At 56.2% G+C, this 46,165-nt stretch carries 35 protein-coding genes and 1 tRNA gene; 22 read left to right on the top strand and 14 right to left on the bottom strand.

All coding sequences use genetic code 11. The annotated features are described in order from the left end of the window. Positions 1-487: 487 nt before the first annotated feature. Both AC01ZF_RS13270 and AC01ZF_RS13265 read left to right on the top strand, forming a co-directional pair. Positions 488-1,219: a metal-dependent hydrolase gene (locus AC01ZF_RS13270; protein ID WP_424676340.1), complete on the top strand. Its 732-nt coding sequence runs from the start codon at positions 488-490 to the stop codon at positions 1,217-1,219. A 100-nt stretch (positions 1,220-1,319) separates the two neighbouring features. Beyond that, positions 1,320-2,576: a serine hydroxymethyltransferase gene (locus AC01ZF_RS13265; RefSeq protein ID WP_424676341.1), complete on the top strand. Its 1,257-nt coding sequence runs from the start codon at positions 1,320-1,322 to the stop codon at positions 2,574-2,576. A 74-nt stretch (positions 2,577-2,650) separates the two neighbouring features. Here AC01ZF_RS13265 and AC01ZF_RS13260 read toward each other — a convergent pair whose 3' ends face one another. Next, positions 2,651-4,030 carry a peptidase MA family metallohydrolase gene (locus AC01ZF_RS13260; protein WP_424676342.1) on the bottom strand — a complete coding sequence of 460 codons (1,380 nt, stop codon included), beginning with the start codon at positions 4,028-4,030 and terminating at the stop codon, positions 2,651-2,653. A gap of 162 nt (positions 4,031-4,192) precedes the next feature. On the opposite strand from AC01ZF_RS13260, the gene AC01ZF_RS13255 reads away from it, so the two are divergent. Beyond that, complete coding sequence (locus tag AC01ZF_RS13255; RefSeq protein WP_428131617.1) at positions 4,193-5,386, top strand: DUF3095 domain-containing protein; 1,194 nt, start codon at positions 4,193-4,195, stop codon at positions 5,384-5,386. On the opposite strand, the gene ppk1 is transcribed toward AC01ZF_RS13255, so the two are convergent. After that, the gene (gene ppk1 / locus AC01ZF_RS13250; protein WP_428112820.1) at positions 5,370-7,472 is read right to left on the bottom strand and encodes a polyphosphate kinase 1; all 2,103 of its coding nucleotides are present in this window, start codon (positions 7,470-7,472) and stop codon (positions 5,370-5,372) included. The two genes, AC01ZF_RS13255 and ppk1, sit on opposite strands and share 17 nt — an antisense overlap. A 153-nt stretch (positions 7,473-7,625) precedes the next feature. Between ppk1 and AC01ZF_RS13245 the strand changes: the two genes are divergently transcribed. From AC01ZF_RS13245 to pgl, 7 genes are all read left to right on the top strand, one after another. Continuing rightward, positions 7,626-7,702 (top strand) — tRNA-Val (locus tag AC01ZF_RS13245). 95 nt (positions 7,703-7,797) lie between these two features. Then, entirely contained in the window at positions 7,798-9,048 is a 1,251-nt protein-coding gene (locus AC01ZF_RS13240) for an MFS transporter (RefSeq protein WP_424676345.1), read from the top strand. Between the two features lie 23 nt (positions 9,049-9,071). Next, a complete protein-coding gene (locus AC01ZF_RS13235) occupies positions 9,072-9,359 on the top strand; it encodes a hypothetical protein (RefSeq protein WP_424676346.1) in 288 nt (95 codons plus the stop codon). Between the two features lie 93 nt (positions 9,360-9,452). Next, positions 9,453-11,897: a flippase activity-associated protein Agl23 gene (locus AC01ZF_RS13230; RefSeq protein WP_428112818.1), complete on the top strand. Its 2,445-nt coding sequence runs from the start codon at positions 9,453-9,455 to the stop codon at positions 11,895-11,897. Between the two features lie 106 nt (positions 11,898-12,003). Then, complete coding sequence (locus AC01ZF_RS13225) at positions 12,004-15,372, top strand: flippase activity-associated protein Agl23 (protein ID WP_428112816.1); 3,369 nt, start codon at positions 12,004-12,006, stop codon at positions 15,370-15,372. Then, positions 15,369-16,376 carry an aminoglycoside phosphotransferase family protein gene (locus AC01ZF_RS13220; RefSeq protein ID WP_424676540.1) on the top strand — a complete coding sequence of 336 codons (1,008 nt, stop codon included), beginning with the start codon at positions 15,369-15,371 and terminating at the stop codon, positions 16,374-16,376. Before AC01ZF_RS13225 ends, AC01ZF_RS13220 begins: the two co-directional genes overlap by 4 nt. A 61-nt stretch (positions 16,377-16,437) precedes the next feature. Then, entirely contained in the window at positions 16,438-17,178 is a 741-nt protein-coding gene (pgl, locus tag AC01ZF_RS13215) for a 6-phosphogluconolactonase (protein WP_424676539.1), read from the top strand. A gap of 70 nt (positions 17,179-17,248) precedes the next feature. On the opposite strand, the gene bchL is transcribed toward pgl, so the two are convergent. The 7 genes from bchL to dps all read right to left on the bottom strand — a co-directional run bounded on the left by bchL (position 17,249) and on the right by dps (position 25,246). Beyond that, on the bottom strand, positions 17,249-18,070 hold the full coding sequence (gene bchL / locus AC01ZF_RS13210) for a ferredoxin:protochlorophyllide reductase (ATP-dependent) iron-sulfur ATP-binding protein (protein WP_424676538.1): 822 nt from the start codon (positions 18,068-18,070) through the stop codon (positions 17,249-17,251). A gap of 107 nt (positions 18,071-18,177) precedes the next feature. Continuing rightward, positions 18,178-19,467: a Coenzyme F420 hydrogenase/dehydrogenase, beta subunit C-terminal domain gene (locus tag AC01ZF_RS13205; RefSeq protein ID WP_424676537.1), complete on the bottom strand. Its 1,290-nt coding sequence runs from the start codon at positions 19,465-19,467 to the stop codon at positions 18,178-18,180. Beyond that, positions 19,464-21,098 (bottom strand): ferredoxin:protochlorophyllide reductase (ATP-dependent) subunit B, encoded by a 1,635-nt coding sequence (locus tag AC01ZF_RS13200; protein WP_428112814.1) that lies wholly within the window; start codon positions 21,096-21,098, stop codon positions 19,464-19,466. The genes AC01ZF_RS13205 and AC01ZF_RS13200 overlap by 4 nt, the downstream gene beginning before the upstream one ends. A gap of 53 nt (positions 21,099-21,151) precedes the next feature. Then, positions 21,152-22,429 carry a ferredoxin:protochlorophyllide reductase (ATP-dependent) subunit N gene (bchN, locus tag AC01ZF_RS13195; RefSeq protein ID WP_424676535.1) on the bottom strand — a complete coding sequence of 426 codons (1,278 nt, stop codon included), beginning with the start codon at positions 22,427-22,429 and terminating at the stop codon, positions 21,152-21,154. Positions 22,430-22,794: 365 nt separating this feature from the next. Next, positions 22,795-23,340 carry a zinc ribbon domain-containing protein gene (locus tag AC01ZF_RS13190; protein ID WP_424676534.1) on the bottom strand — a complete coding sequence of 182 codons (546 nt, stop codon included), beginning with the start codon at positions 23,338-23,340 and terminating at the stop codon, positions 22,795-22,797. 96 nt (positions 23,341-23,436) lie between these two features. Then, positions 23,437-24,750 (bottom strand): extracellular solute-binding protein, encoded by a 1,314-nt coding sequence (locus AC01ZF_RS13185; protein ID WP_428131611.1) that lies wholly within the window; start codon positions 24,748-24,750, stop codon positions 23,437-23,439. A 4-nt stretch (positions 24,751-24,754) separates the two neighbouring features. After that, entirely contained in the window at positions 24,755-25,246 is a 492-nt protein-coding gene (gene dps / locus AC01ZF_RS13180; RefSeq protein WP_428131608.1) for a DNA starvation/stationary phase protection protein Dps, read from the bottom strand. A 191-nt stretch (positions 25,247-25,437) separates the two neighbouring features. Between dps and AC01ZF_RS13175 the strand changes: the two genes are divergently transcribed. The 3 genes from AC01ZF_RS13175 (at position 25,438) to AC01ZF_RS13165 (ending at position 29,690) form a co-directional block, all read left to right on the top strand. Then, positions 25,438-26,820, top strand: a complete 1,383-nt coding sequence (locus tag AC01ZF_RS13175) for a CAP domain-containing protein (protein ID WP_424676531.1) — start codon at positions 25,438-25,440, stop codon at positions 26,818-26,820. Positions 26,821-27,148: 328 nt separating this feature from the next. After that, positions 27,149-28,540, top strand: coding sequence for a hypothetical protein (locus tag AC01ZF_RS13170; RefSeq protein WP_476575417.1), 1,392 nt, complete (start codon positions 27,149-27,151; stop codon positions 28,538-28,540). A gap of 181 nt (positions 28,541-28,721) precedes the next feature. Next, positions 28,722-29,690, top strand: coding sequence for an AAA family ATPase (locus tag AC01ZF_RS13165; RefSeq protein WP_424676529.1), 969 nt, complete (start codon positions 28,722-28,724; stop codon positions 29,688-29,690). Between the two features lie 155 nt (positions 29,691-29,845). Here the strand turns inward: AC01ZF_RS13165 and AC01ZF_RS13160 are convergent, their stop codons facing one another. After that, on the bottom strand, positions 29,846-33,148 hold the full coding sequence (locus tag AC01ZF_RS13160) for a sensor domain-containing protein (protein WP_476575416.1): 3,303 nt from the start codon (positions 33,146-33,148) through the stop codon (positions 29,846-29,848). A gap of 167 nt (positions 33,149-33,315) precedes the next feature. Continuing rightward, positions 33,316-33,741, bottom strand: a complete 426-nt coding sequence (locus AC01ZF_RS13155) for a hypothetical protein (protein WP_424676528.1) — start codon at positions 33,739-33,741, stop codon at positions 33,316-33,318. A gap of 229 nt (positions 33,742-33,970) precedes the next feature. Between AC01ZF_RS13155 and AC01ZF_RS13150 the strand changes: the two genes are divergently transcribed. Continuing rightward, positions 33,971-34,483: a hypothetical protein gene (locus tag AC01ZF_RS13150; protein ID WP_424676527.1), complete on the top strand. Its 513-nt coding sequence runs from the start codon at positions 33,971-33,973 to the stop codon at positions 34,481-34,483. Positions 34,484-34,572: 89 nt separating this feature from the next. Here AC01ZF_RS13150 and AC01ZF_RS13145 read toward each other — a convergent pair whose 3' ends face one another. From AC01ZF_RS13145 to AC01ZF_RS13135, 3 genes are all read right to left on the bottom strand, one after another. Continuing rightward, positions 34,573-34,791 carry a hypothetical protein gene (locus AC01ZF_RS13145; RefSeq protein ID WP_428112806.1) on the bottom strand — a complete coding sequence of 73 codons (219 nt, stop codon included), beginning with the start codon at positions 34,789-34,791 and terminating at the stop codon, positions 34,573-34,575. Positions 34,792-34,912: 121 nt separating this feature from the next. Further along, the gene (locus tag AC01ZF_RS13140; protein ID WP_424676526.1) at positions 34,913-35,425 is read right to left on the bottom strand and encodes an arsinothricin resistance N-acetyltransferase ArsN1 family A; all 513 of its coding nucleotides are present in this window, start codon (positions 35,423-35,425) and stop codon (positions 34,913-34,915) included. Beyond that, positions 35,422-36,414: an MDR family oxidoreductase gene (locus AC01ZF_RS13135; protein WP_424676525.1), complete on the bottom strand. Its 993-nt coding sequence runs from the start codon at positions 36,412-36,414 to the stop codon at positions 35,422-35,424. The genes AC01ZF_RS13140 and AC01ZF_RS13135 overlap by 4 nt, the downstream gene beginning before the upstream one ends. A gap of 172 nt (positions 36,415-36,586) precedes the next feature. Between AC01ZF_RS13135 and AC01ZF_RS13130 the strand changes: the two genes are divergently transcribed. The 8 genes from AC01ZF_RS13130 to AC01ZF_RS13095 all read left to right on the top strand — a co-directional run bounded on the left by AC01ZF_RS13130 (position 36,587) and on the right by AC01ZF_RS13095 (position 45,814). Continuing rightward, positions 36,587-37,336 carry a VOC family protein gene (locus AC01ZF_RS13130; RefSeq protein ID WP_424676524.1) on the top strand — a complete coding sequence of 250 codons (750 nt, stop codon included), beginning with the start codon at positions 36,587-36,589 and terminating at the stop codon, positions 37,334-37,336. A gap of 7 nt (positions 37,337-37,343) precedes the next feature. After that, positions 37,344-38,615 carry a hypothetical protein gene (locus AC01ZF_RS13125; protein WP_424676523.1) on the top strand — a complete coding sequence of 424 codons (1,272 nt, stop codon included), beginning with the start codon at positions 37,344-37,346 and terminating at the stop codon, positions 38,613-38,615. A gap of 474 nt (positions 38,616-39,089) precedes the next feature. After that, positions 39,090-39,977, top strand: coding sequence for a 3-keto-alpha-glucoside-1,2-lyase-like domain-containing protein (locus tag AC01ZF_RS13120; RefSeq protein ID WP_476575415.1), 888 nt, complete (start codon positions 39,090-39,092; stop codon positions 39,975-39,977). Positions 39,978-39,993: 16 nt separating this feature from the next. Beyond that, entirely contained in the window at positions 39,994-40,455 is a 462-nt protein-coding gene (locus AC01ZF_RS13115) for an SRPBCC family protein (RefSeq protein ID WP_424676521.1), read from the top strand. Positions 40,456-40,491: 36 nt separating this feature from the next. Then, positions 40,492-42,093 (top strand): H(+)/Cl(-) exchange transporter ClcA, encoded by a 1,602-nt coding sequence (gene clcA, locus AC01ZF_RS13110; RefSeq protein ID WP_476575414.1) that lies wholly within the window; start codon positions 40,492-40,494, stop codon positions 42,091-42,093. Positions 42,094-42,144: 51 nt separating this feature from the next. Then, positions 42,145-42,843, top strand: a complete 699-nt coding sequence (locus AC01ZF_RS13105) for a rhomboid family intramembrane serine protease (protein ID WP_424676519.1) — start codon at positions 42,145-42,147, stop codon at positions 42,841-42,843. Positions 42,844-42,864: 21 nt separating this feature from the next. Then, positions 42,865-43,692 (top strand): SDH family Clp fold serine proteinase, encoded by an 828-nt coding sequence (locus AC01ZF_RS13100; protein ID WP_424676518.1) that lies wholly within the window; start codon positions 42,865-42,867, stop codon positions 43,690-43,692. Between the two features lie 220 nt (positions 43,693-43,912). Then, complete coding sequence (locus AC01ZF_RS13095; protein WP_476575413.1) at positions 43,913-45,814, top strand: hypothetical protein; 1,902 nt, start codon at positions 43,913-43,915, stop codon at positions 45,812-45,814. Positions 45,815-46,165 lie beyond the last annotated feature (351 nt).

Genomic DNA, 46,165 nt, shown 5'->3' with positions numbered 1-46,165 from the left:
ACGGGCATCGCGAGCGTGTCACGGTTCCTGTGAACAACCTTCTGTCATTTCGAGCGCAGCGAACCTTCTGTCATTTCGAGCGCAGCGAACCTTCTGTCATTTCGAGCGCAGCGAGAAATCTTCAGGATTTCTCGGGCGCTGGCGCGCCCTCGAAATGACAAAGAGCGCGGTTCGGCTGTCATTGCGAGCGAACTGCTATCCTCGCGAGCAACCTTCTGTCATTTCGAGCGCAGCGAGAAATCTTCAGGATTTCTCGGGCGCTGGCGCGCCCTCGCAATGACAACGCGGACGGGCATTATGACGGACAATCACCGGTGATGCGTTGGTGGCCTGCGCGGCACGAGTTTTTGTCCCTGCCTCAACTCATTTTCGAAATCTGAATGGGATGCTCTGTGTTATACTAAAGAAGCAAGCGACGCTATACCTTATCCATCAGACAATCTTCGTTACCTGGTTGTAGTGTTTTGTGACCGGAAGGAGGCAACCCTTGGTAACCTTAGGGCGCAATGTCACGATTACCCTCATCGGTCATGGTACGTTTCATCTGACCACACCGGAAGGTCGTAATATTATGATCGATGCTTGGGTAGATGGCAATCCGGCCTGTCCAGAACCGTGGAAGGCGCGGGTGCGTGAGAAGCTGGTAGCAATCTTTGTGACGCACGGCCATTTTGATCATATCGGCGATCTCGTCGACATAGCTCGTGACACCGGAGCGACGGTTGTTTGTCAATATGATCTGGTCTCCTACTTTGAGGGCGAGGGCATTCCGGCAGCGCAAATGGTTGGGTTTAATAAAGGGGGGACGGTGACGGTCGCCGATGTGCGGGCCACGATGACGACGGCTCACCATTCGAGTACGATCTACGAAAATGGTCAGATTATCCCGCTCGGCACGGCAGCCGGCTATGTGTTACGGTTTAGCAATGGCTTTACGATTTATCATACCGGCGATACCTGTGTGACCATGGATATGCAAATCATCGGTGAACTGTACCGGCCCGATCTGGTCATCCTGCCGATTGGTGATCACTTTACGATGGATCCGCGGCAGGCGGCATACGCGCTGAAGCTGATCGGGGCTAAGTATGCGATCCCCGAACACTACGGTACGTTCCCGATCCTCACCGGCACGCCTGAGGCGTTGGTTGAGCATTGTCGTGAGTTTGGTGTGATGACTGAGGTGATCGCACTCAAACCGGGCGAATCGGTGAGCTAAGGAAGGAAGGCGAGAAAGACGCTCTCGTTCTGTCTGTCGCATCAACGACAGGCAGAACGCATTTTCTCTGGACAATACGTGAGTTACGGGGAGAACAACTATGCTTGAACATCTGCGCGCAACTGACCCGATCATTGCCGATTTGATCGAGCGGGAAGCGCAACGCCAACGACAAGGACTTGAGCTGATCGCCAGCGAAAACTATACGAGTCTCGCGGTGATGGAGGCACAGGGTTCGGTACTGACGAATAAGTATGCCGAAGGGTTGCCTGGTCGGCGTTACTACGGTGGCTGTGAGTTTGTCGATGCAATTGAGCAATTGGCCATCGATCGCGCGTGCCAGTTATTCGGTACGTCGCACGCCAATGTTCAGCCGCATAGCGGTGCGCAAGCCAATATTGCGGTGTTTACTGCTCTCTTGCAGCCCGGAGATACCATTCTTGGTATGCGGCTTGATCACGGCGGTCATCTAACCCACGGCAGCCCGGTGAACTTTTCAGGGAAGTGGTACAACGTTCATTTCTACGGTGTTGATCCCCAAACGGGTCAGATCGATTACGACGATTTGGCGGCAAAAGCGCGTGCTATCCGGCCTAAACTGATTACGTCGGGGGCGAGTGCTTATCCGCGTTTGATCGATTTTGCCCGTATGCGCCAGATCGCCGATGAGGTTGGTGCTTTACTGATGGCCGATATTGCCCATATTGCCGGGTTGGTCGCTACCGGCGAGCATCCATCGCCGGTCGGTCATGCCCACATTATTACGACTACCACGCACAAGACGCTGCGTGGGCCGCGTGGTGGCTTGATCCTGATGGGCGAAGAATTTGCCAAACAGATCAACTCGAGCGTCTTTCCGGGCACGCAGGGCGGCCCCTTGATGCACGTCATTGCCGGTAAAGCAGTAGCGTTTGGCGAGGCTCTCCGCCCTGAGTTTAAACAGTACGCGGCTCAGATTCGGCGTAATGCCAAAGCGTTGGCCGAGGGGCTGCACACTCAAGGTTTAACGCTGGTGAGTGGTGGGACCGATAATCACCTGATGTTGGTTGACCTGCGGAGTACCGGCCTCACCGGTGCGCAGGCACAGCGTGCGCTTGATAAAGCTGCGATCATCGTCAATAAGAATGCGATCCCCGATGACCCCCAGCCACCGATGAAGACGAGCGGGATTCGGATTGGGACGCCGGCGGTCACAACACGGGGGATGCGTGAGCGTGAGATGGCGCAAATCGCAGCGTGGATTGGGGAAGTTCTGATGTATCCCGATGATGAGGTACGTTTAGTACGGATCGCAGCCGAGGTGGCCGAGATGTGTCGCCATTTTCCGGTACCGGCAGATATGGTGCAAGTACGGTAAGGCGTTCCTGCGGTGGAGCGTGACGTAAAGTAGGCAGATCGTTCAGATTGCACCGTCACCGACCACCGGACAGATTACCAGGGTTCGGTGGTTAGCCACAGTTGGCGACTAATCTGTCTGATCGCAAGCCCGGCTGCGCCAAGGAAGAGCAAAGCAGCCGCTAATGTGCGCTGCTGTTCATTGAGGGTACGGCGGAGAGCGAGAGCGTTATCGCGCCGTACCTCATCGCCAAGGGCGGCAAACTCTTGGGCAGCGGCGTCGGCGCTGGTCTGAGCGCCAATCCAGTCAAAGCGCCGTGCTTGCTCGTTGGCTTGGCGTAACGTTTCACTCGCGTGCAACCCGCGTGCGACCCTTCGACGGTATTCGGCTAACACCGTTTCTTGCCGGCGGTCGCCGATCTCGGCATAGGCCTGCTCGGCTTGTCCGATGAGGCGACCAGCTTGCTCGTATTCCCCTTTCAAGAGCGCAGTACGCGCCGCCTCGGCGAGCCGGTTGGCCCGTTGTCCGGTTTCTGCTTTAGTTTGCAGTTCGGTGAGTTTAGACTGAGCCGCCGGGTCGGCAATGGCGCTCAATTGCTCGATCTCACGAAGCGCTCCCTCGTAGTCTCCGGCCGTCAACAACTGTTGGACCGAAGACAGATCGAGCGCAGCGGTAGATGTGGACGGAGCTTCAATTTGTAAAAAGCCCGGTAGCCATGCTCGCCATTCTGCTTCGAGCATGGTGGCCGAGACACCGTACACCGTTGCCATCGCTGATCGGTAGCCACTACTCCGTCCAATTGTCACCAACAGTTGTCGGAATTGGTTGAACCCGTCGCGTTCGATGAGGAATGTAACAATCGACCAGGTTTGTGGGTAGCTCAGATCGGGTTGCCCATAGATCGCGTTCCGATCATCGAGGGTCGACCATGGCCACAGTGCCCCTTGTTGGGTCAGCGCACGTAAGATTGCGATCTTGTCGTCACGATCTGGGAGTTCCATATACTGCGCAATGCCCTCTTGCAAACCGACATTCAAGCGGCCATCACTCAGCTCGGCGGCGAAGATATGGGTCAACTCGTGACGTAAGTTGTTGATCTGAGCTGTTTCACTCTGTAACCGTGCGCGTTCGACAATAACCACCACTTCACGGCGACGAAAATCGGCGTGGGCGATGACGCCCGGTACTTGACGTGCCGTTGGGTTGGCTGCGAAATAGTCGTTGCTGGTCGGGTAGAGGCGTAACATGAGCGGTGGTGTCGGACGCAATGCAAAGACGGTGCTCAATTCTTCGTAGATGCTATCGATGATAGCAGCGTATTGATCGGCTATCAGTGCATCGCTCGGGGTGTAGATGATGTGAAAATAGGAGGTGCGCTGCTCGATCCACTGTGGTTGGGCGAGAAAGGTACCACGTGTGACTAACGCCAGCAGGATGCCGAGAAGGATCGGCCAGATTCGTGATCGGATCATCATCTTTATCATTTGGCAATCCATGACGAGATCAGTGTACCATGCCATTAGTTCGTCCGCTAGTGCTGGAAGTGGCAACGTAGGGAGACATGAGGTACAGTACAGATAGGATTGAGCGTGACGTGCATCGCAGGGTAATGGACGACACCTAGGAAGAGTACACACATGACAGCCGATTTCTTTACCCAGCTTCCCTTGCTTACTCGCTTTCGCGAGATTACCGATTTGAACGCCTATCGGCCATTGCCCGCAGATTGGACGATTTTTGTTAGTGATGTCCGCGGATCGACACGTGCCGTCGCCGAGGGTCGTTATAAAGAAGTAAATATGGTTGGTGCAGCAACGATTACCGCAGCGTTGAATGTAGCCGACGAGATAGAAATACCGTTTGTGTTCGGTGGTGATGGGGCGGTTCTGGCAGTGCCACCACCTTTGGCTGAACCGACGAAACAAGCCTTGAGTGCGGTAAGTGGGCTGGCCCGCGAGACTTTCAACCTTGAGTTGCGGGTTGGCGCCATACCGGTGCAGACGATTTTAGATGGCGGGTATCAGGTGTTTGTCGCACGTTTAGCACTCAATATGCAGGTGGCACAGGCGGTATTTAGCGGTGGCGGCATCCGCTACGCTGAACAACTGGTCAAAGATGCCGTCACGGGCGCAGACTTCAACATTGCACCGAGTGATCCCGCTGCGGCCAATCTGAGTGGCCTTGAATGTCGGTGGGATACTATTCAACCTGCGCATGGTACGGCGCTCTGCGTGATCGTTCAGACACTACCACAATTTGATCCGGAGATAACGATGGCGATCTATCGTAACGTGATCGATGAAATTGAACAGATTTACGGTGGTGATCAAGCGTATCATCCCCTACACTACGATCTGATGCAGATAAGTGCCAAACCGCAGGCTCTTTGGTCAGAGGCGCGGTTGCGTGGTGGTGCGAGTAGTTTGTCCCAATTGACCTATTTGATGCGGATCTATGCGCTCAATCTCGGTATGTACGGCTATCGCTGGCTCCAACAGTTACGAGGTGAGCATCCGTGGTGGGATCAGTATCGCAAACACGTAGTAACTGCCGCCGATTACCGCAAGTACGATGATACGTTGCGTATGATTATCTCCGGTACCGAGGCACAACACGAAGCATTGCTGGCGCGCTTAACAGCTCATTTTCAAGCCGGTGAGCTAGTCTTCGGCGTTCATCGCTCGCCTGAGGTTATGCTAACGTGTCTGGTTTTCAAGCGGATGGAACGGCAAATTCATTTTGTTGATGGTGCTGATGGCGGTTTTACCCTTGCTGCTCAAGATTTGAAACAGCGTCAGCGGCAGTACATGGTCGTTAACAGTCGGGAATAATGCGGGCAGGGTCTTGGCTGTCGATAACTTCGTGACCGTCGGGATGGACGCGCACATAACGACCATCAGGTTGGAGTTCACGGGCGCGTAAGTTATCAGACAGATAGGTAGGAAATAACCGCTCGGTGACGTATTGGATTGCGATTGGGTCGGAGAGGGGGAAAAGTTCTTCAACGCGCCGGTCGAGGTTCCGTTCCATCATATCGGCGCTCCCGATATATACTTTAGGCTTACCACCGTGGGAGAAGTAGTAGATCCGGCTGTGTTCGAGATAGCGACCGACAATCGAGCGCACCCGAATATTGTCGGAGAGGCCGGGAACTTGTGGGCGCAATGAGCACATCCCTCGCACGATCAGATCGATCTGTACTCCGGCTTGTGAGGCAGCATAGAGCGCATCAATTATCTTGCGGTCGACCAATGCATTCATTTTGAAGATGAGTCGCCCATTACCGTACAAGCGGTGAAGTGCGATCTCTTCCTCGATCAACTCGATCATGCGGTGACGCAGATTAACCGGTGCAACGAGTAAGCTGCGATACTCTTTTTGCCGGCTATACGCGGTGAGATAATTGAACAGATCGACCACATCGGCGGCAATCTCGGGTCGACATGTCAGTAATCCAAGATCGGTATAGACACGTGCAGTCACCGCGTTGTAGTTACCGGTACCAAGGTGGACATAACACTGAATACCGTCACTCTCTTGGCGGACGACCAGTGCGAGTTTGGCATGCACCTTCAGGCCGACCAAGCCATACACCACGTGGACACCGGCTCGTTCCATTGCGCGGGCCCACGTAATATTGTTTTCTTCATCGAACCGAGCTTTTAACTCGACGACCACCGTCACCTGTTTACCGTGCTCGCGGGCATGCATCAATGCCTGTACGATTGGCGAGTTACGCCCGACACGGTAGAGTGTCTGCTTAATTGCCAGGACATTCGGATCTTCAGCGGCGGCTTGAATAAAATCGATCACCGGGCTAAACGAGTGGTATGGATGGTGTAATAAGATATCGTTTTTCTTAATCGCCTCGAAGATAATCCCACTATTCTTAAGGATAGCCGGTACATGCGGTACGTAGGGTGGATCTTTCAGATCAGGCCGATCAAGATTGGTTAGTTGCATCAGATCGCTGAGTCCGAGCGGGCCACGCACGGTATAGATGTCATCGGAGCTAACTTTCAGATTGGCGGCTAGCAGTTGGCAGATCCGTTCAGGCATGCCGCTATCGATAGCGAGGCGCACGACCTCACCAAACCGGCGTTGACGCAATCCTTGTTCGATGGTAGCCAGCAAATCGTCGGCTTCATCCTCTTCGATCTCCACATCGGCATTGCGTGTTACACGGAAGGGGTAAACCTCAACCACATTCATGCCGGGGAAGAGCTGTTCGAGATGATCGGCGATCACCTGTTCGATCCAGACGAAGCAGTGGCAACGGCTCGGCGGTAATTCACCGATCGGCGGGCAAAGTTCTTGCGGAAGTGGTATCAGGCGTGGTAGAACTTCGGGAACTTTAACGCGGGCAAAAAGTTCCCCCTTCGCCTGATCGCGAATGACTACGGCGAGGTTGAGACTCAGGTTTGAGATGAAGGGAAACGGTCGGCTCGAATCGAACGCAAGCGGTGTAAGCACCGGAAAGATCTGGCGACGAAAATAATCGGCAACCCATGCCCGTTGTTCCTCGTCGAGCGCAACCGTGTTGAGAATACTAATCCCCTGCTCGCGAAGAGCGGGGAGCAGCTCGTTAAGGAGCAAATCGCGCTCTTGATCGAGCAATGGAAGCAGGGCACGGCGAATAGCACTTAACTGCTCACTCGGTGTCTGGCCGTCAGGTGAACGTTTTTGCACACCGGCGCGGATTTGTTGTTTGATACCGCTCACCCGGATCATGAAAAATTCGTCGAGATTAGAGGCAAAGATCGCAAGAAACTTCACCCGTTCGAGCAACGGGTTTCGCGGATCCATCGCCTCTTCGAGTACGCGACGATTAAACTCGATCAGGCTCAATTCGCGATTAAAGTAACGCGACTCGGCGAGCGGTGGCGTATCGAGTGTTGGTGATTCAGGTACTGTCATCGTAAGTAAATCGTCGGTTGTGCCTGGAATCAGATGGCTGAATACCAAGTATGAACGTATCTACCAATGCCTGCCTTGTGTATGTGCATAGTATAGCCGAGATAGGCTATTTGCACAAACCGTCCAGATGTGCTATACTCTCCGCCAGAACGCGGGCGATTAGCTCAGTTGGTTAGAGCGCATCGTTCACACCGATGAGGTCACTGGTTCGAGTCCAGTATCGCCCACCACCCCACCTGCGCGGCCAATTGGCCGCGCACTGATTTTCACGCCTTTATTCGGGTCACTCGCCACGTGTTGCGAGTTGAGCCAAGGCAGAACAGGTATGCGACCGCTCATTTCGCGCGCCGAGTTACGCGCGCTTGTCCGCCCAACCAATGTCACCGAGCACAACGTGCGTAATGTGTTAATCGATGGCATTGGAGTTGGGATCGTGACGGGGGTGGGTGTCTTTCTCCCCGTCTTTTTGGCTCGTTTGGGTGCGTCGAGTTTGTTAGTCGGTTTGATTACCTCATTACCGGCGCTTACCGGTGCCTTATTTGCCTTACCGATCGGTCGTTTTCTCGAACGGCAGCGCAATATTGTGGCCTGGTATTCTGGGATGCGCTTTTGGGTGCTAGCCTCGTATGCTGTATTCGGCCTCTTGCCGTTTGTACTCCCGCTTGCGGTAGTGCCGTGGGCGATCATCGTCATTTGGGCGTTGGTAACGATCCCATCAACCTTTGTCAATGTCGCCTTCACCATTGTTATGGGTGAGGTTGCCGGACCGCAGCGCCGTTATGCGCTGATGAGCATGCGTTGGTCGAGTCTGGGTTTGGCAACGGCAGTGACGGTAGCGGTGATCGGCGCACTGCTTGATCTGATCCCGTTTCCGCTCAACTATCAGGTGGTCTTTATCGGTTCAATGGCGGGTGGGTTGCTCAGTTTCTTGTTTTCACGGGCGATTACCTTGCCTGAGCGAACGTTCGTAGCAACGCAGCGACGTCAAGAGTCGCTGTTCGTGGCGTTACGCCAAGCTCCGCCGGCATTTATGCGGTATGCGTTGAGCGCCTTCGTGTTTCGCAGTGGTGTGGCAATGGTGATACCCTTGATACCACTGTATTATGTGCGTGAAGCAGGTTTGAACGATGCATGGATTGGTTTGATTAGCACGGTGGGGAATGGAGTCTTGCTGGTGGCGTATGCGGTGTGGTCGGCAGGTGCGCCACGGTTGGGTAATCATGGAGTGTTGTTGCTGAGCAGCCTTGGGATGACGCTGTATCCGTTTGGCGTTGCGCTAACCGAGACGCCGTGGTTGTTGGCTATCTTGGCCGGCTTAGCAACGTTCTGTGTTGCTGGGAATGATTTAGTCAATTTTGATCTGGTATTGAGTGCGATCCCGCCCGAACGCCAGGCAACGTATATTGGGTTGTTTCAGACGTTACAGAACCTTGCGTTATTTGTCATGCCGCTGGTAGCAACGGTATTGGCCGACGTAGTGGGAATTGTGCCAATGCTCGTGATGGCCGGTGGGTTGCGATTATTAGGGGTAGCACTCTTTGCCTGGCTGAAGGTGGGCAAACCTGCTCGTGCATAGTGTGGGGGAAATCATTGAAAACTATGGCGCAACCTTCACTGCGAACAATCTCGGTACTCCGGCGCGGGTATGGCCGGCGCTATACCGATTTGCCGGTTGACGAATTGACGCATCAGCGGATTGTGATTGACTGTAGCGATGGTTATCTGCGCCCAGAGCTGATCGATCTTCGTCAAGGCGATATGGTGTACTGGCGCGAGCAGGAACGGTATGTAACGGGATCCATCGCACAGGTGCGCCGTGAGGGAATGCGATTGGTAGCGCTGTTGAGCGATGTCAAGTTGATGCCGGAGGATTTCTTTCCGTATTGAGAAACGTCTAGCTTTCCCTTGCTACGCCTGTAGCGTTCGTGTACAATGCCTGCGGTTTATCGAGATTGTTTGCAGCGCGAAAAGATGATGTCGATGTCTCAAGCCGTTCATCGGCGCTGGATACCAACTGTTGAACAGCTTGTTTATGCCGGTATTGCCGTGCTGGCGATTATTAGTCGGCTGTGGGCGCTGGGTGATCGTGCGCTGCACCACGATGAAACGCTCCACGCCGCGTATTCGTGGTATTTGATGAGTGGTCGTGGCTATATGCACGACCCGCTCTTGCACGGGCCACTCCTGTATCACCTCGGTGCCTTCTTCTTTTTTCTCTTCGGTGATAACGATACTACGGCACGGCTGAGCGCTGCCCTGTTCAGTATTGCCCTCACACTAAGCCCAATCCTATTGCGCTCGGTAATCGGACGGACGGCGGCGATCTTGGCAAGCCTATACCTGCTTATTTCGCCGGTTGCACTTTACGTTGGGCGCTTTTTTCGCCACGATATCTATTCGGTGCTGTTCGAGCTGTTGGTTTTTGTGGGGATTGTGCGCTATGCCGCCGATCCACGCCCGCGCTGGCTCTATCTCGGTGTTACCGCGTTGGCGTTGATGCTGACGAACCAAGAGACAACGTACCTTTATATACTGATCGTCGCCGTGCCGTTAGTGGCGATATTTTGCTGGCAGGTCTACCGTCCGGGGTTGGCACTGATCGCCGGTTTAGGTTTGGCCTTAGTGCTCCTGATCTTTGTGTTGCCCGGTACGGCAGTCGTTGATGGTGCGCATCATGCGCGACGTGACGCTAACGGTGCAATTATCGTTGACCGACCGGGACCGATTTTTGGCTGGCCACCGCTCGAGACGGAAGATAACGGCTACGCCCTGTTGGTGCGTAACCGCAGTGATACGGATGGTGGACGGACTGTATGGGAAAACGCGGTACGCTATTTGGCCGATATTGGTCGTTTTGTGTGGCATCCGGCGGTAATCGGGGCGCTGATCGTCTTGACCGGTGTGGTAGCCCTCTTGATCTGGCAGATCTGGTTTCGGCGTGATGCGAGTGGGACAACGCGGTGGGAGCAAGCACTGGCCCGTGGTGAACCGGCTGCACTATTGGCCGATAGCCTTCGTCATGATCGGCGCTGGCAGGTAGCACTGGCGATCGCCGCGACCATCTATACGTTGCTGTTTACCGCCATATTTACCAACGTGCTGGGCCTGATTTCTGGAGTGGCCGGCTCGTTGCTCTACTGGTTGACCCAACACAATGTGCAGCGTGGAAGCCAACCGGCACACTATTACGCGGTGATATTGGCAATTTATGAACCGCTACTCATCATGGGGGCAGCCGTTGGGTTGCCATTGGCAGTGCAAGCGGTCCGACGGTGCTGGCCGGAGGCGTTGACCGTTGGCTTGATGGGGTGGTGGTCGGTAGCGGCGTTTGCTATCTACACGTGGGCCGGTGAGAAGATGCCGTGGTTGACAATTCATATTACGCTGCCTCTGACCCTCTTGTCGGCGTGGGCATTGGCGAAAGTGGTGGCGTTAGCGCAAAAACAGACGGTGCAGTGGCAGCAACGTTGGTCAACGCAGATGTTGTCAACGACAGTGACAGCGGCGGTGATTGCCGACAATGAAGTGTCTGGGTCGGGTGATGTCGCTTCTCCGCCTGGCGGTGGTTGGCGTTGGATCGAAGATTGGCAGTTGGGTGCTTTGGGTCTGCCTAAGGGATCGGTATGGAGTTTTGGTCTTCTCTGCGGCCTGATCATTGGCCTAGGCTATTTGTTGCTCTCGATTACTATTGCCGCAGGTCCGGTATCACCGATTCAACCGTGGATGGCTCTCCTCTTTGTCTTGATTTTGTTGACTCTCTTGTTCGTCGGTAGTGGATTGCGGTGGGGATGGAAAATTGCTGCTGCGATCACAGCGATCTGGTTGGCAATGTTCATCGGCTTGTACACAGTACGAGGTAGTGTACGGTTGGCGTACCAGACCGGTGACGTTGCCCGTGAGATGATGGTATATACTCAGACCTCGCCAGATGTAATGCGGGTTGTCCGGCGGTTGGAAGAGGCGGCGATGCGGCGTGGTGGTGGCACACGTTTGCCAATCCTGTACGATAACGAGACGGTTTGGCGTTGGTATTTTCGTGACTGGCCGGGTGCGGTGTATGTACCAGATGGCCGCTTGAACGGTCCACCCTCTGAAGATATCCAGGCTGTGTTCTTGCTGCAAGAGAATCTCGACCGTTATCCCGAAAATCGAGCGTATTTAGAGGGGTTTGTCATCCAGCGCTACCCGTTGCGGTGGTGGTTCCCCGAAGATCAAGTTTACCGTCTCAATGGCGGATCGTTGCTGGATCGGTTGCTCAAGAACCCGTTTGCGTATGACACAATGGCGCATATGTGGAACTATCTCATGTTTCGTCAACCGCCGGCGGGGTTGGGTTCAACCGATTTTATCATTGCCGTGCGACCCGAGTTGGCGCGACAGATCGGGATCGGTTTGGGTGGGACATTGCGAATGTCGGTGCCGTAAGGTGAGCGAACGCTCGGCCTGAGTCTTAGCGCGAAGGGTTCTCGCTCACTGATTGGACAATGAGAAGGTTCATTTAGGTCTGATCGAGACGCTGATCGGTATTGGTATGGCCGTACAAACACTGACAACGGAAACTGTGCTCGACCGACGATTACGGGCCGGTTGGCTAAGGTGGGAGACGGCACTCTACACCTTGATCGTGATTGCCGGTGTCCTGGCTCATCTGTGGGGGCTGGAGCGTATGGCTCTGCATCACGATGAGTCCATCCATGCGTGGTCGAGTTGGCGGCTCTATAGTGGGGCGGGGTCGTTTTCGTGCTGGAATGGACTGGACGAGAACGGGAATGCACGGGGCGGCTTGTTTCACGAGACATATTGCTACGATCCGGTTTACCACGGCCCATCGCTCTACTTTCTCACGGCATTGATCTATTTTCTGTTTGGTGATGGCGATGCGCAAGCCCGTTTACCGATGGCGCTAGCCGGGATCGGCCTGGTGATGTCGGCGTGGTGGTTACGTCCATACCTTGGCCGTGTAGGAGCATTGATTGCAGCAGTGTTGCTCGGTTTTTCGCCGTCGTTGCTGTACTATACCCGTTTTGCCCGCCACGATGGCTTGATGGTGCTGTGGGAATTGTGGATGGTCATCGGGGCGCTGCGCTGGATCGATAGTGGGCAGCGACAGTGGCTCTATCTAACGGCGGTAGGGTTGGCGTTGGCGATTGCCACCCATGAGCTGTACTATATTTTGCTCTTCATTTTTGGTGTGTTTGTGCTGATGCGATTGTTGGCGGAAAGCCGGTTTGCTCGGTATCAAAATATTGTGCTGCCGGTGATCATCGGTATCTGTGTGGTGTTGATGGTTTTCAACCCGCCGCTGCCGTTTGGTAGAGGGTTATACATCGGTGAGAAAGCCTTCTTGGTTGCCTCAGCCCTGACATTAGCATGGCTTTGCCAGCGCTTGTGGCCGCCGGAGCCGATCCTGCTACCACGCCTGCAACACCTCTGGCGCAGCGAACGTTCGGTGCTCTGGACGGCGTTAGCGATATTGGGTGGGATTTATCTGGTTCTATTCACGAGTTTCTTCACCTACCTGCCCGGTGCGATTGATGGTATCACTGCCGGTTTGATTTACTGGCTGGGTAGTCAGCAAGAGTATGCGCGTGGCGATCAGCCGTGGTACTACTACCTCATCCTATTGCCGCTTTATGAGCCACTGGCCGTACTAAGCGGGATTGGGGTTGTGGTGGCGATGATCGTGGCAGTTGTGCAACGCTGGCGGGTCGATCGAACGGTACCACCGCCGCTCGCTGATGTGACAACGTCGGATACGGACGATGTTGATGTAGCTGCCCGATTGCATGTCGCAAAGCCATGGCCACTCTATCCATTGTTGGTCGTATTTTGGTTTTTTACCGCGATCATTATCTTCTCGTGGGCCGGTGAAAAAATGCCGTGGTTGGTAACACACATGGCGTTGCCGGGCAATCTGTTGGCGGCGTGGGTTATCGGCCGTCTCAGTGACATTATCCAACGCGAGCAGATGTCGGCGCGAATCTGGCTTGTTCCCTTACTTGTGATGTTGCTGCTGGTGGCGGTAGGGGTAGCCTTTTGGCGGTTGGGAAGTGGTGGTACAACGGCATTCTTGCAGGCAATTGTTCCATTGGCGATTGTGTTTGGTTTGATCTATGCCCTGTTGACGCTGATCGGGCAGTTGGGAATACGACAGGCGAGTGCCGCGATTGGGTTGACGGTCGCAGCGCTCTTGGCGATGTATACGATTCGGGCTACGTGGCTGGTTGTCTACGATCATCCCGATGTACCGATCGAGCCGTTGATCTACACCCAAACCGCGCCTGATGTGCCGCGCTACGCCGCCGATATTCGTGATTTGGCGATCAATTTGACTCGTGGTAATCGTAGTCCACAAGATACCACCGGTGGTTTGACGATGCCGGTCATTCTTGATGGTGGTGATCGTACTGCCGAGGGATCGCTGGCGTGGCCGTTGCAGTGGTATCTGCGCGATTTTAAGAATATCGTGTGGGTGAACGGTAGTGAACTAGGGCGGGTGCCGTCGGTTGAGCAACTGACCGTGACGATGCCTGATGGGAGCCGTGATTTGGCGCCAATGGTCATGCTCTACCGCCCGTATGTTACCGACCGGTTGCGCAATATCTTGCGCGAGTCGTATGTGCAGCCCTACGGTACAGCGGGGGTGTTTAACTGGTGGTTCCCTGAAGGCAACAAGTGCGCTCCGCAAAGCCCCGGCTACAAGAAGTTTTACTACAGTACGTGGTCGGCAGCGGCAGCACAGGCCGCTTGTGGTCGTGATCTGAGCAGTGAGTTACACGGGCCGTTTGATGTGCTGTTGTGGCCATTTCAACGCGAGAACTGGCCGGCGTTAGGCCGCTATCTTCTCTTTCGTCAATTGCCGAACCCACTCGTACCCGGTGCGCGTGAGGTGGAGGTCTGGTTGCGACGAGATTTAGCCGGTGGCGTTGGGCAGACGACGACGGCGACTACTACGCCGACGTTGCGGTTGGCTGCGCTAGCCGAGATTCGGCTGTCGAGTGGTGGGAATGGTGCTACCGGAATTGCCTTCGACCGGCAGGGAAATATCTATGTCGCTGATACGCTCAACCATCGGATTGAAGTCTTTGCGGCGGACGGTACGCCGATACGCACGATTGGTACGCAAGGCAATGCGCTCGATCAGTTCTATGAGCCGCGTGGGTTGACCTTCGATGCGCAAGGTAACCTCTACGTGGCCGATACGTGGAACGCACGGATTGTGAAGTACAGTCCTGATTTGCGGCCAATAACGAGTTGGGGTACTGGCGATCTCGATCTCGGCGATGGGCGACGAGCGACGATCACCGAAGGTGATCCGGCACGAAACGCTGCGGCACCGCTTGGTTTCTTTGGACCACGCGGGGTAGCGGTTGATGCCGCTGGTAACGTCTATATTGCCGACACCGGTAATAAGCGGATCGTTGTGACCGATAGTAATGGAACGTTCCTGTACCAATTTGGTGGTGCGGGCAACGCACCCGGCCAGTTCAATGAGCCGACCAGCCTTGCGTTTGATGCTGCGGGTAATCTGTATGTGGCCGATACGTGGAATGGGCGGGTCCAAGTGTTTACCCGTACCGCCGATGGTCGGATCGATCCGACTCCGCTGGCGATGTGGCCGGTGGCGGGTTGGCAGCCTAATACCTATGACGATCCGATGTTGGCAGTTAGTACTGATGGGACGGTATATGTAGCAGTACCGGTGCGCCAGTATATCCTTGTGACGAGCGCCGGTGGCGAGGCGCTGTTGCAATGGACCGGATTTGGAAGGGATGGCGTACCGATCACGAGTCCGAGTGGGTTGGCAGTTGCGACTGATGGAAGCATTTGGGTGGTAGACCGACTCGGTGGACGAGCAGCGCGCTTCGATTTACCGGCACTGGCACCGACGCAACCATGATTATCTCTGATTTTCGTCATCTCAACCAAACTGTTTCGCCGGCGGCTACAGAGTTGGGTGAGGCGTGGCAACGCACGCTCAGTCGGTTAGGCGACTATACTGCTATCGTCGTGCGGGCACTTAACTTACGCCCACAAGCGGCGACGTTGTACCGGCAGACCGAGCGCCATGTGCTGGTGCGGTTGACGTTGCCGACGGAACACGTGGTGTTGCGCATCTCACCGGAAGACGATTTGGCAGCACACGTCGCCTTTTTCCGTGGGATGGCGTTGGAAGGTATTCCGGGCGCACGGATTATTCAGCGCGATTTGAGTAAAGCTGCGGTACCCTTCGCCTATACCCTAGAGAGCTTTGTTGCCGGGCAAACGGCTGACACCCTGCACGACGATCATCTGCTGTACAGCATTGCCCGCCAAGCAGGACGTGCATTACGGCGATTGCACCGGCAAGGGATGCCAGGTGCAGGCCGACCGACGATTAGTGGGCGCTGGCCGCGGCTTAGTTGGCGGCATGTGTTGTTGGCGATTGGACAGCGGCTGGCCAGTCCGCCAATCCCGCAACTGATTTTTCAGACGGAAGAAGTTGCTATATTGCAGGCGATCGTACATAATCCGCTGCTCGATTGCGCAACACCGGTGCTCATTCATGGCAACTTTGGCCCGCAGGCGGTACGCTGTACGGTGGGTGGTCAGTACGTTCATTTGGAGGCATTAGAGGAGCCGGGCTGGTTTATCAGCGGTGATGGTTTATTCGATGTGGCCTTGGGGATGTGTGCCCATCTCCCGGCTGCGTGGCGCGAAGGTCTCTATGAAGGGTATTGTAGTGCTGGCGTGTTGCATGACAGCGAGCGTGAGCGGTTGCAGATGCTCCGTTTACTGGCCTCTGCGTGGAGTGCCTGTGATCACTATGCTCGTGGGTTGCCACACGAAGCGGATCTGGAGGAAGCGCAGCGATTGATTCGGGCTATTACCGTGGCAGATGCGAAATGTCTATCGGCGCAGTGATGGAGCCACCGCTGATCGGCGGCCTGCATCAACCTCGCGGATGTGAAGGGAGGGAACAGTTATGCCGGTACAACGAACGATCCGCGTCTACGATAGTGCTGAGGCACTCTACCAAGCGGCGGCGGCGTTAGTGTCCGAACAGTTGCAAACAGCGATCAATGAGCGCGGACGGGCGCTCGTTGCGTTTTCTGGGGGGAGTTTGACAGCCTACCTCTATCCCTTATTGGCCGGAACGCCGTGGCGCGAACAGATCGAATGGCCGCTGGTAAGCGTACTCTTCGCCGATGAACGGTATGTGCCATTCGATGATGCCGAGAATACCTACCGGGCTACCCGCCAAACCCTGCTCGATCACGTACCGGTGCAGGCCGAGCAGGTCTTTCCGGTACCCACCTACTATCGTGAGCCTGAGCAAGCGGCAGCGATCTACCACTGGCAAACGGCAGCGCTCCTTGCCGCCCATGGCGGCAAATTTGATATGGTCTTACTGGGAATCGGGCCTGATGGACATACCGCCTCGCTTTTTCCTCATCATCCGGCGTTAGCAACACCGGCAGACAAACTAGCGGTCGTCGTGCGTGATGCACCAAAGCCGCCACCGGTTCGTCTCAGCTTGACACCGGCAGCCTTCAATGCAGCCCGATCCATCGTGTTTATCGCCAGTGGTGAAAGCAAAGCTACGGCCGTTGCCGCCGCACTGACCGAGCCAGGTAATCCGCATGCGCAACCGACACGGCTGATTCAGCCGGAAGGTGGCTCACTCTATTGGTTAGTCGATCGGGCGGCAGGCAGATTATTGTAGCCACTGTTTCAACTACAGAGGAGCGGGTTGACGGTGTAAGTACGCACCATCCGCTCCTCTGACAGCGTGATCAGCGCCACCCACCGATAGCCTCAAAAATCGCGCGGTCGTGATAAGGGTTGGGTACAGTAGCTTTGGGTTGGGCCAACAGATACTCGGCCATTTCTTCAAAGGGACGGGTGCATTCCTCTTTCCCCGGCCCTTCCATCTCGAACAGGGTCTTACCGGCGAGCCGCGAGCGGCGGATGAGATCGTGGTACGGGACGCGACCAATTACCTTCGTGCCTACCTTCTCGGCGAACTGGTCGAGCAACGATATCCCGCCACCGTACTCATAATCGACGCGGTTCGCGATAATCCCGGCCAGCTTCACCTTGTGGCGCTGCGACTTCTGGGCAATTGCCAGACAAAGTCGGTTGGCGGCGAAAATACTATCGAAGTCGTTACAGGCGATAATGAGACCGTAGTCGGCATAGTTCAACGGTGCGGAAAAGCCACCGCACACCACGTCACCAAGCACGTCGAAGACAATCACATCGTATTTGTCGTAAAGCCCAAATTCTTTGAGCAACTTCACCGTCTCACCTACGACATAGCCACCACAGCCACTACCGGCCGGTGGACCACCCGACTCAAGGGTATCGACGCCGGCAAAGCCGGTGCGGATGACATCCTCTTTGCTCACATCTTCAAGGTGGAAATTCACACTGTCCAGCACATCGATCACGGTCGGTTGGAGATGACCGGTGAGAGGGAACGTGCTGTCGTGCTTCGGATCACAGCCGATCTGCAAGACTTTCGCACCCTTAAGCGCCATTGCCGCCGAGAGATTAGCCGAGGTGGTTGATTTACCAATCCCACCCTTGCCGTAGATCGCGAGGATCAGAGACATAGACAACTCCTTGTCGTAGGCCGGCTGTGCCGGCGTGCGGATACCGAATCTGCTATGTGAGGCGGAGGCAAAAAGGTGCCAACTTTCACGACTCCGCAGGTTTACCGTTAACGTGCCGGTGGCTGCAATTCACACCCAAATTCACGGCGATAGACATCGGCATAGCGAACGAGCGCGCGATAGACATAACCGGGAACGATCCGCCGTTCGAGCCGACCGTGCCGCTCGCGGACAAATTGCAGATTACGCAGCAACTTCATCTCGATCACCGAGCGGGCAAACTCCAATCCCTTCGGCCCACTCCGCCGCTGGATGAACGCGACCAATTGGCGGATCGGCCATGGCGGACGGCGGCGCGGTTTGCGCAACATCTGGATATAGGCAGGCATCCCGCGCGTGCGGTCACCACCACTGATCGGCGCGCGCTCTTCGATATAGGGACGCAACAGGTTAAACAACTCCACCCCACGCTCGGTGCGGACGAGCGTCCATTGCCAGCGTTCGTCCGGTGGAAGTGGTGCGCCCATATAGCCAATGGTCAAGTCGGAGAGACCGTTTTGGTAATCAAAACAGCTCAGACATGCGGGTGGAAAGACGCCTATCTCACCACCGAGCTTGGCTACATCAAGATCGACAAAATTGACCTTCTCGACCGAGCCATCTTCGTGTTTCAGCCAGATGCGAAAATCCTGCATGAACTCGTGATGGACGACCGTATCCGGCGAGCGTGAGACGACTTGCAAAAAGCGTTGTAAATCGGGATAGGTTGTATTATCGGTGCAGGGTATTCCAATGACGTAGAGACGTTCGAGACCGAGCTGATCCTCAATCGCACGCAGCGCATGGACTTGGCAGCCGGTGCCAATGTACGCAATACGGCGGAGACCGGCTTGCCGCACTTGGGTGAGCACATCGAGGGTAGGGGCGAGACACGGTTTATTGCCACGGGTAGCTCGCACCTCGTCGGGGGTACGGGCAAGGATGGGTAACGGTGCATAGCGAGTACCGGGTACCGCACCGGTGGTAATAACCCCTTCCACCAAACCGTGTTCGAGGAGCAATGCCCCAAGACCGGTCACTGCACCGCTCCATTGCGCACCGGGGACCGGTGGCTTCATACGAAACACGTGTAATTCACGGTAAATACCGAACAGCAGCTCATCGCCATCGTGCCGGTTGCGTCCGTGTAAACGACGCTCGATCTCCTCAGCGCGGTTATTGACGAAGACACAACTCTGTGCCATCAAAGGACGCAGCGCGCCGGTACAGATTCCGCAATCGCTACATAACTTCGGGCGACCGGCCAACCGCTCTTCACGCGACAGGAGTGCAATTTCACTGAGCGGGCGTGGTGGTTGCAGATGGCGCGGTGCTTTAGACGGAAGAGCAGAATTCATGCGCCAAGCTCCTCTTTCGCCGCTAACAGTACTTGGGCCGTAATCACGGCGTGGCCGTGCTGACGTGCGTATTTCTCGACATTCCCGCGTACCCGTCCACGGACAAAGAAGGGAACTTTCTTAAGCATTGCTTCGGCGTCAGCAGCCCACACCGGATCGACCGGGGCAGCAGGTGCGGGTGGGGTAGCAACGGCCGGTGTTAGGCTAGACACCGCGACGGTAGCGACAGCCGGTTCCTGTTCCGGTTTTGGACTCTCGACTGTAATTGCCGCCGGTGCCGGTTCGACAGCCCGAGCTGCGCCATGTTTAGCCTTCTCCGGCAGTTCAAGGCCGGCGTCGCCAAACAGATCGATCAGGTGCTTCTCCATACCGAGGGTGCAGGTGGTATACACCTCATCGGCGATCACATCGGCGCCATCGAAGCCGAGGAAGGGGCGATAGGCCAGCAAATGGTTTTCGATATGGGTTGGCGGTGAAATGACCATACAGTTCAGATCGTAGCGGCGCGACGTATGGCGTTCCATCTGGGTGCCACAGACCAATTCAGGGCGAAGTTCAGCAATACGAGCCGCGACGGTTTGGAACTCATCGGTCACCAACACCTGATCAACATAACCGGCCAACTGTTCGCGCACCCAATCGGCTTGATGCTTAACATACGTCCCGGCACCGGCGATCGGCATCCCCAGCTCATCGTGCAAGAAGCGGGTCACTCCTACCACGTGAGTTGCATCGCCAAAGACAAACGCCGGCTTACCGGAGAAGCTATCCATATCGGCGGTGCGGGCCAACCACGGCACAGCGGAAGGCGCCGACAGACCATCGAGCGAGAAGGCGGTCAGCGGTGGCATAGGAATATCGGCGCCGGCTTGAGCCAGTAATTCACGCAGCCGCTCGATCCAGCGTAGCGTTGGTTGCACGCCAATCGGCGTATCGAGCAGCGCTGGCACACCGAACTGTTCTTCGAGATAGGTAGCGGCGCGCAGACCCAACTCGCGGTAGGGTGCGATTGTTAACCAAGCCGCCGGCAAGCGCCGCAAGTCGGCGATAGTGGCACCCCAGGGTGCCACGACGTTAATCTCTACTCCTAGCGTCTTCAGCATGCGGCGGAGGCTAATCAGATCGTGACGGGCGTGAAACCCAAGTGAGGCCGGGCCGAGGATATTAACGGTTGGGCGCTCGGTGCGTGATTGTGGTTTGGCAAACCGCTTGACCAAATCGGTGAAGAGGCTTTCGGCAGCGACAATCTCTTGCATCCGATACGGATTGGCATCGTAGACCATCACCTCGCACTGCAAACCGGCGTGCTGGGCAGCAATCTCCAGATTTTCTTGCAGCAAGATCGTCGAACACGAAGCCACCACGATGATCAAATCGGGATGCACGCGTTCTTCAACCTGTTTCAACGTATCGGGTAGGCGGATCGTCCCACGGGCGAGATCGGTTCCACTGACCACGCTCGTCGTCATTGCCGGGAAGTTCGGCGAACGTTCGAGCATCGCGAAGATCGCATTGACGTAATCATCACCCTGCGGCGCATGGAAGACAGCGTGGACATTGCGCATACTGTTCGCGATCCGACCAACGCCGTGATGGGCGGTACCCTCGTACATCCAATAGGCTAGACGCATAGATCTGCTCCTCTGCACATAGTGCGACAGTACAGCTTTTTGGTGTCAAGCGACTACGATTGCAACGAAATAACGCCGCCGGGCGCACTTGGCATAATACCGGTCAGCCAAATCGGATCGGAACCAAGTGGGTCGAGCTTCGCGTGGCGTTCGAGTGCGCGCGTGAACGACGTTACTAATGCATTCACACCAGCCCAGCCGTGAATAGGCAGGAAGCAGTACTCCGTTCCCCACTTTGCGACCGTTCCCTGACCGACCAGTGGGTTGGTGGTAATAATGTTGGAGATAATCAGATCAGGCTTTGTTTCGGCAATAGTTTGCAACTGTCGGTGGAAATTGGCCTGTTCAACTAGCCGTACTCCTTCGAGCGCAGCGAGTTCGGCAGCATGGAAGCGACGATTGATGTACGGGGTCGAACACTCGACCACATCAGCACCGCAGGCTTTGAGGAAGCGGGCCAACGGCAGTTCCATCAATGTATCACTGGCGAAGAAGATCTTCTTACCGCGTAGAAGATCGGTATGGCGTTTAATCCGCTCCCATGCGGCAGCTTCGCGATCACTCAGATCGACCTTAATATCGAAATGGGCGGCCAAATCCTCCCAGAAACGGCGTGTGCCGTCAGGACCAAACGGGAAGAGCGATGAGAGGATCGTACAGCCACGTTCGTTGCGCAATTGTGTGGCCGTCTTGTGGAGATAGGGCTGGAGTGGCGCTACAATCGTTCCCGGCCCGATGGGTGGCAATTCATGGAAATGGCTGGCGGGCAAGAAACCGGCAACCGGAATACCGAGACGGGCTGCTTCGAGTGAAAAGTCGTCGGCAATCGCATCGTTGACCGAGCCGAGGAAGACGACCCGCTTATCTTCGGGTGGGGCAGGTGGACAGAAGGGGATGAGCGCTTGCAATACCGAGTCTTCGCTTTGGGAGAAGGTGTAATCGAGACCGGAAGCGGGTACAAACAGCACCGGCACTTCAGGTGTACTAACCGACGCTGCGAGACCTTCAAATTCCACCTTCATCACTTCAGGCGTGCATGACGAAAGGAGGAAGATCACAGAAGGGTGGTGCTCGCGCTTAATCTCTTCGATCTGGGCTGAAATGTCGGGCTGCGACGAGCTGAGATCCGATTCTTCGAGGAGCGATACGGCAAAACGTGGGCGGGCGAAGATCATCACACCAAGCGTGTTTTGGAGCAGGTGAGCGCAGGTATGGGTCCCGAGGATGAGGAAGAAGCTGTCTTTGATCTTCTGGTAGAGCCAGCCAACGCTTACGAGACCGCAGAATGAGTGGTACAGTCCATCCTCACGGATGGTGCTCGCCTTGTGCATAGCGCCTCCTAGCAAGCTGTAGTGCCTATTTGGAACTACCGAGTTTAATAACATTGTAGCATAAAAAGCAAGAAGGTGAAGTATAAACAAATCTGGTGCAAAATTAGTGCATAAGGTGATAAAAAGGATTGAGCTGCTCGGGTTACGCGAGTATAGGTCGTGCGCAGCGAAGAACGGTTCGACCAAGACGCATCGAGCAGGGGATGATACGCGCGTGTGGCGACGTATATACAACAGGCGTACTCCTTGGTAAGATGGTGAGTTATCGGTAGTACGCGCCGTGCAACAACTGGTGAACCGGTGTAATGGTAGTAGATGTGAGGGGGTGAGCTAGACTGATGGGTAACGAACTCAACTCTGTTCGATTACGACCTCTTCCCTCGCCATTGCCAGCTTTCGAGCAGCAACGTCAGCCCAACCAATACGATGAGGCCGGGGAAAAGCAGTCTCGGTATCAGGAACAGTACTCCCATGCCGAACAACCAGATCGCATTGCGCATCCCAGATCGGATGGTGCCACGGCGAATGTGAAAGATTAGTTGGGCAATCCCGATAACCATCAGGATATTGGACCAGATCATGGGTGGTAAGCGAAAGATGATCGGGATGAGCAAAGCGGCTCCGATCAAGAGCAACGTTGCGTTCCAATTAGATACTTGGTAGGTTGGATGGAGCTGTGGTGATGGCGGGGTGGATACCACCGGCCCGCTCGCCGACAATGACTGACCGCAGTGCACACAGAAACGGGCATAACGCGGATTGATAGAGTGGCAATGTGGGCAGGTAATGGTCGTATTGCCTCTGCTCGACAATGGCACTGTTTCACCGGTTGCGATACGCACCGCGGTACCACACTCGATACAGAAGCGCGCATCGTCGGGTAGTTCAGTATTGCAATGCGGGCAGTGCATAGCGCTATCCTTCTTCTAACTCAATCGTGATTGATGTAGGATGCTGCACGGTAGCTAAAGCCCAAGCATTTGTCGAATATGACGTTACCGAGCCGGTTAGGGTTGCACGAATTGGTGCAAGCAGGCCAACGCTGCGCGTTGCATACGGAGAGGGGCTTCGTTGATCGGGAGATCGCCGGTGGTGGCGCTGTACAGGTACGATTCGACGCCGAAAATGGCGCAGCGGGCGGCAGGTGTCGGGGCAAGGCCGGGGGCGTCGGTCGCTTGCATCGCGGTTATAGCCCGGACCGGATCAGTTTGGATGCTGGCGTCGGTTAACAACTCACGCCGGGCCGGTAGGCGGCCTAGGGCTGCACTCAGCCGCAGTTGCACCTCTGGTTGGTAGAGAGTTGCCAGCAGTGTCATCACATCCTCTGGCGTAGCTTGTCCATCGCGATAGCGCATCAACAGACTGCCGCCGATCAGTGAGCGGGCTGGGTTATCGTTGAACGAGGGTAGTGGCGCAATCCCGATCTGGAATGTATCGCTAATGGCGTGATAGGTCGCCCAGGCCCAGTCACCATCGATTGCATAGGCGGCAAATCCTTTGGCTAGCAGACGTTGGCCACGCGCATAACTATCACCGTTGCGTGGCGTAGCCCGGTAGAGGTCGCGAAGGAGGGTAAGGGTTGTCGTCATTGCCGGTGTGTCGAGAGTTGGCTCAGTACCGTCGGGGTTGGTAAATGAGCCACCGGCAGCGTAAAACCACGGTGCGAACCAACGGGCCGCGCCCCAACCTTGTACAAAGCCGGCTCGTTCGGATGTGCGGGCCGCTTGTGCTGCCGCCACCAAATCAGCAGCCGTCGCCGGCGGCGAGCGATCGAGCTGGTAAAGCAGCAGCAGCATATCTTGCGCGGTAATTGGTGCTCCCCACAGCGTATTGTTGCTGCTCGCTAGAGTACGCAAGCCGGGTAAGAGATCGTCGGGCAGTTGAATATCAAGCGGGGCCAGTACCTGATCGGCCAATAACCCGATCAATGCCTCTTGATCGGCCCAGATCAGGTCGGGCGGTGGCAGGCCGAGCAGGCGATCGGTGGCGAGGCTGATGAGCAATCCGTCGGGGTCGCGGGGAATTATGGCGAGTTGGAAGTTGCCGGCTTGCGCAGCCTGTTGCAACTCGGCGGCAATCGCAGATTGGGCCTCAGCCGGTTCGGCGACCCAGATCGTCAATTGGCGCGCCACCGGGGTTGCCGTAGGGGCTGGCACTGCGGTGGGCATTGTAGTCGCCGTGGGCGCTGGGGACACGGTTGGCGCGGCGGTCGCCGTGGGCGCTGAGGTCACGGTTAGCGCGGGCGCCGGCGCAGCGCAGGCGGCGCCAATCAACGCCGCAACGCAGATCAGCGCCGCGGCGCAGGCAATACGAAGGGTCACAGTGCTATCCCTGCAAATGGGCTTCGAGGAACCAGAGATCCTTGTCAATCGTGCGGGCGATTTCGGTCAGCAGATCGGCGGTAGCCTGATCGCCCAGATCGGCGGCGGTCGTAATAGCTCGCCGGGTTGTATGGGCATAGGCGGCGAAGCGGTCGGCCAGCGCAGCAACATGCGCCATACCGTCGATAATGTCGGTAGGGTATTCAGGCAGGCGTGATGTCCCAGCGGCTATGCGGACGGTTCCCATCGCCATACCGCCGAGGGCTGTGACCCGTTCGGCCAGTGTATCGACGAAACCGTTCAAGTGGCCGGCCAGTTCGTCAAATAGTTCGTGCAATTCCATAAAGTGCGGGCCTTTAACGTTCCAATGGGCCTGCTTTGTTTGACTCATCAGATCGAACGTATCGGCCAGTTGTTGATTGAGCATCGCGGTCAATGTCCGCCGCTGTTCAAGCGGCAGATCGATCCGAGTTGCAAATTCCGTGGTCTGAGTCATTGTGTCCCTCCTTGCATTGAACTTTTCAACCGACTTTGCCAAGGCAGTGGGCCTACGACACCGGTGATGACAGCAGACGAGGGTGCCATCTTGGTACTTACATCATACCAAAGTCAGGCTGGTTATGCCAATGTTGGGTTGGTACAATAGCCTGCAGACTTGCCGGTTGAGCGCGTTGTGAGGAGGCTGGAATGTGGTGTTGGCGCGGCTTGATCAACCTGATCGCCAGTGTTGTGATGTTCTTGGCGTTGTTGCCTGTGCAATCCGCGCAGGCCCAATCCCGCATCTGTTTCGCTGAAGTACCCAATTGCATTGAAGGCCGGTTTGCCGAGTATTGGCGGCAAAACGGCGGGTTGCCAGTGTTCGGCTTTCCGATCTCGCCCGCCTTTACCCAAGCAGTCGAAGGGCGGGCGCGGCTCGTGCAGCTCTTTGAGCGCAATCGTTTTGAGCTCCATCCCGAACAAGGGCGGCCATACGATGTCTTGCTAGGCCGGTTGGGCGATGATCTGCTGCAATGGCGGGGGACACCGTGGCAAAACGAACCGAAAGCGCCGGTGACGCAGCAGGTCGGTTGTCGTTATTTTGCTGAAACCCAACATCTCGTCTGTGATGCATTTCTGCGGTATTGGCAATCGCATGGACTTGAGTTTGATGGGCGACCGGGGTTTAGTGAAGCGGAGAGTTTGGCACTTTTTGGTTTGCCGCTGACCGAACCACGGATAGAGACAAACTCGTCAGGTGATACGGTACTGACGCAGTGGTTCGAGCGGGCACGGTTTGAGTTGCATACGCAGCTTGGGCCAGATGTGGTGTTGCTTGGTCTGCTGGGTCGGGAGGTATTCGGCTCACCTACCGATGTTGCTCCGACGCCAGTTTTACCGAGTAATTGGTTGGAGCGGCTCAATAGGTATCGAGCGGCAGCCGGTTTGGCTCCAGTGCAAGAAGATGCAACGCTCAGTGAGCAATGTTGGCAGCATGCCCGCTATATGGCCGAGAACAACGATCTGACTCACAATCAAAATCCATCGCTTCCGTATGCATCGCAGGCAGGACAGCGCTGTGCTCAGAACGGCAACGCCTGGATTGGTTTGGGCACAACGTGGCAACCGGTGCATGCCATCGATAGTTGGATGGAGTCGGTTGGGCATCGGCTGTGGATGTTGTATCCAACGTTGCAGGTAGTTGGGTTCGGTTTCTATACAACGGCGAATGGCGTACAGAGTGCAGCAGCTCTCGATGTGTTGTCGAATTTTAATGAAGGTGTTGATTATCCCGGCTGGCCGGTGCGTTATCCGGGGGCCAACCAACAAGGGGTGCCAGCGACCATCTATCCGATCACGCTGCACTGGCGCTACTTCGGCAATGCTCCAGTGGTCACGGCGACCGAGCTGCGGGTGGTGGGCGGTGCGATGTTGCCGCATACGGTTTCGACCGATTTGCCTGTTGGCCATAAAGGGATCGTGATCATACCAGCACAGCCGCTGCCGGCGTTGGCAACGATTGAGGTGATGGTGGGCGGTAGCTACGATGGGCGACCGTTTACCTATCGGTGGCAGTTTCAGACGGGGTGGTGAGCGTTACCGGTTGATGTGAAATGATAACTGTGGAATGCGGCAGTTGCACTGTCGCACTCCATAATCGGGCGGTATGGATGTGTTGAGCGGGGTGGCAGTTAGAGTTAGACTGCCGCACTCCAGCATAGGGGTGAAGGCGCTGAGTGGGGCGGCAGTTAAACTGCTGCACTCCAGCATGGGACGATGCTGGGCATTCGTGAACGTATCGTTGGGTCAAGAGGTTGCTAACCGGTGTGTGTTGGACTGGGCGTTTGGAGCAGATTGCTTGGGGCGAGATACAGCAGCGTGATCGCCTGCCGCGCTCTTGCCGTAACATAAGGAGGTTGGGATGCGTCAATTTCTGATCATTATCTCATTGCTGTTCGTCGTTACACTCGCTTCTGTCCAAGCCCAAGCCAACCCGGTGACGGTGTGGGTGCCGTTGGTGCAGGCTCCGCCGCCTACGGTGGCCGGTTATCTGGGGAGTGCGCAAGATGATAGGCTGGTCGCGGTGGGGTTTACCCCTGCCGGCGCATTGGTGCTGGCGGGGAATGTGCCGGTGCTGGCTGATGCGCCAGAGACGATCGTGCCGGAGGGTGGGGCTGGCGCGTTGATCCAAATTGCCGCCGATGGGCGGACGATCAGCAGGGTGGTGCGAGTCGCTGCGACACTCAACCACGCGGCGTTAGCCGCCGATGGCAGCGCCGTCGCGTGCGGGCCAGACGGGGTGATCGTGTTGGAACCTGATCTGGTGACGGTGCGGTGGCGGGCGACGCCGGGTGCGATCGCGCGTTGTGCAATTGGCGCTGATGGTCGGGTGGCGGCGTTGCGAGCCGTCGATCGAACGGTGCTGGTCTATCCGCCTGCTGGCGGCTCGCCGTTGGCGATTGTCGTGGCCGGCACTGCGGTCGCCGATATTGCGCTCGATACGGCGAATGGGCTGCTGGTTGCCACTGGCTACACCCAAGCGGCTTCTGATCTGAAAGTGGCCTTTTTGCGCGCCTACCGTCTCATTGATGGCAGCGTGGCATGGCAGCGCTACGGCTTTAGCGCCGCGGCTGTCAAGGGGGCGAATCTGGCTGCCGACAGCGAAGGACGGCGTTTGGCGCTAGGGGCGGATGGTCTGCTCTATTTCGCCGGCTTCACCGATGGCGGCAATTCCATCTTTGGCCGCGATCCTGCCGATCTGAACCGCGTGCTGAGCGCGAGCGAGTTAATCAAGTTCGACCAATACAACAATCCGTTCAATCTCAGCGGCGCAAAATCGTTGGCGTGGTATGGCCGGTTCGATCCGGCGACCGGCACGCTGTTGCGCGGGCAGTGGCTGCTCACTCGCCTGAGTAATGGCAAGGGCAATTCGATCAAGATCCGGGCGTTGACAGCGGCGGCTGACGGGACGCTGCTGGTTGTGGGTGATACCGCTTGTTGTCTGCAAGGCCGCAGCGCGATGCAACTCTTTGGCCAGACCCTCGGCAATTACGAATCGGGCGAGCCGTTTGCATTAGTGGTTAGTCCTGACTTCGGCCAACGCCGGCTGTGGACGGCGCTGGCTGCGCCGGGGGCAACAGCGGGGAGTTCGCCGGCAATCGCAGCGGCGCTTACCAATGACCGGCTGGTGCTGGTGGTGAATGTGACGCCGAACACCGCCAATACGCGCGCCTTGGTGACAGTGGGCAATCCGGTGTTTGCGGCCAGCAATGGCGGGAGTGAGGGGTACTATCTGCTGATGGCGCGGCCTTGATATGGGGGTAATGTTGTTGGTTGGCGGTTCGCTGCACCTTGTGTTCCAGCAATCACTGGCAGCAGTGAACATGTGGAGTGCGGCAGCTGCACTGCCGCACTCCATATCAACCGGCGCACCGGCGATGCTGGGATCGTGGTACGATACCATTGAGAGCCTTTGACCGGCAAGGAGTTGCATCGTGTCCACCGTTTCGGAAACCGCTATTGCCGAGATTCACCGGGTCGCAACCGCCATTCGCGCTCGGATTGGCCAGATCATCGTCGGTAAGGAAGCGATTATTGACCTTTTGCTGGCAGCATTGCTCTGTGAAGGGCATGTCTTGCTCGAAGACGTACCTGGTACAGGTAAAACTACTCTTGCCCGTGCCCTCGCCGGTGCGCTTGGTTGTACGTTTCAGCGCATCCAGTTCACCCCAGACCTATTGCCCTCTGATGTGACCGGTCTCTCGTTTTATAACCAAAAGTTAGGCGAGTTTCAGTTTCGTCCCGGCCCGATCTTTACCCAGATCGTATTGACCGACGAAATCAACCGGGCGACGCCGCGCACCCAAAGCGCGCTGCTCGAAGCCATGCAAGAGCGGACGGTCTCGATCGACGGCGAGACGCGCCCGCTGCCGCGCCCGTTTCTCGTTATCGCGACACAGAATCCGATTGAACTGGAGGGTACCTTCCCATTACCGGAGGCACAACTCGACCGATTCTTGATCAAAGTCGCGATGGGCTACCCAAGTGCCACCGAAGAAGAGGAGATTGTCCGGCGCTCGTTAATTCCGGCCAACCCAACCGCTGTATCGCCGGTTGTCAGCGCCGAAACCGTTCGCACGCTACAAGCAGCAGTACGCACCGTCGCAATCAGCCCACCGGTACGGCAGTATTTGGTAGCAATTGCCCGTGCCACGCGCGATCATCCCGATATTGAGCTAGGCGCTAGCCCACGTGGTTCGCTGGCGTTGGCTCATTTAGCGCAGGCGCGAGCGGCAATGGCCGGGCGGAGCTTTATCTTACCCGATGATGTCAAAGCGATAGTGGTTCCGGCTCTTAACCACCGCCTTATCCTTACTGCCGAAGCGCGGCTGCGTGGGCAGACGACGACGGCGATCCTCGAACGCATTCTCGCTCAAATCCCGGTGCCGGTAGAGGGGGGGTGATCCTCTATCCCGGAGGAGAATAAGGTTTACTGCAAAGGCACAGAGGGAATAGATGAGGTCGCGAGGATGATCACCATCCCCAACCATCTTTGCGCCCTCTGCGTTCTTGGCGTCTTTGCGTGTAACACCTCTGCGCCTTTGCCCCCTTGGCGTCTTCAATCAGTTGGCGTATGCCGCCCTTTCAACCGTATAATCGTGGGCCACACCTCATCGGCGGGAATGGGGTGTGCAATCAGGTAGCCTTGCAACACATCGCAGCTCATACTGATCAGCGCAGTACGTTGTTCGTTGGTCTCAACGCCTTCAGCAATCACAGCTAGCCCAAGACTGTGGGCAAGGTTAATGATCGCGCGCAACAGAGCACGGCTGTTCGTGACAACATTCTGTTGTTCGTCAATGGCGCGCACAAACGCTTGGTCAATCTTGAGCGCATCGAGGCGGAGCTGGCGCAAATAGGCGAGCGACGAATACCCGGTCCCGAAATCGTCGAGCGCAATTCGCACCCCCATTTGGCGCAACTGATCGATCTGGTGCGCCGCGAAGATCGGGTCATCAAGCATCACGCCTTCGGTAATCTCTAGTTCGAGATACTGGGCCGGCAGACCGGTGGCGTGCAAGACCGCTGCCACTTCGGCCACGAACTCAGGCCGCAATAATTGGCGGGCCGAGACGTTGACGCTGATGCGCAAGAGTGGATAGCCAGCCTGTTGCCATGCCATTGCTTGCCGGCAGGCTTCGCGCAGCACCCACGACCCAATCTCGATAATCAGATCACTCTCTTCGGCAATCGGCACAAACTCGCCGGGAGCAATCGGGCCGCGTTGCGGATGGTTCCAGCGCACCAGTGCCTCGACGCCGGTGATGCCTTCGCTGACTAAATCGTATTGCGGTTGGTAGTACACCACTAGTTCGTGCCGTTCAAGCGCGCGGCGCAGTTGGGCTTCCAGCGCGAGGCGAGTATAGGCGCGTCGGCTATGTTCGGGCCGGTAATGCAGAAAACCGCTGCGTTTGAGTTCCTTGGCGCGATGCATGGCGCTGTCGGCATTCTTGAGCAAGGTCACCACATCGACGCCATCGCGCGGGAAGAGGCTGATCCCGATGCTGGCGGTTAAGCGCAATTCATGCCCATCGTAGACATACGGCGTCTGAAGGGCATCGAGTAAGCGTTGAGCGGCAATATCGGCTAATCGTGCATCAGGCAGATCAGGCATCAGCAACAGAAACTCATCGTCTCCCATGCGGCCCAGCGTATCTTGGGGGCGGGCGCATGCAGCGAAGGCCTGGCTAACATGTTTGAGAAAACGGTCTCCGACGGGATGCCCAAGCGAGTCATTCACCTGTTTAAAACCATCGAGATCGATAAAGAGGAGTGCAACCAGATGATGTTGTTCGCGGGCGTTATCGATGGCGAGAGCGATCCGTTCTTGCAAAAGGTTCCGATTAGGTAGGCCGGTAAGGGCATCGTAACGCACCTGATATTGCAGTTGCGTGTTGAGATGCACGTGATTGGCAATCAAATGTAAAAGGTCGGTCACCACGCGCAAGAGCGCTTGATCGGATTCGCTCGGCCAATCGGTTTGCGGGTAAAAGATGGCTAATGCGCTATTGCTACCGGTAATTGACCAGATCAGACCATGGGTAACACCGTAATGGTGTAACCACTCCCATTGGGTACGTAAATCGATAGCAATCGGCTGCTTATCTTTGTGGTGGAAGATACATTGGCGTAAGCGTGGGGCAGTCTGCTCAGATTCTTCGGCCAATCGGCTACTGTACGCTACGGCATGATTATTAATAACGGCCCACACCAACCAATTCGGGCGTTGACGTTCAATGAGAGCTACGAGTTTATCCAGAATCGTCTTGATCGAAGCGTGCTGCAACAACAAGGCTAATAATTCAGACCGATCCTGTTCGAGAAACACCGCGAGCTTCTGGGCACTAATATCGCGGTGCAAAAGGATCATATGTGTGGCGATGCCAGATTCGTTAATGACGGGTGAGAGGCTAGCATCAACCCAAATCGGGGCACCGGTACGCGTATAATAGAGCAATTCAAGACGGATCGGGGTGTGTTGTTCCATCGCAGTCCATAACTTCGCCAGCGCATCGGGATTCGTCGCAGGTCCGTGCAAGATGCGTAAACTACGCCCGATCAGCTCGTGTGAAGCATAATCGGTCAGGCGGCTGCAAGCAGCGTTTGCATAGCGGATGAAAGGGCCGGGAGTATGGAGTGGTTCGGCATCGAGGATGAGTACTGCGTCGTTTGTATGAACTACTACCGATTCGAGCAAACGTAACCGCTCCTCAGCCTGTTTACGGGCAGTAATATCACGCACCACGATCAATGTTCCGCCGTTGACCATTTCATTATGGTAAAGTGGATCGATGCTCGCCTCAACGATCATGCTGCGACCGTCAGGTAAGCGGTGGATCAATTCACCGCGCCAGCCTTGCATACTACTGTTTGTAGAGGTCTGGAGCGATTGATAGGGGAGCGGTTCAGCCGTAAAAAGACGACTAAGTGGTTGGTGAATCACCGCTTGGGGATTGACCCCATACAGATAGGCGGCCATATCGTTGAGATAGACGATAGCTCCACTCTGGTCGGTGACGATCACAGCTTCCTGAATCTGGGTTAGCACGCGCGCGCGCAGATTGAGCTGTCGTTCAGCCTCGATCCGGTCGGTAACATCGTGACCGATGGTAAGTACTTGTCGTTCACCAGAACCCTCGATAAGGACGCCTTGGGTCTCGATCACGCGCACAACTTGATCACGGGCATAGATATGGTAACGGGCCGGTTCAAGCGTTTTTCCCTCGCTCAACTCAACGCGCCGTTGGTGCATCTGCTCGTGTTCTTCGCCGGAGATGAATGCAGTAAGCGGTTCGTTGATCAGTTCGGCAGGATCACTTACCCCGAAGATGCGGGCGCCGGCAGGGTTGCAGTAGCGAATAATCCCGGCGGGAAAACTACTTATCAGAATCATCCACGGTGCGAGCTCGAGTAACTGGCGGTAGCGTAGATCGCTGTGACGCAGGGCGTGATCGGCGGCTAGTAAGGTAGTGACATCGTAACCATTGACGATGATCCCCTTGATCTTCGGATCGGTGCAGTGATTGCATAAGATCAGCTCGCAGATCCGCCAACCACCATCAGCGTGGTGTAGTCGTACTCGTATCGGTTGACGGATACACTGCTGTACGGACGATTGGAGAGCCTGCTGTAACCCTGCTTGATCGTCGGGATGAGCCAGTTCTAAGAGTGATTTGTGATGAAGGTCGGTTGGGGAATAACCGAGCAAGGTAGTCACGGTCTGGTTGGCGAAGTAGATGATGTAGTCAGGGGTAAGGATGAGGACAAACTCGGCGAGGCATCCGACGATAGTAGTGAGTGCCGTTGTTGAGAGTATGTCGATGGGTAATGACGTTGAGGATAGTGCAGCATCATCGGTCATACGAATTGCTACCGGATGTAGAAACTAATACTATCCTTAGTATACTGTAGTATACTGTGGTTACGCCAATCGTTTGCAGTGGGAAGTATCGTGGAACCTGTCGGTAAGCCATTCAGGCTACCGACAGAGATCATTAATACGATATTGCTGGCGTAGACAATTTGGGACTATGAGAGGAGCTGCCAAATATCAAAACCGAGCGAAAAAAGAATGATAAAGAGGATCACACTCGACAGTGGTAACATATCGAACCGACGTGGATGGCGTGTCTGCCAGAAGTAACGTAGGCTGCGGACGAGCATTGTGATTGCCAGTAGATCGAGCAAAATCACCATCGGCAAAGAGATGTCAGTGGTTAGCCCGATCAACGGCAGCACAACCGGCAAGAGCACGTATTGCAGGGTACAGCGTGTTGCCGAAATAAAGAGAGAGAGGCTGAAAGCGCGCTCACCGGGACTCGCAGGAAAAGCATCTTCAAGCTCGGTTACCTCATCAACCGCCGGTTCGTCAACCGGTTCTGGGATTGGTGATTGAGGTGGTAGAAACAGCAGCCGGTCAAACACGCGATCGAGAGTTTCGGTGATAGCAGACATAGGCAGCACACATCTCATGGAGAAAGTTAATTAAAGACGTTACATTGCAACGTCTCTCTACCTATATTATAACAGCATCCGGTTAGGCTTTAAGCAACGCTGGGGTCAGCATGGGGAAAAGGTGGCACCTTGGCTGCGGTATGCCAGACTTAGCTCGTATCCGCGCAATCTGCAACTTGCCCCTATAATAATAATTGAGTCGACTTTTACTCTTTATGAATGAACTACTATGCGACATCTGAAATTGCTTCTGTCCCTTGCTGTGCTCCCCATTGCCGGTTGGTGGTGGTTTGAGAGCAACGTGTTTACCACCGAGTGGTTACTCGGCCATAGTGAAGGTTTTCAGCGGTTTGTGATCTGGATGATCTCGACGTTACAGAGTAGCGGTTATGTCACAATTTTGGTGTTGGGAGTAGTCTATCTCGTAGCTAGTCTTATCGAGCTGATCTTTTGGCCGACCGGCACACTTGCACGGCAATGGGGCGTTTCAGCGCTGGTGTTCTGGCTAGCAGTCGTTGGTCTTGATGCGATCGGAATTTTTAACGGCTATAGTGTGCGTTATTTCGGTATGTTTTCAATTGATGGTCAACCACCACCTGAATGGGGCCGCTGGCTGAGCGGCGTGCCGCTGGCGCTGCTCTTTGCCATTGGCCCCGAAGGGCTGCTTCGCTGGTCGTTGCTAACGATGCTCGCGTGGGGCCGGCAATTCTTCAGCCGTCCGGTGGCGGTCGGGGAAGGGTAGCGGTTCGTTCTGCTCCTGCAAGGTGTACACCGGCTTCCCGCTGACAAAGACCTGCTGCATCACCGGATCGGGCATCCGGCGCACGACGATCAGGTCGTGGTGGTGCAATGTTCGACCGGACGTCCAAATACCTCACCGACCACCGCGCTGAGCGCTTCACGAGCATCCTTAAGTTCTGCGCCCAATTCGCTAGGGAGCCATGCGATGACGATAGGGCAATTCTGGTTGGCAGTACTACCGCCAGTACCATATGCTGCTAGCACGAATGCTGTGACCGATAAGACCAACAAAAGCCGCAAAGACCACATACAGCGCATGCTGATGATACCGTTACATCGCCGTATGCAGTCTAAGCAGTGTTGATCATACGCAGATGATCTATTGACTATGTGTGCGTCAACACGGTGCAAGAAAATTGTGTAACAATAATCACATCTCCCTATCGGCGAGATTTTCGGCAATCAACCGTTCGACGATGACCACGTTACGCCAGTGGCCATCGAGACGGGCATGCTTCTCGTAGATGCCGACCTCACGAAAGCCGACCGAAGCCAACATCGCTCGGCTAGCGGTGTTTTCCACAAACACCCGCGAGAGCAGCTTCCAGAAACCGGCCCGAGTAGCTGCCTCAATCAGGGCCAGCATAGTGAGTCGGCCGATCCCGCGCCCACGCCATTCACGTTCGACGTAGACCGAAAACTCGGCGATCCCGGCGTAGCAGTCGCGGGGACGATAGGGAAAAGTGGCTGCGAAGGCAACGATCTGATCGTTGATGATGGTCACGACGATGGGAAATCGATCGCCGAACCAGCCTGCCACTTCTTCGGCCGTGCGTGGTCGCGTTTCAAAGGTGGCGATGCGGTCGGCGATGCCTTGGTTGTAGATCGCGGCAATCGCCTCCGCATCGGCTACGGTTGCAGAACGGGTTAAGACGCTACTCATCGGTTAATATCCACGACAATTCGCCCACGAGTTTGCGCATTTGTAATTTGTTCGGCGTAAGTGGGCAGCTCGGCAAAAGGAATGACTGTCGTCATCCGGTCGAGCAATTCAGGTGAAAGGTCACGGGCAAGCCGCTCCCAAGCGGCGAGTCGTTCCTCGCGCGGCACCATCACCGATTCGATGCCGATCATCGTCACACCACGCAAGATAAATGGGTACACGGTCGTAGTGAACTCGGCGCCGCCGGCATTACCGCAGATGGCGACTGCGCTACGCATCGCCATTGCCCGTAGGACACCGGATAGCACCGCTCCGCCGACGGTATCGACTGCGCCACCCCACCGTTCGCTTTCAAGTGGACGACCGGGGGCGGTGAGGGTATTGCGGTCAAGGATGCCGCTCGCGCCGAGTTCGCGCAAGTAGGCCTCTTCGTGGGGTCTGCCGGTGGCGGCGATCACCTTGTGCCCGGCTTTGGCCAGCAACGCCACTGCCACGCTGCCCACGCCGCCGGCAGCGCCGGTGACCAGTACTTCACGACCGGAGATGAACCCATGCCGTTCGAGGGCCAGCACGCACAGCATCGCCGTAAACCCGGCGGTGCCTAACGTCATCGCGTGCAGCAAGCTCATTCCGGCGGGCAGCGGCACTAACCACTCGCCCTTCACCCGCGTGTACTGGCTAAACCCGCCCCAATGCCGCTCGCCGACACCCCAGCCGGTCAGTATGACTTCATCACCCGGTTTGTACCGGGGATCGGACGACTCGACGACGGTACCGGCGAAGTCGATTCCCGGTGCTAGTGGACTAGTGCGCAGGATTTTACCTTTGCCGGTGATTGCCAGGCCGTCTTTGTAGTTGAGTGTCGAGTAGGCGACTTTGACCAGTACCTCGCCGGGCGGTAATGCGCTTAACGGTAATTCACGGAATTCAACCCGCCGGCCTTCGGCTCCTTCTTCTACCACCAGCGCGGTAAAGCGTTCTTCACTCATCGCTATGGCTCCCTTGCTTTGCTCGTACACGATTCATGTATTGTCGATTATAATGAAGAAAGATACGGATGCCAACAACGTGGGCCCAGCTCTGTCAAACATTGATCGGCTTGTTGGGAATAACACTGTCGATGCAGTTGTCGTCTTTGTTGCGTATTCATATGAGGGTGCTATGATTCGTGCGCTTGATCACGTGGTGATCCTGGTGGAACAGTTGGCATCGGCAATAGCAGCGTATACGGCAGCCGGTTTTGTTGTTGCTCCTGGCGGAGAACATGCCGATGGTGCAACACACAATGCCCTGATCAGTTTTCCCGATGGTACCTATCTTGAGTTGATCGCTTTTCGACGACCGGCTCCGGAACACCGCTGGTGGCGGCATGTAGTGGCTGGGCCTGGATTGATTGATTTTGCTCTGCTACCAACCAACACGACGATTGCAGTTGCTACTGCTGCCGACCGTGGGCTGATGATGAACGGGCCGATCCCTGGTGGGCGGATCCGGCCCGATAGCATCAGCCTCGCGTGGGAGACAGCGTGGCCGCCAAGTCCTGATTTACCATTTCTCTGCGGTGATATTACCGATCGGGCGTATCGGGTGCCTGATGCCGATTTTTGGGGGCACAGCAACGGTGCAAAAGGTATTGCTGAGGTGGTGGTGGCGGTAACTGATCTGGTCGCGAGTGTCGGGCGGTATGCCGCTTTGCTTGGTGTGACGCCGCAAGCTTTTCCCGCTGAAGCGCGCATCCGGCTCGGTGAGAGTGAGATTGTGTTGCGCAGTCCCGATTCTGGTGATCCGCACGTGCTCGACCGTCTGACCCGACGTGGTGAAGGTATTTGTGCGATCACACTAAAAGATCTTCAATTTCCCGATCTCTCGCCGCAGCTTGGCGCAGCGATTATGGCTGCTCCGGTAGCATAACCCATCTATGGTAGCCGACTTGGAACGATTTGCCCAACGAGTGCGTGCCGAGCGAGGCGGTTTTTTTGACCGTGATCGCTCGATTACGTTGGTACGTGCGCCGGGTTGGGTTGACCTCTTCGGTGGTCTTGTCACCGAGGCCGGGATGTTGTCATTGCTCTGGCCTACCGGCGGTGGGGTAATGGTTGCGCTGCAACCCGATCCCGAACCGGTCATCCGTTTTCGATTGGAGACACGCATCGATTCAATCCCTTGCACGGCCCTCTTCTTGCATAGTGGGCCGCGCGAATACGAAGATGTCGTAGCCGAGATTGACCGTTACCAACCGCCGCGTAGCCCGTGGTGGGGGCCAGCGCTGATGGCGTGGGTTGCCCTCATGCGCGAGGAGTTTGTGCGGTTTGGTGGCGGTGCGCGGGTGATGCTCCAGCTCAACCCGAATCTGCCCGGTCTGGCCGCAGCGGTGATAGCTGCCGTCGCACAAGCATTAGTGACGGCGTATGGCGTTCATCTGTCACCACGTGAACTTGCCATCACCTGCGCCGAAGGGTTGGTCCGGTTTGATCGGCGTGGGGGTGAGCTGATCGGTGCGTTTGCTACCGTCTGCGCGGCGGCAAATGAGGTGTTGGCCGTCTGGCCTCACAGTGCACAGCTCGCGGGAAGCGTCCATCTCCCCGCCGGCTATGCGATTTGGACAATTCGCGTTGGTGATGAACCGCGCCAACCGCTGGCACGGGTGCATGCGGCGTTTGCAAAGATCGACCGGTTACTTGCCGGGGCGTCTACTGAACCCGGTGCAGCATTAGTTGCGATGGGCCTTAACGACTTTCTGCGCAGAGGGCGCCAACGGTTATCGACGACCGACTCTGCCGGCGAGAGTGCTGGTTCGTTGGCGGCTTTGGCGATGTTTGCGCTCGAAGAGCAGCAGCGTGGTCGAATTGCGCTGGCTTTGTTACGTGCCGCTGCTCATCGCGCGCAGCGCGAAGATGACGTGCGGTTGATCGGTGAGTTGCTCACGCAGAGCCATTGGTCGCAGGCGGCATTGGGCTTGACCGATCCACACGCCGACGCACTAGCCGAGCGATTCGTGGCGCCGGTAATTTTTGGCGTTCGCCAACCGGTGGTTGCTACCCGGGCTACGCTGGTGGTGTTTGGTCGTTCGGATGCCGAGGCTGAGGTGCAACGTGTGGTCGCAGCGTACCGTGCTGCTAGTGGCCTTCCGGTGAGTGTGATCGGCGGGAGTTTAGCGGGTGTGCATAAAGCCGGTGCGCGAAATGGGTGATAGGTGTTGCAAGAATGTGGTAGTATGGTGACGTCGTCCATGGTTAGGCAATGGGTGCATGGTTGCCAACCTGGTATCTAGCCACCAACGAAAGGATCATCGCGTGTTATCCTTCATTCGCTCGCATCCTTACATCACCGTCTTCGTAATCGTGTTTTGCATCATTTTCTTCGTCGCCGTCTTTGGATTGGGCTTTGCATAGAGCGAATCGTTACTCGCTGCGGCGGTGATTTCCGCCGTAGGTGTGGCTGTTCAGTGGTGGCAGACGAATGGGTTGGGCTAGGCGACGGTTGATACACTGTTGAGCTGTATCTTGAAAAGTGGTGTAAGATAGGCGGAGCGCCGCACGATGATGAGCTGTGCTACCGCCTATTCTTGTTTGTATTGTCGATGACTATGGCTTACCCTCGCGTTTGCAGGCAATGTGGAGCACCGGCGACGCAGAAACGATACTGTACCGAGTGTGGTGCGCGGATGCCGGTACCGCGGATATTGGCTATTACCAGGTGGTTCATCCTCTTGGCGGTGATCGTACCGGTACTGGTCGGCGGTGGTGTTGGCTGTACGTTTACGCAGTCATCGTCGGTAGCCGGTTCGCCATCACCGTTCGCCGTAGTAACAGCGACGACCACGGCTATCACCGGTATCTTACCCACGGCGACACCGGTAACTGGTGTCGCAAGACAACCTACCCCGCTTGAAGCAACCACGTTGATCCGTACAGCTCAGGCGGGTACTGCGCAAGCCATCCAGATCGTGACGCAGACGGCGCATGCGCTTGAGATAGAGATTGCTGCGCTGTTTGCCGGTGCTCGTCGGGTGTTTTACGATGAGTTTGTCGATAACCGCAATGCATGGTTTACCGGTGTGTTTCAAGAAGTCGAACTTGACGTTATCGAAGACGGTGTCTTCAAAGTGTTCTGGACGGGGCGGGGGGCATCGTATGAGTTGTACGAACTCAGCTCCTTTACCGATTTTATCGCCGAAGTTGATTGTCGAATCGCCCGTGGTAGTGGTGATGTGAGCTGTGCGTTGGTGTTTGCGCACCAGAAAGATGTTGGCTTTTACAAGTTCGAGTTGTTCATAGATTACTATCGGCTTTCGGTCATTGCAGCAGCGGGCGATCCGGTCATACTCGCCGAAGGTGATCCACGCCGGTTGACGACGGTTGATACCTTCAACCGGCTGCGCGTGATTCGGCAGGGTGCGCGGATTCGGGTGTTTATCAACGATGTGCTGGTTGCTGAGGTGAACGACACAACCTATCCGAGCGGACGGATCGGCGTTTCGACGGCGTGTTACCGTGCAGAGGGTGGGGTCGAGGTGCAGTTTGATAATATTGCGATCTGGTCGTTTCCGTGATGGGAAGGAACATCGCATGCAATCGCCGTTTCCCTATCTGCTTGAGGAATTTGTGATCGTCAACGCACCGATGGATCGGGTTGAGCGGGTGATGACTGAACAGGCGCTGATGGAACGTTGGATATCGCCGGCAGTGCAGTTTACGCCGCTCGATGGCTGGCGCTTTGATGCCGGTGCACCGTGGCGTTTGCGTCTCACCGGCGTTGGCCCGTTGCTTGAAGCCGGCTATGTAGTGGCCGAACGACGGCCCGGTCTGGTGTTGTGGGCTTTCGATGGCTTCTGGGAGGGGTTTGATGCGTGGCAGTGGTTGCCGTGGCAGGATCGTACCGATCAGACGTTGATCCACAACCGGATCGAGTATCGGTTGAAGATTCCCGGTCTCGATATCATTTGGCCTCTGACGATAGCTCCGTTTATGAAGTTTGACGTGCAGGTGCAGATGGAGCGGTTGAAGCGGGTCTGTGAGATAGCTCATTAGATGTATCGAGCTATCCTTGGTCGGAGGGAGATTGGCGTGAGTTCTGTTTCTACGGTGAAGGAGCAAGTCACTGCCAGTGAGTTGGCCGAATTTCTCGATTCGCGCCAGCAGCGGCGGCGTTTATTGCCTATCGCCATTGGGGTTGGTGTCCTTTCTGGCAGCGTGACCTTGCTGTTTCGCGGGCTACTCGGTCTCGGTGATAGTTCACGCACCAAGCTGATCGAATGGAGCCAGCAAGCGCCGATGGTAGGGTGGTTGCTCCCGGTCGTGTGGGCTATTACCGGTGCGACGTTGGCTGTCTGGCTGACTCGTCGTTATGCGCCGGAGGCATCGGGTAGTGGGATTCCTCACATTGAGGCAGTGTTGTACCGCTTACGCGATTTGCGTTGGCGACGAATTATTCCGGTCAAGATAATCGGTGGTATGTTGGCAATCGGTGGTGGTTTGGCGTTAGGACGGGAAGGGCCAAGTGTGCAAATCGGTGGTGCGCTGGGTAGTGGGATGGCCGAATTGTTGCGCAGCGGTCCACGCGAGCGCTTGACTCTTATTGCAGCCGGTTCAGGGGCCGGCTTGGCGGCGGCGTTTAATGCACCGCTGGCTGGTCTCGTGTTTGTGCTGGAAGAATTGCAGCGCGACTTTCGTCCGTCGGTGTTTGGTACAGCTTTCGTGGCCGCAGTGGTGGCGAATGTCATCACGCGCTTGTTTACCGGGCAATTGCCGGTCTTTGCAATACCTGATTATCCGATCCAGCCGCTCAGTACGTTGCCGGTGTTTATCGTGCTGGGAGTAGTCTGTGGTTTAGCCGGGGTCGTGTTTAACAAGGTGCTGCTGGCGATGCTGGAAGGGGTTGCTCGGCTCCGGCCACGCCAAAAACTTGCCTACACGATGCTAACCGGCGTGTGTGTTGGATTAGTTGGTTGGTGGTATCCGAACTTGATTGGGGGTGGTCACCATTTTACCGAAGATGTCTTACGTGGTCGGATTGATCTGACCCTGTTGCCTATCCTCCTTGCGGTTCGTTTTGCGCTGACAATGCTGAGTTATGCGACCGGTGCTCCGGGTGGTATCTTTGCGCCGTTGCTGATTTTAGGTGCGCTCATCGGCTACGGTGTCGGTGAGACGGCGCATAGCATTGCACCATTCTTAGCGCCGCAGACCGAAGTCTTTGGGGTGGTCGGGATGGCAGCTCTGTTTACCGGCATTGTGCGGGCCCCACTCACCGGCATCATCCTCATCGCGGAAATGACCGGTAACTACAATCAATTGCTCCCGTTGTTGTTGGCTTGTTTTTTTGCCTATGCTGTAGCTGAAGTATTGCGCGATCGACCGATCTACGAAGCACTCCTGCGCCGTGATCTGCGCCATACGCCATCTGCCCATATGTTGGCGGAGCCGGTCGTGGTTGAGCTGACGGTAGCGCCAGAGGCGCCTTTCGTCGGGCGCACGATTCGCGAATTGGGCTTACCTCCCGGCTGCATTATTGTTCGTTGTCGAGATGGCAATCGTGAATGGATTGCAACCGCCTATACCCGGATCGAGCCACATATGCAGCTCACCGTGTTGGTTTCGCCCTCGGCAGCCCATGGTTTAGCGATGTTGCAAGCCGGTTGTGCAGCTCCTGACCGAGCAACACATTGAGCATACCGATTATGATAATGATGTTGATCAAGCATATCGAGAGGAGGCAGTATGCTGCCATTAAAAGATACGATCCCCTCACGCTCGTTTCCGGCGGTTAACTGGGCGTTGTTGGCAGCGAATGTGGTGGTCTTCTTATTAATGGCGCGTAATGCGCAGCTCGCCGAAGCCTGGATTGATAGCTTAGCCTTAGTGCCGGTGCGTCTCCTGACCAACCCGCTCGATCCGACCGAGTGGCTCACCATTTTTACCTCGATGTTTATGCATGGTGGCTGGCTTCACCTTTTCAGCAATATGCTGGCGCTTTACATCTTCGGCGATAATGTCGAAGATCGAATGGGTAGCCAGCGCTATCTAATCTTCTACCTGCTCTGCGGTGTGGCGGCAGCATTGACCCATGTGTTTTTTAACCCAACGTCACCAACTCCGACGGTGGGTGCGAGTGGTGCGCTGAGTGGTGTGTTAGCGGCGTACCTGCTCTTCTATCCCTCGGCTCGGGTTATTACGCTTGTCCCAATCTTCTTCTTACCTTGGTTTGTTGAAATCCCGGCAGTTGTGTATCTAGGGTTTTGGTTTCTTTCACAATTGGCTAACGGCGTCTTTTCAATTTTGATCGATGTGCAGGCGATGGGCGGTGTGGCATGGTGGGCCCATATCGGCGGCTTTATCGCCGGATTGGTGTTGGCCCCTATCTTTCGACAGCAGCGCTACATTCGGCGCTACTATCTTGATCAGTATTATCCATGGTGATAGTTTGTCCAGAGGTGAAGTATGGATTTCTTCTCGCTGCTGTGGCTCTTTTTCATCATCTCGTCGTTGCAGCCGGTGATTAAGCAGCGCATGCTCGATGTGGCACGCCAGCGACTGCTTGAACAGTTGGAACGCAAGCGCAAAAGTCGGGTGATTGTGCTCATCCACCGTCAGGAAACGATGAGTCTCCTCGGTTTTCCGTTGGTGCGGTATATCAACATTGAAGACTCCGAAGCGGTGTTGCGGGCAATCAAGATGACCGACCGCGACATTCCAATTGACCTGATTTTGCATACACCGGGCGGGTTAGTGTTGGCCGCCGAGCAGATTGCCCGCGCGTTGCAGAAGCATCCGGCTAAAGTGACGGTCTTCGTCCCACATTATGCGATGTCGGGTGGTACATTGATATCGCTCGCCGCCGATGAGATTGTGATGGACGAGAATGCTGTATTGGGGCCGGTTGACCCGCAATTGGGCCAGCATCCGGCGGCGTCGATCTTGCGTGTGCTGGAACGCAAGCCGATCAGCGAGATTGATGATGAGACGCTGATGATGGCCGATATTGCCGAGAAAGCGATCCGACAGGTCAAGCATACAGTTTGTGAGTTGCTCAGTGATAAAATGTCGGTGGAAAAGGCTGAAGAGGTCGCTCATACACTCGCCAGTGGTGTTTGGACCCACGACTACCCGATTACGGTCCGCGAAGCTCGTGAATTGGGCTTGCCGATCAGTACCGATATGCCGGATGAGATCTATCAGATGATGGCCCTGTATCCGCAAACGGCCCAGCGTCGTCCCTCGGTTGAGTACATCCCCGCACCGCGTTCGCGCCAGTATGATGTGTCGTAGCTCTTATGGAATGCGGCAGTCATACTGCCGCATTCCATAAGGTTTGCTTGTATCGATTATGAGATAATTCCTCTCCCCGCTGTTGCCTGTTTTCCCCTTGAGCGTTTTCTTTAAACAGATATAATCATTACTTAACAAAATCTTGATACCGGTTTGTACGGGCAGAGCGTCGCTCTGCCCTTGTTAGCCTGTTCGGCCCGCAGCGGAAAAGGTGCTAGGCATGACGCTCTCGCTTCGTCTCGTCGATATCAATGGTCCGTTTATCGATCCATTCGCCCCAGTGCGGAATTGGTCGTCGTTTCCCTTTAGCCAGATCGATCTGCCGGCACCGCCGTATGTCGATGAGGCGCGCTTGCAACGCGGTGTGGCACGGGCGCGGGCCTATCTGGCGGCAGTGCAGGCGCAGGGCTATACCGGGATCATCATCGATAATCTGGCCCATTTGGTGACGCTCGATCACGCGCCGTCCCAACCATACTATGCACCCGATAGCCCCTTCCGTCTCCGGGCGCTGGCGTACCGCCGTGCTCTGCTGCCGTTGTTGTACGATGCCGCTGCGCGCGGGATGCAGGTCTATGTCACCTGTGATATGCAGTGGATGACCAACGACCTGCGCCGTGTCGTCGGGCCAATCGCGGCTGATAACCCCCAACTGGCGGCGTTGAACCGGGCGGCTCTGATCGATCTGTTCACAGCGCTGCCGATGGTCAGCGGTGTGATTGTACGAATTGGCGAGACGGGTGGCGCGCATGATGTCGCTGGCTATACCGGCCATTTGATCTACCACGAGGTGGCCGCGATTCGCCATCTGATCGCGACCTTGCTGCCGGTGTGCGCGCAGTTTGACCGGCACTTGATCATACGCACGTGGACGCTCGGTATTGGTGAGGCAGGTGATTTGCTCTGCTCGCCGGAACGTTACGCCGCTGTTTTTGCCGATCAGCGCGATCCGCATCTGCTGGTCTCGATCAAGCATACGCCGGCCGATTTCTTCCGGCTGTTGCCGCCCAATCCGACGTTAGGCCTGCACGGTCCTTGCCAGATCGTCGAGTTACAAAATCGGCGCGAATACGAGCTGTTTGGGTTGGTGCCGTCCGGCTTGACCGGCTTGCACGGTGCTGCTATCCGGCGTGCTGCTCACGAACCGCAGTGTGTGGGGATATGGGCATGGAACAGCACCGGTGGTTGGGGTGGCGGCGGTGCGTCGATTGGGCCAAATGGCTGGAATCTGTGGACGGAAGCCGGCAGTGCGTTGACCGCCGCACTTGCTGCGCATCCCGAATGTGATGCCGAGCAGTTTGTGAGCGAATGGTTTGATCAACGATTAATCGGCTATGATCCTGCGTTTGTCCGGGCAGTGACAACTGCGTATCTGGAATCAGAACGTTTGATCGAACAGGGTTGGTATCTCGGTCACGCGCCGGGAATGTGGCGGGTCGGCGGCATTGTCGTACCTTCGCTGTTGTGGGTGTGGTGGATGCGTCCCACCGCTGCCTTGCCGGTCTGGGTCTATCTGGTCGAGACATTAGGTGAGATCGAGCCGGTCATTGCGTGGACGGAGCAAGCTGTGCAGGAGGCGCAACATCTGTACGAACAGGTGGCGATGTATGCACCACCGGACGATCCGCTTGCCCAACAACTCGTGACGAGTCTGGCGTATCTGGTTGACGCGCTGACGATTGCGTGGCACACTCGAGCGTGTTTATTACGGTTTGTGACGATGGTTCAGCGCGAGCAAGCTGATACGGTGCGCTTACGCACGTTGTTCCGCAGCGAGGGAACACGGTTGCGTGCGGCCATACGGTATCATCTTGAGCGGTGGGGCGGGCGAAGTGACTTTCCACCGCTCGAACTCACCGAGCTGACCGCATTTCTGGATCGTTGGAAGCGAGCGCCGCATTGGGTTCGGCAGCAGGTGCGGCTGGCGGCGTGGTTGGTTGCACTGGCTCGCCGCCAGCCGCCACGTTCAGCCCATGCATGGGCCTTGTTCAATGTCCTCTTCCCCACTCGCTGGCGCCGGCGCTTGCTGCAAACCACGTTGCCATGGCTCAGTCGGCGGTTCGATCTGCTACCGACGATCTTCTTTGAAACCGGCCCGTCGATCGGTGAATGGGCGCGGTAAAACAGGTCGGTAACGCAAAGGCGCAAAGGGCGCGAAGGCGGTAACGCAAAGGCGCAAAGGGCGCAAAGGGCGCGAAGGGCGCAAAGGGCGCGAAGGCGGTAACGCAAAGGCGCAAAGGCGCAAAGGGCGCAAAGGGCGCAAAGACGGTAACGCAATGGCGCAAAGGGTGTCACCCGTAGGGGCACGGCACCGCCGTTCCCACAGTGCAGAGAGGCAGTGGTACCATTACCTAACCGGCATAGGCCACAAGGAGTTCCAACGCCGTAACCGTTCACGCAGTGCACCGGCCACACCGCGCCACCCCCACTGTTGACCGACCACCTGGGTCTCGCCGCGCTGCAATGCCCGCCG

The sequence above is a fragment of the Chloroflexus sp. genome (assembly GCF_056331925.1).
The sequence above is the reverse complement of the archived record's forward strand: the minus strand, read 5'-3'. Positions and strand labels throughout refer to the sequence as shown.

Bases quoted from the DNA above. Each gene is read 5' to 3' on its own strand.
- AC01ZF_RS13205 (WP_424676537.1), bottom strand. From the start codon at position 19,467: ATGAATTCTGCTCTTCCGTCTAAAGCACCGCGCCATCTGCAACCACCA.
- AC01ZF_RS13115 (WP_424676521.1), top strand. From the start codon at position 39,994: ATGCAATCGCCGTTTCCCTATCTGCTTGAGGAATTTGTGATCGTCAAC.
- AC01ZF_RS13175 (WP_424676531.1), top strand. From the start codon at position 25,438: ATGTGGTGTTGGCGCGGCTTGATCAACCTGATCGCCAGTGTTGTGATG.
- AC01ZF_RS13200 (WP_428112814.1), bottom strand. From the start codon at position 21,098: ATGCGTCTAGCCTATTGGATGTACGAGGGTACCGCCCATCACGGCGTT.
- AC01ZF_RS13135 (WP_424676525.1), bottom strand. From the start codon at position 36,414: ATGAGTGAAGAACGCTTTACCGCGCTGGTGGTAGAAGAAGGAGCCGAA.
- AC01ZF_RS13125 (WP_424676523.1), top strand. From the start codon at position 37,344: ATGGTAGCCGACTTGGAACGATTTGCCCAACGAGTGCGTGCCGAGCGA.
- AC01ZF_RS13100 (WP_424676518.1), top strand. From the start codon at position 42,865: ATGGATTTCTTCTCGCTGCTGTGGCTCTTTTTCATCATCTCGTCGTTG.
- AC01ZF_RS13220 (WP_424676540.1), top strand. From the start codon at position 15,369: ATGATTATCTCTGATTTTCGTCATCTCAACCAAACTGTTTCGCCGGCG.
- AC01ZF_RS13160 (WP_476575416.1), bottom strand. From the start codon at position 33,148: ATGACCGATGATGCTGCACTATCCTCAACGTCATTACCCATCGACATA.
- AC01ZF_RS13150 (WP_424676527.1), top strand. From the start codon at position 33,971: ATGCGACATCTGAAATTGCTTCTGTCCCTTGCTGTGCTCCCCATTGCC.
- AC01ZF_RS13230 (WP_428112818.1), top strand. From the start codon at position 9,453: ATGTCTCAAGCCGTTCATCGGCGCTGGATACCAACTGTTGAACAGCTT.
- AC01ZF_RS13170 (WP_476575417.1), top strand. From the start codon at position 27,149: ATGCGTCAATTTCTGATCATTATCTCATTGCTGTTCGTCGTTACACTC.
- bchL (WP_424676538.1), bottom strand. From the start codon at position 18,070: ATGTCTCTGATCCTCGCGATCTACGGCAAGGGTGGGATTGGTAAATCA.
- AC01ZF_RS13105 (WP_424676519.1), top strand. From the start codon at position 42,145: ATGCTGCCATTAAAAGATACGATCCCCTCACGCTCGTTTCCGGCGGTT.
- bchN (WP_424676535.1), bottom strand. From the start codon at position 22,429: ATGCACAAGGCGAGCACCATCCGTGAGGATGGACTGTACCACTCATTC.
- dps (WP_428131608.1), bottom strand. From the start codon at position 25,246: ATGACTCAGACCACGGAATTTGCAACTCGGATCGATCTGCCGCTTGAA.
- AC01ZF_RS13260 (WP_424676342.1), bottom strand. From the start codon at position 4,030: ATGATGATCCGATCACGAATCTGGCCGATCCTTCTCGGCATCCTGCTG.
- AC01ZF_RS13155 (WP_424676528.1), bottom strand. From the start codon at position 33,741: ATGTCTGCTATCACCGAAACTCTCGATCGCGTGTTTGACCGGCTGCTG.
- AC01ZF_RS13240 (WP_424676345.1), top strand. From the start codon at position 7,798: ATGCGACCGCTCATTTCGCGCGCCGAGTTACGCGCGCTTGTCCGCCCA.
- pgl (WP_424676539.1), top strand. From the start codon at position 16,438: ATGCCGGTACAACGAACGATCCGCGTCTACGATAGTGCTGAGGCACTC.
- AC01ZF_RS13265 (WP_424676341.1), top strand. From the start codon at position 1,320: ATGCTTGAACATCTGCGCGCAACTGACCCGATCATTGCCGATTTGATC.
- AC01ZF_RS13095 (WP_476575413.1), top strand. From the start codon at position 43,913: ATGACGCTCTCGCTTCGTCTCGTCGATATCAATGGTCCGTTTATCGAT.
- AC01ZF_RS13235 (WP_424676346.1), top strand. From the start codon at position 9,072: ATGGCGCAACCTTCACTGCGAACAATCTCGGTACTCCGGCGCGGGTAT.
- AC01ZF_RS13190 (WP_424676534.1), bottom strand. From the start codon at position 23,340: ATGCACTGCCCGCATTGCAATACTGAACTACCCGACGATGCGCGCTTC.
- AC01ZF_RS13225 (WP_428112816.1), top strand. From the start codon at position 12,004: ATGGCCGTACAAACACTGACAACGGAAACTGTGCTCGACCGACGATTA.
- AC01ZF_RS13145 (WP_428112806.1), bottom strand. From the start codon at position 34,791: ATGTGGTCTTTGCGGCTTTTGTTGGTCTTATCGGTCACAGCATTCGTG.
- AC01ZF_RS13140 (WP_424676526.1), bottom strand. From the start codon at position 35,425: ATGAGTAGCGTCTTAACCCGTTCTGCAACCGTAGCCGATGCGGAGGCG.
- AC01ZF_RS13130 (WP_424676524.1), top strand. From the start codon at position 36,587: ATGATTCGTGCGCTTGATCACGTGGTGATCCTGGTGGAACAGTTGGCA.
- AC01ZF_RS13120 (WP_476575415.1), top strand. From the start codon at position 39,090: ATGCCGGTACCGCGGATATTGGCTATTACCAGGTGGTTCATCCTCTTG.
- ppk1 (WP_428112820.1), bottom strand. From the start codon at position 7,472: ATGACAGTACCTGAATCACCAACACTCGATACGCCACCGCTCGCCGAG.
- AC01ZF_RS13255 (WP_428131617.1), top strand. From the start codon at position 4,193: ATGACAGCCGATTTCTTTACCCAGCTTCCCTTGCTTACTCGCTTTCGC.